The 43,921-nt window shown below is 52.9% G+C and carries 34 protein-coding genes and 1 pseudogene; 10 read left to right on the forward strand and 25 right to left on the reverse strand.

Annotation, left to right across the window (positions count from 1 at the left end; translation table 11 throughout):
- Positions 1-98 precede the first annotated feature (98 nt).
- The 3 genes and pseudogenes from rpoN to ptsN all read left to right on the forward strand — a co-directional run.
- Positions 99-1,667: pseudogene (gene rpoN / locus PMI41_RS17445) on the forward strand (RNA polymerase factor sigma-54); the annotation flags it as partial.
- Positions 1,668-1,949: 282 nt separating this feature from the next.
- Positions 1,950-2,540 (forward strand): ribosome-associated translation inhibitor RaiA, encoded by a 591-nt coding sequence (gene raiA, locus PMI41_RS17450; protein WP_008127042.1) that lies wholly within the window; start codon positions 1,950-1,952, stop codon positions 2,538-2,540.
- 79 nt (positions 2,541-2,619) lie between these two features.
- On the forward strand, positions 2,620-3,084 hold the full coding sequence (ptsN, locus tag PMI41_RS17455) for a PTS IIA-like nitrogen regulatory protein PtsN (protein ID WP_008127044.1): 465 nt from the start codon (positions 2,620-2,622) through the stop codon (positions 3,082-3,084).
- 49 nt (positions 3,085-3,133) lie between these two features.
- Here ptsN and PMI41_RS17460 read toward each other — a convergent pair whose 3' ends face one another.
- From PMI41_RS17460 to PMI41_RS17530, 15 genes are all read right to left on the reverse strand, one after another.
- Positions 3,134-3,565 (reverse strand): Fur family transcriptional regulator, encoded by a 432-nt coding sequence (locus PMI41_RS17460; RefSeq protein WP_008127046.1) that lies wholly within the window; start codon positions 3,563-3,565, stop codon positions 3,134-3,136.
- Positions 3,566-3,693: 128 nt separating this feature from the next.
- A complete protein-coding gene (locus PMI41_RS17465; RefSeq protein ID WP_008127048.1) occupies positions 3,694-12,282 on the reverse strand; it encodes a glucoamylase family protein in 8,589 nt (2,862 codons plus the stop codon).
- A 276-nt stretch (positions 12,283-12,558) separates the two neighbouring features.
- Positions 12,559-13,599 carry a sulfate/molybdate ABC transporter ATP-binding protein gene (locus PMI41_RS17470; protein WP_008127049.1) on the reverse strand — a complete coding sequence of 347 codons (1,041 nt, stop codon included), beginning with the start codon at positions 13,597-13,599 and terminating at the stop codon, positions 12,559-12,561.
- 11 nt (positions 13,600-13,610) lie between these two features.
- Positions 13,611-14,492 carry a sulfate ABC transporter permease subunit CysW gene (cysW, locus tag PMI41_RS17475; RefSeq protein ID WP_008127051.1) on the reverse strand — a complete coding sequence of 294 codons (882 nt, stop codon included), beginning with the start codon at positions 14,490-14,492 and terminating at the stop codon, positions 13,611-13,613.
- Complete coding sequence (gene cysT / locus PMI41_RS17480) at positions 14,482-15,324, reverse strand: sulfate ABC transporter permease subunit CysT (protein ID WP_040855684.1); 843 nt, start codon at positions 15,322-15,324, stop codon at positions 14,482-14,484. Before cysT ends, cysW begins: the two co-directional genes overlap by 11 nt.
- Positions 15,325-15,384: 60 nt before the next feature.
- Complete coding sequence (locus PMI41_RS17485) at positions 15,385-16,416, reverse strand: sulfate ABC transporter substrate-binding protein (protein ID WP_008127055.1); 1,032 nt, start codon at positions 16,414-16,416, stop codon at positions 15,385-15,387.
- Between the two features lie 212 nt (positions 16,417-16,628).
- Positions 16,629-16,805, reverse strand: coding sequence for a hypothetical protein (locus PMI41_RS25105; protein WP_008127057.1), 177 nt, complete (start codon positions 16,803-16,805; stop codon positions 16,629-16,631).
- A 15-nt stretch (positions 16,806-16,820) separates the two neighbouring features.
- Positions 16,821-17,327 carry a hypothetical protein gene (locus PMI41_RS17490; RefSeq protein ID WP_008127059.1) on the reverse strand — a complete coding sequence of 169 codons (507 nt, stop codon included), beginning with the start codon at positions 17,325-17,327 and terminating at the stop codon, positions 16,821-16,823.
- 409 nt (positions 17,328-17,736) lie between these two features.
- Positions 17,737-18,327, reverse strand: coding sequence for an SCO family protein (locus PMI41_RS17500; RefSeq protein ID WP_008127063.1), 591 nt, complete (start codon positions 18,325-18,327; stop codon positions 17,737-17,739).
- Positions 18,327-18,857, reverse strand: a complete 531-nt coding sequence (locus PMI41_RS17505) for a copper chaperone PCu(A)C (RefSeq protein ID WP_008127065.1) — start codon at positions 18,855-18,857, stop codon at positions 18,327-18,329. The genes PMI41_RS17500 and PMI41_RS17505 overlap by 1 nt, the downstream gene beginning before the upstream one ends.
- 23 nt (positions 18,858-18,880) lie before the next feature.
- Complete coding sequence (locus PMI41_RS17510; protein WP_008127067.1) at positions 18,881-20,245, reverse strand: PepSY domain-containing protein; 1,365 nt, start codon at positions 20,243-20,245, stop codon at positions 18,881-18,883.
- Positions 20,246-20,328: 83 nt separating this feature from the next.
- Positions 20,329-20,709, reverse strand: coding sequence for a hypothetical protein (locus PMI41_RS17515; RefSeq protein ID WP_008127069.1), 381 nt, complete (start codon positions 20,707-20,709; stop codon positions 20,329-20,331).
- Positions 20,710-20,929: 220 nt separating this feature from the next.
- Positions 20,930-24,010, reverse strand: a complete 3,081-nt coding sequence (locus PMI41_RS17520; protein WP_008127071.1) for a type ISP restriction/modification enzyme — start codon at positions 24,008-24,010, stop codon at positions 20,930-20,932.
- A gap of 86 nt (positions 24,011-24,096) precedes the next feature.
- Entirely contained in the window at positions 24,097-26,049 is a 1,953-nt protein-coding gene (locus tag PMI41_RS17525) for a MacB family efflux pump subunit (protein WP_008127073.1), read from the reverse strand.
- On the reverse strand, positions 26,046-27,263 hold the full coding sequence (locus PMI41_RS17530; RefSeq protein ID WP_008127076.1) for an efflux RND transporter periplasmic adaptor subunit: 1,218 nt from the start codon (positions 27,261-27,263) through the stop codon (positions 26,046-26,048). Before PMI41_RS17530 ends, PMI41_RS17525 begins: the two co-directional genes overlap by 4 nt.
- Positions 27,264-27,466: 203 nt before the next feature.
- Here PMI41_RS17530 and PMI41_RS17535 point away from each other — a divergent pair, with 203 nt between their 5' ends.
- Positions 27,467-27,925 carry a cupin domain-containing protein gene (locus PMI41_RS17535; protein ID WP_008127078.1) on the forward strand — a complete coding sequence of 153 codons (459 nt, stop codon included), beginning with the start codon at positions 27,467-27,469 and terminating at the stop codon, positions 27,923-27,925.
- Between the two features lie 33 nt (positions 27,926-27,958).
- Here PMI41_RS17535 and PMI41_RS17540 read toward each other — a convergent pair whose 3' ends face one another.
- Together PMI41_RS17540 and PMI41_RS17545 are read right to left on the reverse strand one after the other, a co-directional pair.
- Positions 27,959-28,282 carry a hypothetical protein gene (locus tag PMI41_RS17540; RefSeq protein ID WP_008127080.1) on the reverse strand — a complete coding sequence of 108 codons (324 nt, stop codon included), beginning with the start codon at positions 28,280-28,282 and terminating at the stop codon, positions 27,959-27,961.
- 181 nt (positions 28,283-28,463) lie between these two features.
- Positions 28,464-29,132: a DUF930 domain-containing protein gene (locus PMI41_RS17545; protein ID WP_008127081.1), complete on the reverse strand. Its 669-nt coding sequence runs from the start codon at positions 29,130-29,132 to the stop codon at positions 28,464-28,466.
- Between the two features lie 82 nt (positions 29,133-29,214).
- Between PMI41_RS17545 and PMI41_RS17550 the strand changes: the two genes are divergently transcribed.
- From PMI41_RS17550 to PMI41_RS24370, 3 genes are all read left to right on the forward strand, one after another.
- On the forward strand, positions 29,215-30,435 hold the full coding sequence (locus tag PMI41_RS17550; protein ID WP_008127082.1) for an Mrp/NBP35 family ATP-binding protein: 1,221 nt from the start codon (positions 29,215-29,217) through the stop codon (positions 30,433-30,435).
- Between the two features lie 98 nt (positions 30,436-30,533).
- Positions 30,534-31,175 carry a CocE/NonD family hydrolase gene (locus PMI41_RS24365; RefSeq protein WP_052025933.1) on the forward strand — a complete coding sequence of 214 codons (642 nt, stop codon included), beginning with the start codon at positions 30,534-30,536 and terminating at the stop codon, positions 31,173-31,175.
- The gene (locus PMI41_RS24370; RefSeq protein ID WP_008127084.1) at positions 31,145-31,699 is read left to right on the forward strand and encodes a hypothetical protein; all 555 of its coding nucleotides are present in this window, start codon (positions 31,145-31,147) and stop codon (positions 31,697-31,699) included. Before PMI41_RS24365 ends, PMI41_RS24370 begins: the two co-directional genes overlap by 31 nt.
- 158 nt (positions 31,700-31,857) lie before the next feature.
- On the opposite strand, the gene PMI41_RS17560 is transcribed toward PMI41_RS24370, so the two are convergent.
- On the reverse strand, positions 31,858-32,772 hold the full coding sequence (locus PMI41_RS17560) for an NAD(P)H-binding protein (RefSeq protein ID WP_008127086.1): 915 nt from the start codon (positions 32,770-32,772) through the stop codon (positions 31,858-31,860).
- A gap of 77 nt (positions 32,773-32,849) precedes the next feature.
- Between PMI41_RS17560 and soxR the strand changes: the two genes are divergently transcribed.
- Positions 32,850-33,314 (forward strand): redox-sensitive transcriptional activator SoxR, encoded by a 465-nt coding sequence (soxR, locus tag PMI41_RS17565; protein ID WP_008127088.1) that lies wholly within the window; start codon positions 32,850-32,852, stop codon positions 33,312-33,314.
- Between the two features lie 276 nt (positions 33,315-33,590).
- Here the strand turns inward: soxR and PMI41_RS17570 are convergent, their stop codons facing one another.
- The 7 genes from PMI41_RS17570 to PMI41_RS17600 all read right to left on the reverse strand — a co-directional run bounded on the left by PMI41_RS17570 (position 33,591) and on the right by PMI41_RS17600 (position 42,278).
- Positions 33,591-34,154, reverse strand: coding sequence for a manganese efflux pump MntP family protein (locus PMI41_RS17570; RefSeq protein WP_040855723.1), 564 nt, complete (start codon positions 34,152-34,154; stop codon positions 33,591-33,593).
- Between the two features lie 384 nt (positions 34,155-34,538).
- A complete protein-coding gene (locus PMI41_RS17575; protein ID WP_008127093.1) occupies positions 34,539-36,167 on the reverse strand; it encodes an alpha-D-glucose phosphate-specific phosphoglucomutase in 1,629 nt (542 codons plus the stop codon).
- 159 nt (positions 36,168-36,326) lie between these two features.
- Positions 36,327-38,051, reverse strand: a complete 1,725-nt coding sequence (locus tag PMI41_RS17580) for a hypothetical protein (protein ID WP_008127095.1) — start codon at positions 38,049-38,051, stop codon at positions 36,327-36,329.
- Positions 38,048-38,995, reverse strand: coding sequence for a lysylphosphatidylglycerol synthase transmembrane domain-containing protein (locus tag PMI41_RS17585; RefSeq protein WP_008127098.1), 948 nt, complete (start codon positions 38,993-38,995; stop codon positions 38,048-38,050). The genes PMI41_RS17580 and PMI41_RS17585 overlap by 4 nt, the downstream gene beginning before the upstream one ends.
- Positions 38,988-40,589, reverse strand: a complete 1,602-nt coding sequence (locus PMI41_RS17590) for a hypothetical protein (RefSeq protein WP_008127100.1) — start codon at positions 40,587-40,589, stop codon at positions 38,988-38,990. Before PMI41_RS17590 ends, PMI41_RS17585 begins: the two co-directional genes overlap by 8 nt.
- A complete protein-coding gene (locus tag PMI41_RS17595) occupies positions 40,579-41,544 on the reverse strand; it encodes a glycosyltransferase family 2 protein (protein WP_081497165.1) in 966 nt (321 codons plus the stop codon). The genes PMI41_RS17590 and PMI41_RS17595 overlap by 11 nt, the downstream gene beginning before the upstream one ends.
- Positions 41,545-41,660: 116 nt before the next feature.
- Positions 41,661-42,278, reverse strand: coding sequence for a L,D-transpeptidase (locus PMI41_RS17600; protein ID WP_008127102.1), 618 nt, complete (start codon positions 42,276-42,278; stop codon positions 41,661-41,663).
- A gap of 174 nt (positions 42,279-42,452) precedes the next feature.
- On the opposite strand from PMI41_RS17600, the gene PMI41_RS17605 reads away from it, so the two are divergent.
- Together PMI41_RS17605 and PMI41_RS17610 are read left to right on the forward strand one after the other, a co-directional pair.
- Positions 42,453-42,947, forward strand: coding sequence for an MmcB family DNA repair protein (locus tag PMI41_RS17605; RefSeq protein ID WP_040855688.1), 495 nt, complete (start codon positions 42,453-42,455; stop codon positions 42,945-42,947).
- A gap of 177 nt (positions 42,948-43,124) precedes the next feature.
- The coding region (locus tag PMI41_RS17610; protein WP_008127104.1) for an autotransporter-associated beta strand repeat-containing protein at positions 43,125-43,921 on the forward strand (797 nt) is incomplete at its 3' end.

Raw genomic sequence — 43,921 nt, forward strand, 5'->3', positions numbered from 1 at the left:
TGATTATACGAGCTTTTGAAGCTTTTCAATTGACAAGCAAGGATTGGGCCACTTCTGTATGATGGTATTAAATTCCGTCAGGAGTAGCTGCGTATATTATGGCACTGTCGCCGAAACTCGATTTGAGGCAAACCCAATCGCTGGTGATGACGCCATTGCTGATGCAGTCGATAAAGCTGCTGCAATTGACGCATATCGAGCTCGAACAGTTCATTGAGCAGGAAATCCAAAAAAACCCGTTACTAGAACAACTGGATAAATCAGACGACGCCATCTCATTTGGCGGGGGTGATACCAATGCGGGTTATGCGTCGGACGGCGGTCACCAGGAATATGTCGAAAACGAAAGACATACCGACGATTTCTCCTCTGATGAGACCGATAGTTCCTGGCTAAAGAGCGGCGAAGGAACCAGCTCAAGCTCAATGTCCGATACGTTTGACAGTTCGCTCGAGAACATTTTCCCCGATGATCCCGGTAGTCATGATTTCATTGGAGGCGATCTTGCTTCCCAATGGAAGTCTTCTGCTGGCGATGGCTACATATCATCCGGTGGAGAAAATTATAACCTTGAGCAGGTAACGGCAGCGCAGCCAAATATGCAGGACCATATTCGGGAGCAGATCATTTTCGCTTTCGATAAAACTGCAGATCGGTTGATTGCTGCTGAACTTGCTGATCAGGTTGATGAAATCGGATATTTTCGCGGCGATATTACCGAACTTGCCGCGCGACTTGGCTCGACTGTTGAGCATATAGAAAAGTTGCTTTGCGTCCTGCAGGGTTTCGAACCTGCAGGATTGTTTGCACGCGATCTTGCAGAATGCTTGCGGCTACAGCTGCGTGCCAGAAACCGTCTCTCGCCTGCGATGGAGATACTGATCAGAAATCTCGAGCTGCTTGCCAAGCGGGATTTTCACAGTTTGAAAAAACTCTGCCGCGTTGGTGATGCGGAAATTATTGATATGCTCAGAGAAATTCAACTGCTCGACCCCAAGCCTGGAACTGCATTCTCCTCCGGCACCGCGGACAGCATTATTCCCGATGTTCAGGTTGACCAGAATCCCGATGGTAGCTGGCGGATAGAGCTTAACGCTGAGACCTTGCCGCGAGTACTGGTCAATAACAGCTATTACGCAACGATAATGAAGGCAAAAACATCTCCTGATGAGAAGACGTTCCTCGGAGAGTGTATGCAGAATGCCAACTGGCTTGTTCGCAGTCTTGATCAACGCGCACAAACCATTCTCAAAGTTGCAGGTGAGATAGTTCGCCAGCAGGAGCAGTTTCTTTTGCACGGCGTTGCGCACTTGAAACCCCTCAATCTTCGTAATGTTGCAGACGCTATCGGTATGCATGAGTCTACCGTCAGCCGCGTGACCACCAATAAATACATGCTCACAAAGCGCGGAGTTTTCGAACTGCGCTACTTTTTCAACGCCGCTATTGCTGCCAATGAGGGCGCTGACCAGCATTCCTCGCAATCTGTAAGGCATCAGATCAAGCTGCTTATTGATGCTGAATCGGTGGATTCGATCCTTTCGGACGATACAATTGTCGACATGTTGAAGGAAAAGAATATCGATATTGCACGCCGCACCGTTGCCAAATATCGCGAAGCCATGAACATCTCTTCCTCGGTTCAACGGCGCCGTGAGAAAAAAGCTGAGGCTTCCGCCGCCAAGAGCAATGTAAGGTCTGGATTCATTGCGTCACCACGTGTAGGATTGCTCGCAGTGGGCAAATGAACTGGACCAAAAGAAGTCCGGTCAGGGAGAGCGAAGCGCTGATAATTGCGACGATGGAGCTTAAGCGCGCCTTTGAATGGAACATCAGGAAAGTGAAATGTGATTGATCGCCCGCATGATTTTGCGGGATGTCTTTGCTCGATTCGAAACAACAGTGTAGATTGAATCGGGCAATGAAAATCACAATGAAGGTGAGGTATCATGAGTCTGCGTGTATCTGGAAAACATATGGATATCGGCGACGCTTTCCGCGTTAAAATTGAAGAGCGGATGGCAGAAATGGTCACCAAATATTTTGGTGGCGGGTATTCTGGCCATGTCACAGTGGAAAAACAGGGCTCCCGATTTATTGCAGATTGTCTTGTGCGCCTCGATACCGGAACAGTGTTGCAGGCTGCTGGCGAAGCGCAGGATCCTCAATTGGCTTTCGATACTGCCGGCGAGCGTGTGGACAAGCGGTTGCGTCGCTATAAGCGCCGCCTGAAATCTCATCAAGCGCCCGGATCGAATGGCGTTTTCGACGATGTTTCTTATCGCGTAATGGCCCCAGTGCCTGATGAAGATGAGGATATTCCAGAAGATTATGCTCCCACTATTGTCGCAGAAACGTCGATGGCATTGAGAAGCATGAGCGTTGCATCTGCCGTCGTGGAACTGGATTTGAAAGATAGTCCGGTTGTTGTGTTCCGCAATGCTGGTAGTACACAGGTTAATATCGTATATCGCCGCGCAGACGGGAATATTGGCTGGATCGACCCATCAACTGTGGGTGATCAAGCCGTATCCCGATAAACAAAAACAAGTTCATGGCGAAATGAACTACCGTCCGCACGCCAAACGGTGCGGACGGTAACTGGAAGGAAGAGAGATAATGGATCTGGGTGATCTCATTCAGCCCGACGCTGTCCTGCCCGCATTGAAAGTCAATTCCAAGAAGCAACTCTTGCAGATCATGTCGGAAAAGGCAGCTGCCCTGACCGGATTGAGCGAGCGCGAGGTTTTCGACACGGTTTTGCAACGCGAGCGTCTTGGATCGACAGGTGTCGGCAATGGCATTGCCATTCCACACGGCAAGATCAACAGTGTAAAGCGTATTGCCGGGGTTTTTGCCCAGTTGGATACGCCTGTCGATTTTGAAGCGTTGGACGACCAACCCGTGGATATAGTGTTTCTCTTGCTTGCTCCGGAAAATGCCGGGGCCGATCATTTGAAGGCTCTGTCGCGCATTGCCAGAATGTTGCGCGATCCCGAGCGGATTGCCAAATTGCGCACTGCGCACGACGCCAGCCTGCTTTACGAATTGCTGACTTCGCAACCCGCGTCAAACGCCGCCTGATCGTTTATAGCACATACTTTGAAAAGGCCGCCTTCGAGGCGGCTTTTTATTATTTTTGTTCAGTCTTCCGCGCATAAAGCTCAAGTCGGTGATGCACGATGTCATAACCGAGTGATTTGGCGATTTCTTCCTGAAGTTTCTCGATCTTATCCGATTTGAATTCTATCACGGCACCGGTATCGATATCGATCAGGTGGTCGTGATGGTCACCGTGGGCCTGTTCAAAGCGTGACGGGCCGCCGTTGAAAGCATGGCGGTGTATCGCGCCCAAATCCTCCAGCAAATTCATGGTTCGATAGACAGTCGATAGCGAGATACTGTTATCGATCTCGATGGCGCGATGAAAAATCTTCATTGCATCCGGGTGATCTTCCGTTGAGCTCAATATATCCAGAATGATGCGCCGTGGCCGTGTGATACGCACACCAGCTTTACGCAATTCTTTCTCATATTCCGGTTTCTGGTTCGAAGCATGTTTCATGACTGGAATATGCGTCAGATCGCTTCCAGTTGCAAATTTTCTCAACTGAGAAGAGTGCTCATAAACAAAAAATCGCCGCCAGTGAATCTCACTGGCGGCGATCAAGATGAATTAATATCGAGAGAGGATCAGCTCGCTGAGGGCACCTCTACGATTACCTTATGCTCACCGGATTTTTCCATCGGGATACCATCGTCGATTTTTGTCAGCTTCTTGCCATTGACTGTAACTTTTTTGGTTCCGCTGGAAAGTGGCTTGACCTCAACCGTGTAGCGGGCGTCGCCATTGCGCAGCACGAAGCTGAAACTCTTCCATTTCGACGGTAGCGCGGGATCTACGAACAAGTGGTCGGCTTTCCGGGTAATGCCGAGAATGCCTTCCGTTGCGACGCGGTATAGCCAGCCGGCAGAACCGGTATACCAAGTCCATCCGCCGCGACCGCGCATGGGATCAACCGAGTAAACATCTGCAGCAACGACATAAGGTTCGACGCGATATGATTCAGCCTTGTCTGGATCAAGCGAGTGATTGACAGGATTGAGCATGCTGAACCAACGATAGGCTTCATCAGCATTGCCGAGTTTTGCCATGGCAAGAACCGCCCACGTTGCTGCGTGCGTGTATTGACCGCCATTCTCGCGAACACCAACTGGATAGCTTTTGATGTAACCCGGATCATGGCGCGACTTGTTGAACGGTGGAGTGAACAGCTTGATAACCTGTGCTTCCTCGTCAATCAGATGGGTAGCAACAGAGTTCATTGCCTGCTTGGCCCGATCAGGATCACCGTAACCGGAAAGCACACTCCAGGACTGTGCAATCGAGTCGATCTTACACTCTTCGCTAGTCTTGGAACCCAGCGGTGAACCATCATCGAAATAGCCACGGCGATACCATTCGCCATCCCAGCCATTCTTTTCCAACGAAGCCTTGAGGCTTTCAATATGCGCCTGCCAGCGCTTTACACGCTCCGCATCCTTGTATCGCTCAGCGATAGGTAAAACATCCCGCAATGTGCTGATAAGGAACCAGCCAAGCCAGATGCTTTCACCTTTTCCATCTTCGCCAACGCGGTTCATGCCGTCATTCCAATCGCCCGTCAGCATCAACGGCAAGCCGTTGGTACCAGTTCGTGCAACTGCAAGGTCCAGCGCTCTGGCGGCGTGCTCATAAACGCTGACGATCTCGCTGGAAATTGTAGGTTGGTAGAAGGCATCGTGCTCAGCTTCTTCCAGAGCGCGTCCTTCGATAAAGGCGATCTGCTCATCAAGAATGCTCATGTCGCCCGTTACGGAGGTGTAATGGGCAATTGCATAGCCAAGCCAGACCACATCGTCGGAAATTTTCGTCCGCACGCCGGCGCCGGTGGTTGGAAGCCACCAATGCTGGACATCGCCTTCCTTGAACTGCCGCGCCGAGACATTCAATATCTGCTTGCGGGCGAGTTCAGGATTGAGGATCAGCATGGACAGTGTGTCTTGCAGCTGGTCGCGGAAGCCAAATGCACCACTGGCTTGATAGAAGGCCGAGCGTGCCCAGATACGGCAAGCCAGGCTCTGATAGGGCAGCCAGCGATTGACCATGACATTGAATGCATCATCCGGCGTGTCGACTTGGAGACCGTCAAGGAAGTCGGCCCAGATAGCTTTGGAGGCCGATAATGTATCTTCGAATGACCGGGTGCTGTGCTCGGCAAGTATTTTGCCTGCATCTTCAGCATTTCCCGTATCACCCATATAGAAGAGCACTTCTTTGGTCTCGCCGGGAGCAAGCTCGATATCCACCGCCAGTGCAGCGCAAGGGTCGCCACCAGCCTCGACGAGGTTGGATAATGACTTCGCTTGAAGAACTGCGGCAGGGCGCTCCACAGAACCGAGATTGCCGAAAAATTCGGTTCGATCAGCAGTGACGGACTGTGGCTTTACGCTGCTTGCGTAGAAAGCCATCTGGTTGCGCCGCTCGACACCATAAGGATTCCGGGCAAACAGAACGCCCTTCTCCGCATCATATGATGGCACGATAAAGGGAGCCGTCTTCGCACGGACATTGCCAAGCATCCACTCGACAAAACCGTAAACGCGTAGCTGCTTAGGCGATCCGCCGTGGTTGGTTATTTTAAGACTGGATACCCTTACTGGCAGTACCGGATCGACCGTATGGGTCAATTCAAGTCCGACATTACCGTGCTTGGAAAGGAACGTTGAATAGCCCTGTCCGTGGCGGGTCTCATATTGAACTGAAGGGTCCCGCAGAACCGACGCGGTAGGTGCGAATGCTGTGTTCTTATCAAGGTCTACAACATAAATAGCTTCGCCCGAGCGGTTGATGACAGGATCATTCGACCACTGGGTCAATTGATAGTCGCGGCTGTTGCCCGACCATGTGAAGCCTGCTCCCTCCGCTGACACGTGAAAGCCGAAACCTGAATTGGAGATCACATTGATCCACGGCTGAGGCGTGCAGGTGAGCCCACCCAGACGCACGACATATTCGCCGCTCGCCATATCAAATCCGCCAAAACCATTCCAGAATTGCAGATCATCTCCTGAAATCTTGGGGCGAGCCTTGCTCAAAAGCTGGCTCGGGGCCGGAGCAATTCCTCGCAGATCGTCTGCCTCAGCCTCAATCAGAGCTTTCCCTTTGGCATCAGGCACGGGAAGCGCTTCGGCAGCCAACTCCGTGACGCGGTTCAACTGCTCGGACAGAGAGCCATTCTGCGCGTGCAGAACGATGCGAGCTGAAGCCAGCAATGTGTTGTAGCTGGCATCGCTCATCTGATCCTTGCGCACGGTGAATATATGAACGCGAGGTCCATACTGTCCGCCGCGTGCACGGCTGTTTTCGCACATGGCTTCCAAACCACGCTGGAAATCCTGGGCGTAGGAAAATGAGCGCTCATTGATGACAACAACATCAACGACCAGTCCCTTTGCACGCCAATATTCGTGCGCTTTCAGAATATTTCTCAGTGTTTCCATATCGGCTTCATCGTCGATACGAAGAGCAAGGATCGGGAAATCGCCTGATATCGACATTGGCCAAAGTTCGGATTGGCTGCCCAATCCACTGGCAATGCTGCTGGAAGGCAACCGCAAGGATTTTTCCGGGTAGATCAGGTTTGTCGCTACCCGCTGGAACACGGCCGCTTCGTCGGGGTTGATGCCGATGTGATGCAGACGCACCTGAGAACTCGTCCACGACAAGGAGAATTCGCGGGCAAAACAATCCGGGTGACGGAAGCGGGCAACCACTTCCTCCAGCTCCTGGCGATTTGGCCGTACAAGGGTCCAGAATACCAGCGTTACTTTCTTATGCGCCGGAACCCGGACACGGCAGCGTAAAGAGGCAATCGGATCCAGGACGAAGCCATGGCTGCCACTCAGGGTAACGCCCTCGTCGAACGCTACTGGATTGTGCAGGGAGCGTCCCCGACCGATAAAGGCACGGCGATCAGTTTCCACCTGCACTTCACGCATTGCACCGGAGCCATCGCTGACCACATGGGCAACATGAATATCGGGATCGTCCGCACCGCGTTTGCGACGCGTCGCATAAATGGCATCGCCTCGTTCATCAATTTCGGTTTCCACGAACATTTTCGCAAAAGCCGGATGCGCTGTGTCGGTATCGTCATTGGTCAGTACCAATTCGGCATAGGACGTAACTTCAATTATGCGGTCCTTGGTGCCTGTATTGGTAATGACAATACGGCGTCCTTCACCATCGGAATCAGAAGCGACGATGGTTTCCACTGTGGAGTGGATCGTGCCGGTCTCCTTGATAAACTCCGCTTTGTAGTCGGTGAAGATCGTTGTGCTTTTTTCTCCCGCCAGGCGGACTGGATCGCTGGTGGCAGACCACCATTCGCCGTTTTCCATATCGCGGAGGAAAAGGAATGTGCCGTATCCGCTTTCAATGGGATCGGGCTGGAAGCGGGTTATCGCCAAGCCATTCCAACGGCTGTAACCCCCACCATTTGCCGTAACCATCACCGAGTAATGTCCATTCGACATCATCTGTGTTGCACGTGGAGCGGTCATCGGGTTCGGGATGTAGCGGATGGACGCGGGCTCTTCCGAGCTTTCAACGGCTTTACGCATGGGATTGTCGGCCTTGGCCTGCAATACCGGAATTTCGCGTGGTGCCTTTTCCTGCAGCAGAAGCTCTGCCGCTTCAATAACGGGATCAGCATGGAAGCGTTCGCGCATGCGGCCTTCGAAGACAACATTGTTGACCGCAACAATCGACATGCCGTGGTGATGCGCCATGTAGTTACGAACGATCGCATATTCCTCATCTTCGCGAACGCGCGACTTGGTGAAGTCGACGGCATCATAGAAGCCGTATTTACCAAGTGCCCCCATCGCGCGCAGGCGATTCAGGTTTTGGACAGCGGCTGCCGGCTGATACTGGCTGGCCATGATGCTGGCATAGGGCGCGACAACGTAGTTTTTCGAAAGGCCGCGCTTCAGACCGAGCGTGGGCACGCCGAAATTGGTGTATTGGTAGTTCATCTCCGGATCGCGCGCATTGTAGGCAGCTTCCGAAATGCCCCATGGCAACCCCTTGGATTCGCCATATTCGATCTGACGTTGAACGATCAGCTTGTTGGTCTGATCAAGCATTGAGCCAAGAGGCTCGATCATGACCAGCGGCGGCATCAGATATTCGAACATGGAGCCTGACCAGGATATCAAAGCTCCGCGCCAGCCAACGGGGACCAGCAATCTACCAAGCTTGAACCAATGATCGACAGGTATATCGCCCTTCGCAATGGCAAAAAGGCTAGCCAGACGTGCTTCGGATGCCAGAAGGTCGTAGCAGCTGGCATCAAGTTCGTTTGTTTCAACCCGGAAGCCGATAGACAGCAGGCGGCGTTCCTTCCGTTCCAGGAACGTGAAGTCAGTATCGAATGCCAATTGGCGGGCGCGTGTGGCAAGCGAAACGAGCCTTTCGCGTAACACATCAGTGCTTTCGTGACCGCCCATCGCATCGTCTGTGTGGCCTTGGCAAGTCTTGACCAGAAGCAATGCCCACTCATTTGCCGTGAGACTTATCGGAGTCTCCAGTTCGCCATGCAGTTCCTCAGTCAGGCGTTGGATATCGCCAGCGAACAGCGAAAGGTTAATTGTCCGAAGAGATGCTGTTTCCGGTTCTTCCTTGATCGTTGTGATCGCACGGCGGAAATTCGCTACACGTTCCTCAAGGCGTCGGCGCAGAGGCCGCAGAACGCGGCGGTCATCAGGAATTTCGGCGACCGTCTCTTCAAGGATATCACTCACGTCCAGAATGCCGTCGAGTTCACTTTGAAGATAGACGGATGGCGCTTCAGCCCATTTTTCCAAAGCGGAAGAAAGAGCCACGAGATGACCGGCAAGATTGCCGCTATCCACCGCCGAAACATAAAGCGGCAGCAACGGGCGAAGCGTTGTCGTTTCATACCAGTTGTAGAGATGGCCGCGATACTTCTCCATTTTCTCGAGAGTATCGATCGTGTCGCCAATGCGCGTCAGGGTCTCATTGAAACTGATCCAGCCGAAGTCACGGGCTGCGACAGTCGAGAGCAGATACATGCCGATATTGGTTGGTGATGTGCGCGTCGCGATAACCGGATGCGGGTCCTCCTGAAAATTATCCGGAGGAATAAAGTTCTGCTCCTTGGTAACGAATGTATCGTAATAGTGCCAGGTGCGGCGGGCAAAGCGGCGTAGTTCGCCCTTGTCGGATGAACGGACGATCAGATCGTCCAACGGCTTTGCAGAGCGGCTGACGAGCCAGGCAATAACTGGCGAGAAAAACCAGATAGCGGCAAACGGCACGGCAAGCATCCAGGCCCGACTATGACCTGCGAGAGGCAGGATGATTGCAACCAAAGCAACAATGACCGCTGGCCACATAAGCCGGGTGTAATATTGCAAAGTATCTGGCGAACTTGTCTTGGCTTGCGCGGCGGCACGCCACTCCAAGAGGTTTTTTCGCGAGACAAACAGGCGGTACAGAGTACGCGCAATCGCATCGGCCATAAGGCAGGCCATATTGGCGATAAAGGTAATACGCAGCGCGATATCCGCAGCACCGGCAAATATGTCAGTCAGGATGGCTTGGAAATGGCCCTTCAGCGAAAGGTTCATATCCGTGGGCACGAGATTGGTGAACAGGATCATCGTTGGCACGATGAACATGCTGAAAATCATGAAGAATTGCCACAAGGCGGCAATGCCCGGAGGCAAGAGAGTCCAAGCGGCAATTGAGGCCAGAATCCAGAAAACCGGCGTCAGCGAACGGCGTAGATTATCTACCATCTTCCAGCGGGTAACGGCGGTAATACCCGGTTTGGTGCTGAAAAGGTAAGGCAACAACTGCCAGTCACCACGCGTCCAGCGATGGTGGCGCGAAATGTCCACATTATAGCCGGTAGGATAGTCTTCAACGACCTCCACATCGCTGACCAGAGCTGCGCGGGCATAACCGCCTTCAAGCAAATCGTGGCTCAGAATTGTGTTTTCAGCAATTTTACCATCAAGGGCAAGTTCGAAGAAATCAATGTCGTACAGACCCTTGCCCGTGAACGTGCCTTCACCAACAACATCCTGATAGACGTCTGAAACTGCAAAGACGTAAGGATCAATGCCGCGATTGACCGAGAACACACGTTGCAGGAAGGAGGCGTCATCACCGGTCGTCAAAGATGGTGTAACGCGCGGCTGAAGAATGGCGTAACCGCTGACAATGCGCCCGGCCTTTTCACTATAAATCGGGCGATTGAGGGGGTGAATAAGCTTGCCGGCAAGGCGGTTGACTGAATCCGGTGTAAGGCGTGTATCGGAGTCCAGCGTCATCACGAATTTGATGTCGGTCGGCACTTCCTCGTTTGAGGGGAAGTAAGTCGTATCCTTGTCGCCGCGCAGAAGCAGATTAAGCTCATGCAATTTGCCGCGCTTGCGCTCCCAACCCATCCAACGGTTTTCCTGAGCGTTGAACAGGCGTTTGCGATGAAGGAGGAAAAAGCGAGGGTTGCTTTGGGTGTAGTGGCTGTTGAGTGCAGTGATCTTCTCACGAGCGTAATCAAGAATGTCCAGATCATCATCGGTCTGCTCGACCTTGCTGTCAGCCCAATCGGTGAGCAATGCAAAATAAACTTCACCGCGCGGGTTGGTCAGATAATGCACTTCCAGGTTACGGATATGCTCATCCACGGAATCGCGTGAAGTGATCAAAGTTGGAACAGCTACGAGCGTTTTTGCCTCAGGTGGCAGACCGTTCTTGTATTCGAAACCGATCAGTCGCGTTGGCGGCATAAACATTGGAATGATCCAGTTTACGAAGCCATTTGCGGTTTCCATGGTTGGAAACACTGCCAGAATTGTAAACAGCAGAACCTGATCACGCGGCAGACCGGCTCGGGTCAGCCAATAATGCACGACCAGCAATATAGCGATCGAGAAAATGGAAGCCGGAACCCACAGACCGGCCAAGCCGAGGTTTCTGTAAAAACGCACCCAACGCAGCATGATGGTTGGCGTGTAACCGCAGTTTGCTTCCAGCTCCGGACGACCGTCGCCTGCCAGATAATAGCCCACATCGCGTTTGCGCTGTTCCGGGACACCGCCTTCGCCGCCAGTTTGCTCTGCACTCTTGTGCGCGAGTTCGAGCGCGACCTGTGTGATATCGTTCTCGCTCTTGCCTGAACGGCGGGCGATCTTTTCGATGGCGACGCGATAGGCATTGCGGGAATGAAAATCGAGCGCATCGAAGTTTGAATTCTCACGCAGGACAGCATCGACGCCGCTGACTGTTTCAAACCATGTAATCCAGTCAACGTCATCAATGGCCTTCAAGCTGCGAATGAGATTTCCCATTGTCACGCCGCCGGTAGATTGGCGTGTGTGCTCCTGAATAATCGCATCTTCGGCATCGCTGCCGTTCTTTTCCAGAACTTCTTCCAGCCATGCGACTGCCGCACCGGAATGCATCGCGCCGCCACGCAGGCGATAAAGAAGATGCGTTGCAAAGGTACTGTCGCGTGCTGCAGTGGTATACTGCTCCAGAAGTTGCGGCAGGGTATCTTTGTCTGCGTTCAGCGTGATCTCATCGGCAACGCTGTTCGCATAGGCGCGCATGCGCCGTGCACGTTCGACACGTAGCGAAAGGCGGCGCGCATTTTCGATAAGGATGAAGCGCACGGCGGAGGGAAGCGCCCACAATTCACCGATGTGTAACGGTTCGACCGTCTGGAAGCCTTCAACAATCGCGCTGAGACTGTTCAGCGAAAATTGACTGTCCGTATGGGCCACATAAAGCCATGCCAGCGCCATGACGCGCGGTACACCCGGCTGGCTGACCAGAGAGGGTAGCTGGCGAATGAACTTCTTGGGTAGATCGCGTTCGACCTGCTGAATGTTCTGATCAACGAGATAGTAATTGTCGAGCAGCCATTGAGCCGCCGGAGTAATGGTTTCGCCTTTACGGGCGGCCGCATCCGAAGAGCGGTAAGAGTGTAAGATCAACCGTGCGTTCTCAACGGTTCTCTGTTCGAAAACCATCGGCTCATAGTCGGGCAGGCGGACATCTTCGCCCTTCGCGACCCGTGCTCCGAGATCGCGGATATCGTCAATCGACTTATAATGTGCCCGGATAGGGTTCGGCTGAACAGAAAAAATCTGGCCGACGGTTTTCTTCTGAGATGCGAACGCTGGAAAAAAGCTTAATGAGGGCATTTGCTTCGTTTCGGTTGGAAGAAAAAAATCTTCGGGATTGCAATATAAGACGGCATTTTACGATCTAATCGGTTCAGAGCAATGACGCTATCACCACTTTGATTGTTACCGATCAGTTTTGATGAAAATGAGTCAGATTGCCATAACGAATTATGTATGGCCGCTCGGATAGCGGGCAAAAATAAACAAAATGACTCCGAAACCACCAAAAGGCTTCAAATTGTCTGCCAAACAAAAAAGCCGGAATTCGAAAATTCCGGCTTTGAAATTTAATTTTTAGTCGGTCTTTCGAAAGACACGCCAATGTTTTGGCAGGAATCCGAGTGGAGAGCCCACTTTCGCAGGATGGTCGGCCGGGATTTCAACCTCGACGCGATTATCAGTACCGTCAATCTCAAGTTCTACGCGGCGGGTTGCGCCCACGCGGCGGCTGGCAACCACTATCCCATTTATGCTGGCTTCCGATCCCTCGACCAGTTCCACATCATGCGGGCGGAAATAGAGAACGCCATCGCCATCCGCTTGGTCACTTCGCAGGTCGAGTGCTTCATTACCAAGATAGAGCGTTTTCGCTTTTACACTTACATCAAGCGAGCTGGACTCCCCAATGAAGCTGTAGACGAAAGGCGAATTAGGCCGGTCGTATACTTCGTCCGGCGTGCCAACCTGTTCGATCTTGCCTTGGCTCATCACAACAACACGATCGGCCAGTTCAAGCGCCTCATCCTGATCGTGGGTAACGAAAACCGTGGTGTGCTTGGTCTTGTCATGAATTTCACGCAGCCAACGGCGCAATTCCTTGCGAACCTTGGCATCAAGTGCGCCGAAAGGTTCATCCAGAAGCAGGACACGCGGCTCGATGGCCATCGCACGCGCCAGTGCCACACGCTGCCGCTGACCACCAGAAAGCTGCGCCGGGTAGCGTTTTTCCAGTCCGGAAAGCTGAACAAAGTCGAGAAGCTCTGACGAACGTCTGCGAATTTCTTCCTTGCTCGGGCGATTGGCACTAGGACGCACCTTGAGGCCGAAGCCGACATTGTCGATGACTGTCATATGGCGGAACAGAGCATAATGCTGGAAAACAAACCCGACATTGCGTTCCTGTACCGATTTGAGAGAGGCGTCCTCCTCGCCAAAGAACACTTTTCCATCCGTCGGCGTTTCAAGGCCAGCAATGAGGCGAAGGAGCGTCGTCTTACCCGACCCCGATGGACCGAGAAGGGCGATAAGCTCACCCGAGTTTATATCCAATGATACGTCGTGCAACGCCGGAAACCGGTCGAACTCCTTGCGCACACCACTTACACGAACTTCCATAAATATTCCCCTTAGTGTCCGCCGGCAGCACGCAGTTCCGCCCCATACCTCAACTCCAGCAGAGACTTGAGAATGAGCGTTACCAGCGCGAGCAGCGCAAGTAGCGAAGCCACTGCGAAAGCAGCAACAAAATTATATTCGTTATAAAGAATTTCGACATGCAACGGCATCGTATTGGTCAGGCCGCGAATGTGGCCTGATACGACCGAAACCGCGCCGAATTCTCCCATTGCCCGGGCGTTGCACAAAAGAACACCGTAGAGCAAGCCCCATTTGATATTGGGCAAAGTGACATGCCAGAAAGTCTGCCAGCCATTTGCGCCCAAAGACAATGCTGCTTCTTCATCAGTCGTGCCCTGATCCTGCATGAGCGGGATCAGCTCACGCGCGACAAAAGGGAATGTGACAAATACAGTTGCGAGCACGATGCCCGGGACAGCGAAGAGGATTTCTATTCCATGTGATTTTAGCCATGGTCCAAGGACACTCTGCGATGAAAAGAGCAGAACATAAACCAGTCCGGAAATGACGGGAGACACGGAAAAGGGCAAATCGATCAGCGTTGTCAAAAAGGCTTTACCCTTGAACTCGAACTTGGCGATCGCCCAAGCGGCAACGACCCCAAAGACAACGTTCAATGGTACGGCAATTGCCGCAACCAAGAGGGTCAGACGTATTGCCGCCAGCGCATCGGCCTCGGCAAATGCAGCAAGGTAGGCTTCTGGCCCCTTGCGGAAAGCCTCAACGAAAACAGCGACTAGCGGCAGCAAAAGGAAGAGGCCAAGAAAGGCTAGCGCGATAGTGATGAAAACAAACCGGGCAGTACGGCTTTCCGTCGTCGCCGGGTGCCATGCCTTGGTAGTTTCATGGGTTGCAGGCTGCTCATGTGCCATAGCCATACCTCCTTCGGCTCCACGCCTGAATAAGGTTGATCACTAACAGCATCAAAAATGATATGGAAAGCATGATTGTCGCAATGGCTGTCGCACCCGCATAATCGAACTCTTCAAGTCGAATGACGATCAGCAATGGTGCAATCTCCGACACATAAGGCAAATTTCCCGCGATAAAAATAACCGATCCATATTCACCAACAGCTCTGGCGAATGCCAGTGCAAATCCGGTCAGGATGGCAGGTTGGAGCCCGGGCAGAAGCACGCGCGTTATCGTCTGAAAACGGGTTGCACCCAACGTTGCGGCAGCTTCTTCAACCTCTTTACGGATTTCTTCCATGACCGGCTGCACCGTCCGGACAACAAACGGGAGACCAATAAAGATCAACGCGATGATTATGCCCAACGGTGTAAATGCGACCTTGATACCGAGCGGTTCCAGCCATTTTCCAATCCAGCCGTTTTTTGCATAAAGCGCGGTCAGGGCGATGCCCGCGACAGCAGTCGGCAAGGCAAACGGCAAATCCACAATCGCGTCGATAATGCGACGACCGGGGAAACGGTAACGGACCAGAACCCAGGCAACGATAACGCCAAAGACTACATTTACCAGAGCCGCGACAAGCGATGTGCCAAAGCTGATCTTGAGTGCATTGATAGTGCGGGGATCAATGGCAACGCTAAAGAAGCCACCCCAGCCGAGAGCTGCTGAGCGCCATACAAGACCCGCCAAAGGGATAAGGACAATAAGTGCGAGGTAGGCAAGCGTGAAGCCAAGCGTCATTCCAAATCCTGGAATGATACTTGGCCTCTTGAAACGGGATGGAGTCATATGGCAACTCCATCCAGGTTTAGCTGCCAACCTGCTTTTGCAAGGTTGGATTTCATATTTTTACTGTTTCGGCTTGTAAATCTGGTCAAATGTTCCGCCATCTCCAAAGTGATAAGGCTGTGCTTTAGCCCATCCACCGAAGATTGGATCATCGATTGTTACCAGTTTCAACTCCGGCAGTTTCTTCAGAAGATCTGCGGATACAAGTTTAGGCTCGCTCGGGCGGTAGAAATGCTTCGCTGCAAGCGTCTGACCTTCTTCCGAGTAGAGATACTGAAGGTAGGCTTCAGCGGCCTTCCTGGTGCCTTTTGCGTCGACATTTGCATCGACAATGGCAACAGGCGGTTCAGCGAGAATGGACTGTGGTGGCACAACGATATCAAACTTGTCGGCACCAAATTCGTCGAGAGAAAGATAGGCTTCATTTTCCCACGCGAGGAGAACGTCACCGAGTTCACGCTGCGCAAAAGTGGTAGTTGAACCGCGGGCACCCGTATCAAGCACAGGGACATGCTGGAAAAGTGTTGCGATATACTCTTTGATCTTGGCTTCATCACCGCCGAACTGGCCATTTGCCCATGCCCATGCGGCAAGATAATTCCAGCGTGCACCGCCAGATGTTTTAGGATTCGGTGTGATGACCTCTACACCGTCCTTGATCAGGTCGCCCCAATCCTTGATGCCTTTCGGATTTCCCTTCCGGACCAGAAACACAATGGTTGATGTATATGGCGCAGAGTTGTGCGGATATTTCGTCCGCCAGTCTGGATTAATTTTCTTCGTGGCGCCTACAATTGCGGAAATATCGCTTTCGAGTGCCAGTGTCACCACATCGGCATCAAGACCGTCAATGACTGCACGCGCCTGCTTGCCTGAGCCGCCGTGAGAAGTCTGTATGGTTACAGTCTCGCCTGTATCAGCTTTCCACTTGGCTGCGAAGGCCGCATTGAAATCCTTATAGAGTTCGCGGGTTGGATCGTAAGATACGTTCAAAAGCGTTGTGTCCGCAAAGGCTGCAGACATTGGTTGTGACGCAACTGTTGCCATAAGCAGCGCAGTTGCGAAGGCTATCGATAATCGGTAATTTTTCATGCCTGCCTCCGTATGATTGAGACTGAAGCGTAGCAGAGCCCCTCAAAATGGGGCGTTAGAAAGAATTCCTTTTATATCGAAAAATTAGAAAATTCTACCGGATACGCATAGTCTACAGAAATAGTAGTCTATGTTTTTTAAGGGGTTATTTCCATTGCAAAAAAGAACGGCTGGGCCTTGTTCAAGGCCCAACTTTTCTAAGCATGCGCTGATTACTTGCGAACTGTCAGTTTGACAGGTGTGGCGTCAGCAATTTTGACGTAGCCTGTAAGCTCGGCGCGCGTGGTTTCCACCTTGGGCGTTTTGATGGGCATGACGAAAATAGCGGCGGTGAGCAAAGCGGTCGCTGCTACAGACAATTGCCGTTCCCGGCGTGAACTGATGATCATGATCTCTCCCCTTCCTTAATGATATTTCGCGCGCATCGGGCGGGAAATAATGTCGTCGATTGCAGACTTTGGAATAGGCAAAAGCACTTGATCCATTTCTGCGAGTGTTTCGGCAAATGTGATTGCAGCGTTCTCGACTTCCTCGTGACGGGAAGGACATGCCATTGCATTAAGGCATGTTCGTGCTGCAACCATGTCGCAATTTTGAAGACCTGCGATCAGGCCCAGTGTCATGCATTCTTCACGGCAAACGTGGTGGGAGCCAAACGGGAATGTCTTCAGGGGACACAAGGCGCAATGGCGCAATGTGCGAATGAAGTACGATAATTCCGATAGGGCACGATTGCCGTTACGATCGCCCAGAATCTCGCTATAGAGACCATAGGCCATTTCCCACGCAACCACAGAGCCGGTTTCAAACCCGGCAGTCCACCGGCGATAGCCCTCGAGCACCAGTTTTTCAGGGGCGCGATCAAAATAGCAACCAGTGTGGTTTTGATTCTCAGATAGACGCGGAAACATCGCGACCCCCATCTTGCTGAATATTGCGAGCGAGGGTGAGTGAGCCATTGCGCAATGCATGAGACAGCAGGCGTAGAGGTCTGTCAGGACCCGAAGCATAAGACGAGTGCTGAAGGCTCAGCAAAGAAACCACGCGTTGGCGTGGCAGAAAAAGACCAATCATAAGGTCCTCCAATCGAACGGGTTCAAGGCCCAGACATCAAAGGGATGTACTCATTGTACGATTGCATAAAGGCTGCTGAAAAACAGGATGTCAAATACTAAATTTTTAAAACGTCCAAAAATATCAATAGCTTAGAATAATTCTAGGAAATTATGAGTTTTTTAGTATACAAATGTTCTCGAAGTGTCAATTCGAGTGAATTGTCCTCTGACTTCACGTGCGGAAAGAGGACAATTCTGTCGGGAATCAGCCGGCGATGAGAAGCTTCAGCTTTTTCAGGGCAACGTCCGAGTTTTCTTTATAATCGATCGTGCTTTTCAGGCGGGCATCACGATCAAGCAACATGACAGATGCTGTGTGATCCATTGTATAATCGCCATTCTCGGTGGGCACCTTCTTGGCGTATATTCGCCAGCTCTTGACCAGCTTGTCGATTTCCTCGGGCTTCCCGGTGATGCCGGTTATCCGGTCGGTAAAGGCTGCTGTATAGCCTTTCATGACTTCCGGGGTATCGCGTTCCGGATCAACCGATATGAAGAAAACGCGCAAATCCTTTCCTTCTTCACCAAGAGTGTTCAGTAATCCGGCCATTTCGAACAGCGTTGTCGGGCAGACCTCCGGACAATGGGTGAAACCGAAGAACAGCGCGGTTGGATGCCCCTTGAACGCTGCCTCTGTAATGGGTGCGCCATTTTGATCAATCAGATTGAATGGTGCACCGAGTTCCACAGATTTAGGGGCACTCGTCTGGCGCCCGCTAAAATAGGTAAGAACCAGAAAGATTGAGAGAGCAGCTATACCCGCCCACAAAGTATAACGTAGAAGACGAACGTTCATCAGTTGTGCTCCATACTTGAGGCATTTGCAGCGCCAACCATGAATTGGACTTCGACCTTCCCCGCCTTGGCAAATTCAAGAGTAACGGGGATCATATCGCCTTCCTTCAATGGCTTGGTGATATTCATCAGCATCAGATGCAGGCCACCAGGGGTTAGTTCAGCGCTACCGCCAGCAGGTATTTCGAGGCCATCCTTCAACTGGCGCATCTGCATGACATTGCCGTCCATCTTCATCTCATGCACTTCAACACGTTCGGCAGCCGGACTTGAACCGCCAATCAGACGGTCAGCTTCGCTGGACGAGTTGGCGATCTTGAGATAGCCGCCGCCAACTTTCGCTCCAGGCAGAGTTGCACGGGTGAAAGCATCACTAAGGGTTAAATCGCCAGCTTCTACAGGCTCCATCATCTCTTCAGACATGGCTGCAGCGTCGTTCTGGCCCATTTTGGAGTGATCGTGTGCTATAGCCGAGAATGACAGCGACGTAGCAAAAAGGGCAAAGGCGGCAGTTCGGAACAGGGTTTTCATAAGGAGATCTCCAATTCGGATATTTATGAGAAAACACGTTTCAGGGGTGAGGGAATACGGGTGATCAGTTGATCGATGACTAGCATGGCAAGTATGGCGAAGCCGGTCAGCGGAAAGGCGATGCCGAACCCGAGAATCACAAGCGTCAGAGTGATAAACACACTGGTCTGCGAGGGCATTGGTGGTACGCCCAACCGACCCGAAGGACGCCGCTTCCACCACATGATAATTGCAGTCACCGAAGTCAGAACAATGGCAAGGCAGGTCAGCAGCATGACGATCTGATTGGCGAGGCCCCAATATTGACCCATATGGACGCCGACACCAAACTCGATCACTTTCCCGCCTATGCCATATTGCGAAAAATTGATATCAATCAACGGCTTGCCTGTATACCGATCATAGTGGATCGTTCGTTGCTTCGTTATGTCGTCCGGGAAAATAGCGGCAGTATAGACACCCTGTCTGCCGGTCGGCATGGAGACTTCGTAGCCGGGCGCAACACCCGCATCATTGGCAGACTTAACGATCTGATCAAGGCTAACGCTCTTGCCTGATACATTTGGTGTGGATGTGGGAACTGGTGCATTTTCCACGGTCCAACCGGCATGATCGACTACGTTTTTTGTCGGTATGGCTGAGACCGGAACATCATCCCAAAGCTGGGTCGGATAGCCCATGCCCGAACTGGAAAGTGCGGCATTCACCTGCCCACCCCAATAACCGGACCAAGGCATTCCGGAGATCGCAAGGAAGAAGATCAGCGCTCCGGCAGATGCACCGGTTACAGCATGAAGATCGCGCCAGAACACGCGCTTGGAAGGTGTCCCACGCACGCTGACCACACCGCCAGTTTGTTTGCGTGGCCACCACAGGTAGAATCCGGTGACGACCAGAATGAGCGCCAGTCCGCCAACTGCTTCCACCATCTTATTGAAAACAATACCGAAATATTTCAGACCGTGGATGCGCCTTACAACCAGGTTGAATTCATTCTCCTCGGGAACAGTCCCAAGCACCGCGCCACTATACGGATTGACGAAAACCAGCGTCTTCTCCGCAGAAGTGCCAACGGTCACGCGAACCGAGTGCGACGGGTCGGAAGGAACCCTGTAGCGCACCACTTTTGAACCGGGAACGGCTGCCCGGGCATTTTCTGCAAGCAGCGAAGGAGCTAGAGATTCACTCTTGGGTTCGACCACATTGCGATAAGCGAAAATCGTATCGTCAATCTCGTCCTTGAAGAGATAAAGACCGCCGGTGACGGCAAGATTTATCATGAACGGAATGACCAGAAGGCCCGCAAAGAAATGCCAACGCCAGACGGCGCGGTAGAGAGATACACTGATATTGTTAGGCTTTTTGCCAGCCTCGGCAATCGCGGCCATAGTTTTTCCAATCGTCTGACGGCCAACGGGAATGCTCCCGTGAAAACGGGACCATACTCAAGCGCTTGAGGGCGCGGTTGGTATCAGGCGAAGGGTGGGGCTTGCGGCGGAGCCGATGGCGGATAGGCATGCCGCGCAATGAGCGCGGCTTCCTGCTTGACAGCAAGTGACTGTAATGGCTCGATTTTCTGACCTGAAGCCGCAGGAGGGACCGGCAGGATAACCGAGGCGGAAAGGCGGCAGGCCTCGCAACCATTGCCGTGCCAAGCAGATTTATGATGATCCGTATCGCCGGAATCGGTCAGGCACAGCACGGGCAAAGTGCCATCCGGAAGCGTATAGGCAGAAAGATCAGGCTGGGCAAAAGCGGTGGAAACCGGCTGATGGGCAAAGGCGACGAATACGAGCGCGAGCGCGCAAAGCATGCGCACCACTAACTGCCAATCGTTCCAAGATTTCCGCATTCCGGCCTCGTGAAATCGTCCGCAATTTTCATAACCGGACTTGTTAGGAAAAGCCATGCGGCAAAGAGGAATGCAACTACTAACAACCAAATTTCACGCCGCGATTGTAATTTTGCTCCCAAAATCGACAGTTTTGCTCTGACTTTCAGCAAATTTGCTGCAAATATGGTCTGATACGCAGAAATGCGGTTCTAAAACGCGCAAACTTTGTCTCAAGCTTTCAATCGCGTTTCGCAGATTTCATTTTCCCGATGATTTCCATCGTCTCGACAGAGACCCGCGTCACCCGCATCAAAAGATCGATCACTTTTTCCTTGTAGTCAGCAAATCGATAGGTGTTGAATTTTTCGCGAATGGTCGGGTCCTTTGGCGTCTTCTCTTTGTACTGGTCGAGTATCCACTCAAGACCTGAGCGATTGCCCAGGCGATATGTCCAGACCGATTCCGGAATGCCGGAAAGAATCGTTTCGGTATCGAGACGAATGGTGCCATTGGCGAGATCGGCTTTAAGTGCAGCCTTTGGTTGCACCCCGGCTGCACGGGCTTTCTCATCCGGTGTATCGATGCGGGTCAGTGGCCAGGGCTCGACAGTCTCATAATTGATATGAATATCCATCAAGGATTTGCCCCATTCCGCCCATTTGTGGAAATTCGGATAGTAGGGAATGCGTGGAGATTCACGCTTCAAATTCTGCGCATACTTCTCGCGGTAAAGCGGATCATGCAAGACGCCATAGACATAGTGAAAAATGTTGTCCTTGCTGATCGCGGTATCCTTGCCGTAATGCGTTTGAAACTGCTTCAAACCCCAATCGGTGATATTGTCGATCTGCTCGCCATTTTTTGCGTAACGATATCGCGGCGTAATTTGAATGGGATCTAAAGAGATGAGCGCATAGTTTGGAATTATTTCCCCGGCGAAAACCATAAAATCGAGACGTTTGCCCTCTACAAAGGAAATCCATAAGTTTTTACTATCACTGGACGGAAACATCTCATCCAGTTGGTATAGATCCTCATTTAGAATTTTGTCGTAATAGACATTAGATTTTACGAACGGTCTATAAATTGAACTAGATATTTTTTCACCGGAGAACCTCAAAGGAACACGCTGCCTTACATTGCGGTTCAGCTTTCTTGTCCACTTGATTGTTGTATTAGGAGCATCCGTTTTCGAAAATTTCGAAAAATCAAACTCTTTAAGTACTTGATTATAATGATCGATAAGAAATCGTACTTTTTGCCCAGTGTTAGAAGCGTTTTGATCGATTACCCATTCATCTCGATTTGTTTTTAAACCTTGGGAATAACGCCGGAAAATCGCCTTTTCTTGCCCCTTTGTTTTCGCGGCTTTTGTCTTCTTGTCAGCAACTGGGATCAAATGATCCCAGTCGCTTAGCGTTTGGTTAATCCAGTTGCCATTCTTATCTGGTCGAACTATTTCAAAGGGGCGCTGTGAAAGCGGCTTTGACGCGAGGAAACCGCGTTTTTCATCCGATTTGGCATAGTCGCGGACGGCTTCATATCGGATTGTAGATCCTGATGCTTTCCGCTTTTTGACAAAGAAGCTGATGGCTATGCCGACACGAATCTGATCGTCAAAAATGTTTCCACCTTCACGTCTTCGCCGGTCCCCACTGGTTCGTGCGTTCCCCTTTAAATCTACGATATAGATTTCATGAAAGTCATTGGCTACAGATTTACGGAAACCATCAAATGTCCGAGAGTCTACAAAACTACTATTGGACACAAAAGCCAGCACGCCATCATCATGCATGCGGTCGGACGCCCAGCGGAAAAACCGCGCATACATGTCATAGACTTTGGTTTTCTGAGCTGTCGAAAGCCGTATGTAGCTTGATTTAATCAGTTCATCGATCCGCTTATATTCGCGGTTTTTATTATTATCGTTTTCGTTGGCCTGATTGGCATTATAGGGCGGATTGCCAATGATAACGGATATCTTGCGCTTGTTCTGGCGTTTGACACGCTCGACATTTTCTTCAGACATTCCGGCGAACATATCGTGCTGGTAGCCTGCCTTGATGCCCAGCCCGGCCACATTATCCAGCGTATCGACGAAGCAGAGATTGGGATACTCCGCGAATTGTCCGGTGATAGCCGCATAGGTCGCCTCAATGTTCAGATTGGCAACATAGTAAGGCAGGATCGCCACTTCATTGGCGTGCAACTCGTTCTTGTATTTATGCGCGAGCTTTTGCGGCTGGCCGCGAAAATGCTCGAGCAATTCGCAAATGAAGGTGCCGGTTCCTGTAGCGGGATCAAGTATCTCCACATGATCATCAATCAGGTTTTTACCGAAGTGCTTTTGGCAAAGCCAATCAGCGCCTTCGATCATGAATTTGACGATTTCGTTAGGGGTATAAACGACGCCTAGTCTGTCAGCCTTCTTCTTGTCGTAGACCTTGTAAAAGTTCTCGTAGATGACTTTCAGGAAGTTCTGTTTTTCCGAATGGCTGGTGATCAGCGCGGCATTGGCGCGGATAGTCGAATAATAAGCTTCCAGCCCTTTGAGGGTTTCGCGCTTGATCTGGCCCGTAAAGAACTTAGCCTCCAAGGCGTAGAGCTTTTGCGCGATATTGTTTTCACGGTGAAAGTCGCCCTGATCGAAGACATGAGCAAAAATTTCTTCAGTCAGAATATGCTGAATCAGCATTTCTCGCACGTCAGCTTCCGTAACCGAAGGATTGATGGTGTTTTTTGCCTGGGCAAGAAATTTTTCGGCTTCCCGGTTGAAAGGCGCATTGGTGGAATAGGCATCATTGATCTTTTCGCGCAGCGCTTCCAAAACGAATGGGATGTCCGCTTTGAATTGTTCGACTGCCTTGCGGAATTCGGCAATTTCCGCCCGCTCATAGCCGAAGAATAGCTTGAGCAGCTTCAAGAGTTCTGCCTTGTCCACCATCTTGCAACGGAAGACTTCATGCCTGTTCTGAATGAGAACAGCAGTGACGGAATCTTCGAAGATGATGTTGTCCTGCGGATAGCCTTTGGTCAGTTTCTTGGCGATTTCCGCGTCAAGGTCATCATTGGTGTCCTTTGCCTCCCAATAGCCAAGTGGCACACGCAAATCATGCAGGATGGTGCCATCTGGCCTAATACGCGTTTTTTGTGTCGAGACAAATTCATACTGATTGATGAAATGCAGATTGGCCTGCCGCGACCAATCCTTCAATAAATCCTTGAATGCTTCCGATATAATGCCTTCGGTCAGCGAGCCGGAAATCTTCTTATAGCGGTCAAGATCATTCAAATATTGATTGATAAGTATCTGGCTCATGTGTCCCCCAATATTCGATAAATAACGTGGGAAGCGTGACCCATGCAAGAGGCAGGGAGGCTGTTAGAAAAGCATTCCTGCGGATATCAATCCCGCGCCAATGCATCGATCGGGTTGAGTCGTGCTGCTTTTCGGGCAGGAAGGAATCCGAAGGTCAATCCGACAATGACAGCCGTGATGCAGGCCACCATGATCGCGTTGACCGATACGATCATCGGGAACGAACTTCCAATCGGCGCGAACACGGCACCAATCGCCAGAGCAAGACCAACGCCGACGACTGCACCCGTCACGGTGACGGCCGAAGCCTCAATCAGAAATTGCAGCATGATGTCAATCTGCCGCGCGCCGACCGCCATACGCAGGCCGATCTCCTTGGTACGCTCGGTCACCGAAACCAGCATGATGTTCATGACGCCGATGCCGCCAACGACAAGGGCGATGGCCGCAATGGACGACATGAGCAGCGAAAGGATCTGCGTTGTGTTTTCGATGGTCTTTCGCATCTGGTCACTGTTGAAGATGAAGAAGTCCTTGGTGCCGTGGCGGCGCTCGAGAAGCGCCACAATGGCTTTTTCGGCAGCTTGAGTGTCGACATTGTCGGAGACGCGCAAGGTGATCTCGTTCAGACTTCCCGCGCCGCTTATCCGGGTGAAGAGGCTGGTATAAGGCACATAGACTTGCAGCCGCTTATCCCCGCCCATTCCGCCGGTGGTTTTGGCTGCAACGCCGATGACGACGACCGGGACTTCGGCAACAACGATGACCTGTCCAACGGGGTTTGCAACATTCTTGAACAGGGCCTGTTTTGTATTGTCGTCGATGACCGCCTGCTGCAGCCCCATGGATTGGCTTCGCGCATCGAAGAAGCTGCCCTGTACGATTTTACGCTGGACAACGCGGAAATAATTATCCCCGACACCATTAATGGTCGCATCGACAGAAATATTGCCGAACTGCGCTTTTCCAGTCGCAGAGACAGACGGCGTAACACTGTCCACATAGGGCTGTGACTTCAAAGCTTCCGCATCGGCAATCACCAGACTTTTGATCTTTGCGGCATTTTCATCACCCCAATCCTTGCCGGGAAAAATACTGATCGTGCTGGCACCAAGCCCGTTGATTTCCTGCAGCACCATGCGCTGCCCGCCTTCACCGAGGCCCACAACTGCAACAACAGCGGCAATGCCGACGATAATGCCAAGCATAGTCAAGGCAGTGCGGGTGCGGTGGGCAATCATGGAACGTAGCGCCATCGGCAATGCTTCCATCAGGCGGCGCACAAAGCCACTAAGCCAGCCGGCGGGCTCGGGGGATTGCGTCAGCTTGGCGGATGCGGAAACAGGTCTGTCAGGCTTGCGCTGATCGGCAACGATAACGCCATCCTTGATTTCGATAATCCTGTCGGCATGGCTGGCAACATCCATGTCATGGGTCACGATGATGATCGTATGACCGGCGGCATGAAGCTCTTTCAGGATATCGAGGACGTTTTCGCCGCTCTTGCTGTCCAGCGCGCCGGTCGGCTCATCGGCAAGGATGATTTCGCCGCCATTCATCAATGCGCGCGCGATGGAAACACGCTGCTGCTGGCCACCGGAAAGCTGATTGGGACGATGGTCCATGCGATCACCAAGGCCAAGACGCTCCAGAATAGCTATGGCCCGGTCGCGGCGCTGACCCTTTGGTGCCCCGGAATAGACGGCGGGAATTTCCACATTGGCGATGGCGCCAAGATCCGGCATGAGATGATAGCGCTGGAAGATGAAACCGAAATGTTCGCGCCGCAATTCGGCCAGTTCATCCTTGGTCAGGCCGGAGGTCTCGCGCCCGGCCATGGTATAGCTGCCCTTGGTCGGCTGATCGAGACAGCCAAGAATGTTCATGAGGGTTGATTTGCCGGAACCGCTGGCACCGACAATCGCCACAAATTCTCCGGCTGCTATAGACACGTCAACATTGTTGAGCGCGACGACTTCCTCGCTGCCAGCTGAGAAGATACGAGATAATTGTTTGACTTCGAGGAGGGCCGAACTCATGACGCCGGTGCCCCGCCATTGGCTGCCTGTGTCGCGTCAGGAGCTGTAGCACCAGCTTCGATGACAACTTCATCACCGACTTTCAGGCCCTCAAGAATTTCGGCCTTGATCATATCGGTCAAGCCGACCTTGACGAACTTCTGTTCGGTTTTTCCATCGGCCAGTTTTACCGTCACCTTGTAGCGGCCATCCGGTTCTCTGGCGGAGAGGGCAGACCATGGAATGATGGGCTTGTCCTTGATCGAACCGATAATGATATGCACTTGCGCCGTCATTTTCGTGCGCAGACGGGAGTCCGGATTTGGCACAGTCAGCAAGCCGTCATAATAGATTGCGGCGTTCTTGCTGCTATCCGTTTCAACACTGGATTTGGCATCAGTTGTGATCGAGGGCGGGGCAAAATCAATGCGCTCCAACTCAGCGTCATACTTGGTCTGTGCATCACCCATGATGGTGAACCAGACCTTCTGGCCGGGCTTGGTGCGCCATACATCTGCCTCGGAAATCTTGACCTTGACGTTCATTGTATCAAGCTTGGCAACGATCACCACTGTAGGCGTTGTCTGTGACGAATTGAGCGTCTGGCCCTGTTTCGTGACGACCGCAATGACAGTGCCGTCAATGGGCGAAACGATACGGGTGTAGCCAAGATTTGAAGTTGCTGTTTCGACATTGACCTCGGCCTGTTCGATCTGCGCGCCAAGGGAAGCAATTTCTGCCTGCAAGGCAAAATAGTCGGATTCCGCAGTGTCGAAAGCCATTTGCGAGGCGGCCTTCTGCTCCAGCAGGGTTGTCTGGCGCTCATAGGCGGCTTGCGCCTTTTTGAGCTGAACCTGCTTGACCTTGCGTAACGCCTGACTGTTCGCCAGCTCCGCCTTTGCCACACGAAGTGCATTTTCCTGCGGCACGGAATCGATTTCGGCAATGCGGTCGCCAGCCTTTACCGGCTGGCCGGATTCGACAAAAAGCGTTTTGACCTGCCCTGAAACCTGCGCACCGACATTGACCATCTGCACAGGCTCAAGTGTGCCCGTTGCAAGCACGGTTTCCTCAATAGAGCCAAGGGCGACCGGTGCTGTGAATACGGTTTGCTCCGGTGCCTTGCCGGATGAAAATACCTTTGCAACCAGCAGCCAGACGATAAAAGCCGCAATGATGGCAAAGATTACCAGTTTCACGGCGCGGCTGCGGAAGCGGGAAGGGGCTTGAGACATGATTCTGACCTGACGGATATGCGGGTGCGCTTGGCGAGAGTTTGGCTAGAACGCCACATTATGGCTTTTTCACATCGGAGATGTCGCACGGATACGGTTTTCACTCATCGCGCAGCATACTTCGCCTATGGACATTGCGTGTAGGTTACGAACTGTTTTTAATCCAGCTCTACTTTAGTCACTGGCGATGCGGGAGGACGTATATGCCAAAGATAGATATTGCCGCTGTGCCTGCACGTAAGGGTTCAGGCTATCCGCCGCCTTTTGATGTGCCATGTGCCTCGCGGACGCGCAAACGCCTGGGCGATGCGGGCGGGCTGAGCGATTACGGCGTTAATCTGATGACGCTCCCGCCCGGAGGCTGGTCCAGCCAGCGCCATTGGCATAGCCATGAAGATGAGCTGGTCTATCTGCTGGAAGGCGAGCTGACGCTGGTCGAAGATGATGGTGAAGCGATTTTGCGGGCTGGTGATTGTGCGGCCTTTCCAAAAGGAACCGGCAATGGCCATCACATGATAAATCGTTCGTCTGTTACGGCGGTCTATCTTGAGGTCGGGACACGCAATCCGCTCGACATGACCACCTGTTCCGACATTGATATGATGAGCTCAAATGCGGATGGTAGGTTCGTACACAAGGATGGGACGCCCTATTCAAAGTGACGGGCAGCATATTATTCCGTGCGAACCTGATGGCTAAATTGCGCGCCGCTTAACCGGCAAGCTTTCAGATTCGGACTCTTCGTCATGATGGGGCGGCAGCATCAAAAGCGGATTGCCATTGGCAAGCGGGACATGGCTGATGATATGCAGTAGATTGTTGCTGTCGCGGCGGATCGAGTAAATCAGTTCGCCTGTCATATCTCTATCAGCCTCGCGGTTGCCGATCCACAGTCGTATAAGCATCGCGATAAGGGCAAGAAGAAAGCCGGGTGGCACAAGCAGCCAGATTGCCTTGATCCAATCCGGTGAGGATTGAAACGTATCGAGAAAATCAGCCCAGAAATTATAATCGCTCATCGCCACTCCCTTTTCTTTCGAGGAAAGTGGTCACCGGAGGTTTTAGCCTCTGGTGACCGGGGAGTTGACAACCCTTCGAGGAAGAGCGCCCACGCCTTTAGGGTTGCCCCCTGAACATACGCGCAGGCCTCCCCGATCAAAGAGAAACGTAGGAGGAAATCACAGTCGGTGATAGTAGACTTTAGTCGGCGGGCTCGTCGCTGATTGTCAGATTATGTTCTTCCCACTCAGTAGGCGGGATTTCGTCACCTGCAAGAAATTCAAAGGAAACAATGTCAGTGGCGTTTGCGCTCACTTCACATTTGTATTGGATATTATACCAGCGCCGTCTGCTTCTGAATGCGCCGCCCGTAACGAGTAAAGAAACGCCGGAAAATTTGGGTTCGGCCATGGCATAGGCCACAAGGGTTTCGGGACGTAATGCCGGGTTTGAACGATAGACCTGTTCCATCGCTTCAATATTGCAAAGTTCAACAAGACGCTCTTCGGACACGAGATGTCGGAGACTTTCACGCGCTTTGCGGCTGCGGGGATCGGCAAGAACCTGCTGGGAAAAAAGTTTTTCCGCACGGTGCATAGACGGTGCTTCAGACCGTGGCGCAGAGGGCTGAGGGGAAGGCAGGTCAGGCGCAGTATTTTCCGGTTCTGGCGGAACAGATGCCTCTGACCGAGCAGGTTTCTGTTCTGGCGGTGCGGCGACAAGCTCAATCGGAACCGACGTTTCAGGCAGTTCCGGCAATTGTTCAGTAGTCATGCGGAAAAGCAGGAGACATAAAGCGATATGCAGCAGGAAAGCAGCAAAAAGGCTGCACCAGAATATCCGGGAGCTTCGTGGTGCGACTTCATCCATGTGAGGCGCGTACAAATGTCCATTGGAGTTTCGGCCTAAGTGCATTATCTGGGATGTTAAGAACGACAGGGATGGAATTGCAATGGCAGACGTGACGAAGACCGAGGTCCTGGAACAGTTGAGGACAGTGACCGGTCCGGATTTCAACAGCAATATTGTCGAACTGGGTCTGGTTTCAGATATTTTCATAGCCGACAACAAGGTGTTCTTCTCGATCACCGTGCCCGCTTCACGTGCGCAGGAGCTTGAGCCGCTTCGCTCTGCCGCCGAGCGTGTGGTCAAGGCGATGCCCGCAGTGAAAGGTGCTGTCGTTGCATTGACCGCTGAAAAACGCGGCGGCCCGACAAGCGATGATGCTCCGCGCCCCACGCCTGCACCAAGACCGGCGCAAAGACCTGCACCTGCGGGTGCCGTTCCACCTCAGCGTGTTCCGGCGCAACCGGCGGCGGCTCCCGGCCATAGCCATGCCGGCCACGGCCACGCTGCTGCTCCGGTCAAATCCGGCGTGCCGGGCGTCGGTGCTATCATCGCAGTGGCGTCCGGCAAGGGCGGTGTTGGCAAATCGACCACTGCGGTCAACCTGGCCTTGGCCTTGCAGGCAAACGGGCAGCGCGTGGGTATTCTGGACGCCGATATATATGGGCCTTCCATGCCGCGCCTGCTGCATCTTTCCGGCAAGCCGGAGGTGGTGTCCGGCCGTGTGCTGAAACCGATGGAAGGTTACGGGCTGAAGGTGATGTCGATTGGTTTCCTTGTCGATGAGGAAACGCCGATGATCTGGCGTGGCCCCATGGTTATGTCGGCGCTGACGCAGATGCTGCGTGAGGTGCAGTGGGGTGATCTCGATGTGCTGGTCGTCGATATGCCGCCCGGCACGGGCGATGCGCAATTGACCATGGCGCAGCAGGTGCCGCTCGCCGGTGCAGTGATTGTATCGACGCCGCAGGACTTGGCGCTGATAGATGCGCGCAAGGGCCTCAACATGTTCAAGAAGGTGGACGTGCCACTGCTAGGTATTGTCGAGAATATGAGTTATTTCATCGCGCCGGATACGGGCAACCGCTATGATATTTTCGGCCATGGCGGCGCGCGTAAGGAAGCGGAGCGTCTCGGCGTGCCATTTCTTGGTGAAGTGCCACTGGTCATGGAAATCCGCGAGATGTCGGATGCCGGAACGCCGGTGGTCATCAGTAGTCCTGATGGTCCGCAGACCAAGGTCTACCGTGAGATCGCAGCCAAGGTCTGGGATCAGTTGAAGGTGGCAAAGGGTGGGCGTACTGCCCCGGCGATTGTGTTCGACTAGCCGGAGATGTGTTCCTGATAACGAGAGTCAAACCTTGCCAATATTGTTATGCAGAGATCGGCCCTTTCAAAGCCGGGGTTCATATCTCGGCTCGATATTTGACTGGGCTTTTGGCTGTCATTGTTCTCTTTATCCTCCAGTCACCAGCTTCAGGACAAAGCAAAGTTGATGAAGCAGTCTACGGAGGAGCCAATCAGCAGATAGAGGGAATGGTGCGTGAGCCACTATCTCTTGAAATCGTGCTACCAAATGCGAAGCGCTATAAGCTTGATGCCTTTGTTACGAGGCCAGACAGGGCAGGGCGGTTTCCCGTCGCTCTCATTACACACGGCAGTGAGGGTAACGAGGATGACAAGCTCACAGAACCCAATAAATTTTCCGGTGCTGCCATTGCATTCGCGCGTCATGGCTATGCTTCCGTCGTCGTTCTGCGTCGTGGCTATGGTCGATCGGATGGTAAGCTGGATTACGAAAACAGCACCTGCGAAAAACCCCGCCATTTAAGGTCAGGAGAAATTGCCCGAGGCGATTTATTGGCTGCACTGGAAGCCATCCGGAAAAAAGACTGGGCCGCGCCGGACAAGACAGTTCTTCTCGGAACATCGACCGGAGGGTTTTCTGTTTTGGCTGCAAGCGCGCTCAATCCTGCAGGGGTGCAAGCGGTTATCAATTTCAGTGGTGGTCGTGGTGCAAAGGATGGTGGAGGGATATGCAGCAGGAAAGCCTTCTGGCAGCAGTAGCATCTTTCGGTAAAACGGCTCGCGTACCCGGTCTGTGGATTTATTCAGCCAATGATTCGTCTTTTTCCCCTGATCTGGCAAAAGACATGTTGGGCCGGTATCAGGCGGGTGGTGGACTTGCCGAATTTTTCCTGGCTCCGGCCTTCAAGCATAATGGCCATTTCCTGCTGGCCTCGTCTCCCGAGGATTTCTGGTGGTCCCAAGTTGGCCCATTTCTGAAAAAGCAGGGTCTGCCAAGTGATGAAATTATCAAAATGACTGACTCGAAACTGCCATTTCCAAGCAAGTTGAATGGGAAAGGGGTTTATGCTTTCGTGGATTACCGTGCAACGAAATCCTACGAAAAAGCATTCGCCTATAGCCCCGATGGAGCGTGGGGGTGGGTGACATCAATTCGCACTCAGTGGCAGGCGGCAAAGGAAGCTCTCACAACATGCCAGAAATATGTGCGCGATGGTGAGGAGAACTGTATCCTTTATGCAGTTGGAGACAAGCTAACCACACCGCCCCCAGACCAACCCTGAAATCCTCCGGACAACATTCAGCCGATTAAAAGATATGATCTACCGGCTGGCCGAAAACCATCGCTCCGGCACAAAGTGCCGCGCGCATGTTGCAGCGGGTTATAGCGCGCACCCTTGGACATCGCCAAAGCGCTGCGCAAAGCCGCGTTTCCTGACGGTCAGGCCGAAGCGGCGAGTTGGATATCTTCCAGTGTAATATCCGGAGCTTCGAATGCATGGCTGTTCTCATCAAGCCAATCCATAAGGGTCGATGGCTTGCGTCTCACGATATTTTCGAAGACGTGATTAGGCTCACGCGCCTCGGAAGGCGGGTTCTTGTCCCATTCAATCACGTAATCAATAACATCATTGCGCATGCCGAGCCGTTGCATCATCTCGCGCGTATGCTGTTCGCCGACTTCGACATAGCGGATATTCCGGCCCAGAACCCGGTTCAGCTTTCGCAGCTTCTGGCGGGTCGTAAGGGCTTCGGGCCCTGACAAATGGCATACTTCTTCGCGGTGTCCGCCATGCATGAGAATTTGTGCAGCGGCTGACGCAACATCACTTTCATGGATCATGGTCTTTGCAATATCGCCGGCAGGACCGCGTACGGCATTTTCCGTCTTGATGGAATGAGCCCAGCCGAACATGTTCGACATAAGCTCGACCGGCATGAGAATGGTCCATTCAAGGCCGCTTCTGCGGACGGCCTTTTCGATTGGGCCTTCGCGGCCATCACTGAGAACAGTTACACGTTTGACCCCGGCACTTATCGCAGCCGCCAGAATGGCATCCCCATTGCGCAGTGGCTCATAATCATCGCCGCCTATGGTGATGAGGTGCAGGCCGGTGACGCCTTGCAGCGCTTCTTCAAAAGAAGAAACATCATTCAGGTCGCCATGAACGATCTGGGTGCGTGGTGGCAGGTTTGCCTGCATGGGGTTACGGGTCAGTGCGCGGACATCATGGCCGTTCCAGATCAGTTCAGGCACGAGATGGCGCCCAACATTGCCTGTAGCTCCAGCCACGAAATAAACAGGTCTCGCCGAAGGTCTGTGGGCATGAAAACTTCGGGGCCGTTGCATATTCATGATGCGCTCCATCTTTGCGTCTTTGAATCATCAGGAGCATGCTTTATAAAACCTCAACCAAAGTTGAGGTCAAGAGCATGGTCGAGAAAAAGAAGGAACTGCCATTTCCCCGCGAACTTTCGGTTGGGGAGGTGGCGGCGCGCAGCGGGGTTGCGGTATCCACGCTGCATTTCTACGAGGCGAAAAACCTGATCAAAAGCATGCGCAGTGCCGGCAACCAGCGACGTTACCCGCGAGATGTTTTGCGCAAGGTGGCGGTCATCAAGATAGCGCAGCGTGTGGGAATTCCGCTGGCTTCCATAAAGCGGCAGCTCGATTCCCTGCCACAGAACCGCAGCCCTACGGCGGCAGACTGGCAAAGGTTTTCCGCGTCGTGGCGCGAGGAACTTGAAAGCCGCATCCGGCTTTTGACCGGCATGCGCGATCAGCTCGATTCATGCATTGGCTGCGGATGCCTGTCCCTGACAAATTGCCCCTTGCGCAATCCCTGGGATGAATTGGGCAAGCTTGGTCCTGGCCCGCACTTCCCCGGCAGGGAGTAAATTGGGTTTGGATTTAAGGGTAATTGACACACATAAGTCGGCATAAAAGAGCGGACCTTGAGTTGAGCATGGAGCCAGACGAGCAAGCTATTGCTGCCCATGCCTCGCTACTGACAGACTTCTAAAGTAACATTTTCAGCATCTGGCAGAGTACGAATTGCTGGGTGAAATCCAGTAATAGTTGGATCAGATGAATATGAAACCCGGCCAATGTGCCGGGTTTTTATTTACTCCAGACGGTATTCCCCGGCCCCACCGGCGGATTGAGTGAGGTTGTCAGATCGCCGTCAAATGCTCGATCAATATTGAAATCCCCAATCCAATCAGCGCGAGACCGGCAATGGCTTCGGCTGCCCGGCCCAAGGGCTCGCCAATCAACCTGCCGATGAGCATTCCACCGGATGACATCAGGAAGGTGGCAAGGCCGATCGCCAGGGCAATGACAAGTATGTTCACATTGAGGAAGGCAAGGGAAACGCCTACGGCCATCGCGTCGAGGCTTGTGCCCACAGCGGTTGCAAGCAGCATATAAGCGGAGCTTCCAACACGGTCTTCCGTTTGGGATTTTTGGAACAAGGCAGCATAGAGCATCCGGAACCCGACAGCGCCCAAAAGCCCGAATGCGATCCAATGATCAACTGCCTGAACAAAGCCGCTGGCGGCAACACCGGCAGCCCAGCCGATAATTGGTGTAATTGCTTCAACGATTCCGAACACGGCCCCGGTTCGAATAGACTCCGAGAAACGCGGCCGTCCCAAAGCTGCCCCACGGCCGACCGAAACGGCGAACGCATCCACAGACATGCTGATTGCAAGGACAATGATTGTAAATGGAGACATTTTGACAGTCGGGGCGGGCAATTTGCATGGGATGATGTTGCGTGCCCGCTGCTCCGCATGACTCATCATGTTCAGCCGGTTTTTTGCAACTGGCATGAGGCAGATAGTCATTATGTTATAAAAAGTCAAATAAAATCAAATAGTTAATTGCTTTTAATAGTCATTTGCAAGTGGGGTCTTGCGGCGAACGTTTGAGTAGATTTGCGGGAATAATATTTGTGGCTAGCTGTCACGGATCATGAGCGACATGGGCTTGGGGTTGCCGTGACGGAAATCATGTCCGGCGCGAGATTTGTAAACTTACCGCACCATAAAATAAGCCGGACGGACAAATGAAATTGTCCGTCCGGCTGTCAGTCTAGCCGCTCACGCGATCCGGATTTCTCAGGTGATGACGCTTGGTTCCTTGCGGCCCGTATGGGCCTTGATTCCGGAAAGCTCTTCAGCAGCAACGATGAGATCGGCAAGAGCACCCTGCGTTTCCAGGTCATGCCGGGATGGATCAGGCTCATAGCGTTCAATGTAAACGCGGATCGTGGCGCCGGATGTGCCGGTGCCGGAGAGACGGAAAACAACGCGCGAGCCGCCTTCGAAAAGCACACGGATGCCCTGATGCTCGCTGACGGATTTATCGACAGGATCGTGATAGGCAAAATCATCGGCAGCGGAGATTTTCAAACCCTGAACGGACGTGCCGGGCAGGCTGGAAAGTTTTGCCCGCAACGCATCGACAACCTTGTTTGCGCTGTCGGTATCAACACCCTCATAATCGTGGCGTGAGTAATAGTTGCGGCCATAAGTGGCCCAATGTTCCGCAGCAATTTCCTTCACGCTTACACGGCGCACAGCCAGTATGTTGAGCCAGAGCAGCACCGCCCAAAGGCCGTCTTTTTCGCGCACATGGTTCGAGCCCGTGCCGGAGCTTTCCTCGCCGCAGATTGTTGCCATATCCGCATCCAGCAGATTGCCGAAAAACTTCCAGCCTGTTGGCGTCTCGTACATGCCGATTTTCAGTTTTTCCGCCACGCGGTCGGCGGCTCCACTGGTCGGCATGGAACGGGCAATGCCTTTGAGACCGGACTTGTAGCCGGGAGCAAGATGCGCATTGGCAGCAAGCATGGCAAGCGAGTCGGATGGCGTGATGAAGATGCCCTTTCCAATGATAAGATTGCGGTCGCCATCGCCATCGGAAGCAGCGCCGAAATCGGGGCCATCGGGCGACATCAGCAGATCATAGAGTTCCTTCGCATAAACAAGATTAGGGTCGGGATGATGCCCGCCAAAATCGGTCAGCGGTATGAAATTGAGGCAGGTGCCCTCTGGTGCGCCGAGGCGTTTTTCAAGGATTTCTTTGCCGTAAGGGCCTGTCACCGCGTGCATGGAATCGAAACGTAGTGTAAAGCCTGATTTGATCAGATCGCGAATGGCATTGAAATCGAAGAGAGTTTCCATCAGGGCCGCATAGTCAGCGACGGAGTCAACGATTTCGACGTCCATATCGCCAAGCTTCTGCGCGCCAATCGTATCGATGTCGATATCGGCACTTTCGGCGATCTTGTATTCCTTGATGGTTTTAGAGATCGCAAAAATGGCTTCAGTGATCTTTTCCGGCGCAGGACCGCCATTGCCGATATTGTATTTTATGCCGAAATCTTCGGTAGGTCCGCCCGGATTATGGCTGGCGGAGAGGATCAGTCCGCCAAAGGCTTTGTTCTTGCGAATGAGGTGTGAAGCGGCCGGTGTGGATAGAATGCCCCCCTGACCGACGAGAACACGGCCAAAACCGTTTGCAGCGGCCATTTTCAAGGCAATCTGGATGACTTCGCGATTGTAGTAACGACCGTCTCCTCCGATGACCAATGTCTTGCCTGCAAAACCTTCAAGGGCATCGAACACCGACTGGATGAAGTTCTCCGCATAGTTCGGCTGCTGGAAAACGGGGACCTTCTTGCGAAGCCCCGATGTGCCGGGCTTTTGGTCATCGAATGGTTTGGTGGCAACGGTTTTAAACATATTCACTTTCCAGTTTCAGCCTGTATGCGTCGTCGATGAAGATCGACTTATGCAATCTATGAGGGGGTAGACGATCAGGTCAACACGACAAAAGTTAGGAGAAGGAAATAATGCCGTCGCAAGACAGGCACATGACGGAGCCGTGAGGCACATCCAATGTCAGTTCGGCGCAATCTGACCGAGAATACAGGCCGTATCCAGCAAGTGTACGGCGCCATATGTGCCGCTTGTGCAGCGGGGAGCAAGCTGCGCCACAAGTGACGGGCCCGCTTTTTTCGCATCATCTTCCAAGGCATTCAGGTCTGGCCCGAAAAAGCTTCTAAAAGGCACCGGGACGCGGGCATTTGAAAGTGTATCATCGTCAATTGCGAGACGATCAAGTTTGAGCGACCTGATATACCCACTCAATACCGCAGGATCGCTGGTCAATACGAGATCACGCATTGCCTGCATGCGCTGTTGGATTGGCAGGAAATAACCACGCTGATAGGCGATTGAAAGTTCCCGATTGAACAGCGTCGACCGGTTGGTGAATACCGGCGAAAAGTCCAGATCCTTTACGAAACCACCGACCACTGTTTGCTCGGGCAGGGCCGCGATTGCGTTGATGAGGGCGGGGTTTTCCGGAATGCTGAATTTCGGTTTCACGCTTGCCGCCAGAAACACACTTCCTGCGACCAGCAGCAAAAGTCCCGCCGTCATAGGCAAGCTCCAGCGCTGCCAGTTTCCCATGACAAGGGCCAATGTACGTGCGCGTAACCAGCTCAGTACGACGGGCAAGGTTGAAACAAATGGCAGAAGGAAGAAAAATGCCATGTAGCGGTTGGGCAAATGCAGCTTGAACATCATCAGGGCGGCAATGCCGGCAAGGCCCAGCGAAGTGACGACAAGATAAAGAGGGAGCGGCGAGCGCGGTGTATGTTCTGCCGGTTTATTGAACAGCGCGAGGAATAGCAGGAGCGGGCCTGAAAAGTACCAGATTGCGAGCCATAGGATCTTGGGATCGGTAAGACCATCGCAACGGTCAGAAAAGATGCCCGTTCTGGCAGAACAGAAAAAGTCTACAGAGCCATCCGCGGAAAAGATCTGTCCGCGCCCTCCGATCTGAAAGGTCGGGATGTTGCGCGCTTCTGCAAGGGTCATGATCGGCGAAAAGTCATCGGCTCCCATCAGAAAAGGCAAAATTCCGGCAATCGTCGCAATAGCTGCGACAAGGACAATTGCAATGCGCCGCCTGCTTAAATCGATCCAGGGTTTTTGCCAGGGGCTGAATGCCGACAAGCCAATAATGCCTGATGTTACAAGGGCCATTTGGGGGTAACAGCCTGCCAACAGCAATTGGCCAATTGCTGTTTGCCAGACCATCTTGCGCGACAGGCCATCAAGCACCATCAGCGTGAAAAGCGGCCATAGCGAGCGGGGCGTGCCGCTGGGGACAATCTCACCGCGTGCCAGTATATGCAGAAGACAGGCGATGACGATGAACGTGATGATGGGCTCCACGCCGAAAGATCGCAGCAGCCGATAACCAAAGAACGCCATGGGCGGAAAAAGGAAGGCGGGGAAAAACCTGACGAGGATCAGGGGATCGATGCCCAACAGCCATGCCAGCCGGAAAAGCACATCATAGACCCAAGGGCTGACGGACGACCAATAGTCGGCAATCAGGTCGCCCTTGAGGATTTCAGGATTATCAAAACGCCCCATCCATGACAGGAACATGCGGGCATCATCGGGAACAGCACCCGGATTGTGAAGCCCTTTGATTAACAGGGCCACACAGGTGATAACACCGAGAGCAATCGTAAGGGATAGCCAGAAGCGGTCGTCATCACGCCGCTCAAGCTTATCCTTCACAAAAGCGCTGATGCCGGAAGGGTTCATGTTGTCTTCTTCTTGCCACTACGTACAAGGCCGATGAAATCGCCAACAAAAGGTGCGCCGGCAATTGCCGGTATCACATAGCGAAGGGTGGCAAGTATGCCGAGAAGTGCGGCCGATTCAGGCGAGAGATAGGGCGCATAGAAAAAGATGATTGCAGCATCGCGGGTGCCGACACCGGCAAAGGTGAAGGGCAGGAGACCGACGAGAATAGAGAGTGTAGCGAAAGCAGCATTTTCGAGAATGGGCACATTGCCATGCAGCGCCTGTGAAAACAGCCAGAACTGAAACAGGTGCGCGCCCCAGATGACGACAGATAGCGCAATGACGCTGATGGCATGGGTAGGTCGCTGCCAGAATGTCTCCGAAACCAGTTGCCAGCTTGCCGCCGACTTTTCAATGATCCGGCGCACTTTCCCTGGCATCACCTTGCCAAATGTTTCCAGAATGAAAGGCAGGATGCGCAAAGGCAGGATCAACAGAAGTAGTACGATGCACAGACCGGCCACTGGCAGCAGAAACAGCAGCATCGCCGGGCGATCCAGTCCGACGACGATGAGGCCGAAAACACCCCAAAGGAGCAGCGACATCATATCGAGTGCTTTTTCCAGAACCACTGTGGCGTAGGAAAGTCCGGTATCCATGCCGTGGCGCTTTGACATGACATGCCCTTTGGCAAGATCGCCAAGCTTGGAAGGCAGGAACAGATTCAGCGTGCTTGCAGCGAGTATGAGCCGGTTGGATTCAAGAAATGAAATGCGGTTGTCGACCAGAGATGAAAACCGCCATGCGGTGAGCAGGCTCAACGGAATGACAAACAGGATGCCCGCTATGAGCCAGTTGGTGTCGGTAGCGTGGATGGCGCGCGCCAGCCCTTCCGTATCCAGCGACGCGTAGAGCAGGCCCAGAATGACTGCGCTTACGCCGAGGCCGATCAGCTTACGCATCGAGGCTCTCCAGCCTGCGTTCGAAGCTTGCGTTCTGCCCGTCACCCGGTATGGCGATTTCGATAAAGGCCGTTTGCTGGCTTTGCTGGAAAACACGCGCCATGACTGTCGTGGTCGATGTCTGATGGCTGGAAATGCCTATCTGCGCCGCATCCTTCCAATCTTTGTCTGCCGTAATCTGGTCAGTAACAATCCAGCCTCCTGTGGTCTTCACAAACTGCCGTCTATAATTGTAAGGCGCCGGTGATTTACCTGTCACGAGAATCTTCTGGAGGAGTCTTCTCACGAGGTCTGGAAAGAACCGCCCAAGGCTGATCATCAGGCAACGGAGAATGACGTTTTTTACCGGCGTCAGGCGTGTACTCTTGGCCCAGCCCATTTGTCCTGAAACGGTGATTGTATCGCCAGCGCGCTCGACAGTGGACCCGCCCAGATGCGTGACTGCAACGCGTCCGCCTTGCGTGCGCAGTGTTACACCAGTGTCACTGGCAACCAGTCGTTCGTCCGAGAAAAACTTGTAGACACCGCCCTTGTGCAGCGACGCTACCAGCATATCTTGCCCCTTTCGCTCGACCATCAGGCCGCAGCCGGGAAACCATGTGCTGTCAGCCGGTGTCAGGACGTTTACCGGCCGCTTCTCCTGATACTCGCGCAGAGTGAACAACCAACCCCAAAGATGGTGCGCAAGAATGCGATCATCCGAATAGCATGGTGTGCGGGCTTCGATGATTGGCTTGAGGGCAAGATTGTTGATGCGCAGGGCATCCTCATACCACCCACCGGCGATCTCGAAGCCGAAAGGAAAGAAATTCAGCGTGCCACGATTGGCGTATTCGCCGCCGACTGTACCGTCGGGATGAACAAAATTGGCGAAGAAATCAATCGCCGCCGTCAGCGGTTTACGCAATTCGAGATCAGGTCTCCGCCGGTCGAGATCAGACAGGAGCCCGATAGTCAGCGACAGATAACCGAGGTCAGCGCCGCCATACTCATCAAACCAGCCTTCGCTGCTCTGCCATGACAAAAGCCTTCTAAGCCGTGTGTCGATCTGGGCGTCAAATTTCTGATTAGGATAGCGGATGCGAGCGCGCTCAAGGCAAGATATTATGAGCGCCTCATGATTGGACAGGCGCCCGCTTTCCGTATGCGATGCGAGCCAGTTGGCGCGGCGCTGCACAAAGGCGTCAATCTCCGCATCAGCCGAAATACCAACGATGTCCAAGGATTCCAGGATGGCAAAAAGCGAAAATGCGGCGGCACCAGCGGCCCGTTCGAACGGGTAATAATCATCGCAGGAGCCATCCGGGTGGGCGGAACGAGCCGCATAACGAATACCGGCAATAACGAATTCGCGGATCAGCGGGTCCTGATAGTAGACATTGCCGGGAAGGTCCGGCATCGACCAGACAAGCGCGAGTGGCAGCACGAATTCCTGGCCCATGCCACAGGGAAAGTCGATCATGCGGTAATGCCAATAGGCGCGGTCGAAACAGCCATAGGTGGGGCTGACCGGTGTGCGATCAAGCAAGGTGAGCAGCTTTGGAATATCGGCAAGGACAAGCCTTGAAATCGCTGCGCGCAATTCAGCCTGCATAGGTATCTGCCTGTTCGGTGCTGCCGTCACCAAGCCGCTCGCGCCGCATCTGATATTGTATATCTTCGAGCAGTTTCCGGTTTATACCGTTGATTTCGCCAAGTAGCGCACATAGCCAGCAAAGTAGCGCCGCAATAAGCATGACAGCAGCAAAGATCAGGCTTGGAACGTGAGTGCGTGTGGAGTCCTGGAAAAAGAACAGTAGCCAGCGTGCACTGAAGAAAAGGCCGATGGCCAGAGGGATAAGGCCAAGCATGAGGAAGGTCTGGCCGGGCCGGTACACAAACATTGAGCGAATAATCGAAAGGCTGGATCGCATGACGTAGCGCGGTATGCTGCGAACAAGCCGGGAAGGGCGTGTTTCCCCGTTGACCCGGATAGGCACGGAAATAATGCTGACGCCAGAACGCCCTGCCTGAATTATCGATTCAAGAGTGTATGTATAGCTGTCGAAAATATTCAGCCGCATGGAAGCTTCACGGGATATGGCGCGAAAGCCGCTTGGCGCATCGACGACGCTGGCACCGGAGGTAAACCGAACCACCCAGCTGCCAAGGCGCTGGAGTACCTTCTTGATTGGGGAGAAATGTTCAATGCTGCGGATAGGCCGGCTGCCAACAACAAGCTGGGCTCGCCGCTCTATGATAGGCGCAACGAGCAGCGGGATATCATCCGCATTATACTGGTTGTCCGCATCCGTATTGACGATGACATCGGCACCTTCTTCAAGTGCGCGGTTGATCCCTGCCACGAATGCCTTGGCGAGGCCTCGGTTGACCGGAAAATCCACGATGTGATCGACGCCGCACTCCTTGGCGACCGCGACGGTCCTGTCCGTGCTGCCATCATTGATGACGAGCCATTCAACAGTGTCAAAGCCTTCGACCTTGCGCGGCAGACAGGCAAGGGTTTCAGCGAGCGTACCCTCCTCGTTGAAACAAGGAATTTGAATCATAAGTTTCAAGACAGGGAGTCTCCGCAACCAACATAAAAAAGGCCACTCGTGAGTAGCCTTTTTCTGCAACTAGTTGCAAGTCCCGGTTGTGTGCGGCATCGATAGACGCGATAGTCCTATCGGACAACAACCTTCGCACCAACTTCGGCGCGGTTGTAGAGATCGATAATGTCCTGATTCATCAGACGGATGCAGCCGGAGGACATGGCTTTACCGATGGACCACCATTCCGGAGTACCATGCAGGCGGTAGCCGGTGTCGCCGCTCTTGTTGAAGAGGTAGAGCGCGCGGGCACCAAGCGGATTCTGCAGGCCAGGGTTCATACCATCGCGGAACTCAGCGAGTTCAGGGCGGCGCTTGATCATCTCTCTTGGCGGTGTCCAGCGTGGCCATTCACGCTTGAGTGCGATGCGGGCCGCACCGTTCCACTCAAAACCTTCCTTGCCGACGCCGATACCGTAGCGCATCGCTTTGCCGCCGCCGAGAACGAAGTACAGGAACTTCGTCTGTGTATCGACGATGATTGTGCCGGGCGTTTCGCCGCCATCATAACGGACTTCCTGACGCAGGAACTGCGGCGGGATTTTTGCGCGGGGAATTGCGGGAAGAACGTAGCCTGCATCCGTGACCGAACTATAGGAGGCTGTGGAAAAATTGAGGCCGATCGTGGAGCAGCCGGCCAGAGCAGTTGCGCCGATAAGGCCAGCCGCAAGAACGATATTTCTAAATCGCATGATCACCCCGATTATTGTGCGAATCTATGTGTTACTTATGATTGCCTCTTTAGCGCCATTATTGTTAAAGCTTCATTAACCGTAAAGCTTAGTTTTCCATTAACCATGGTTTTCAACTATCTGTAGGTGTATTTTCCAACACATGGTTGCAAAATTGCCGATAGAATCACACTCATGCCGATAGTCAGCCTTGGTCAAACCAGCCCGCTTATCGATGGAAGGCAGTCCGAGAATGCTATGCTTGTACGCCGTGGCGTGCAGCGGCTTTTTCTGGAAATGGGACTGGCCGTCATGCCTGAACTGTCGCTTGCTTCTGGCAGGCGTGCCGATCTGGTGGCCTTGTCGCGAAGCGGCGAGATCTGGATTGTCGAGATAAAATCATCCATCGAAGACTGGAAGGTCGACCGCAAATGGCCGATTTATCGCGAGCATTGTGACCGGCTGTTCTTTGCGACACATCCGGGTGTACCCGCCGATATTTTTCCCGAGGATTGCGGTTTCATCCTTTCCGACGGCTATGGGGCCGAGATTATCCGCGATGCACCCGAGCACAAGCTGGCAGGTGCCACACGCAAGGCAATGACGCTGCGTTTTGCACGTGTCAGTGCAGCACGCATGACGCTTGCGGAACTATCGGGCATCGACCTTCCAGAAACGGATATGGAATAGTCGCTCAACGTTCAGGCTCGTCCCGGACTTTAATCATCGCCCTCGGTTGCCTGCCTCCGCGCCGCGCAGACTTTGGCGAATTTTGATGAGTCTAAAGACGAATTGACGGCTTTGTGACTCAACCTATGGTTATAGGTAGATAAATATCTACAACTTTAGAACGCTGAGAATTTTTTCATGCTATTTCAATTCAAGGCGGCGTTTAGCCGAGTACGGAGCCACAATTGCGCTCGTTCTTTAAAAGTCAGCACCCTTTCATTCCTTTTTTTTGCTGTAGCCAATACCACTGCTCTTGCGGATGATCCGGTATCAGGAAGTGGACCGGAGCAGCTTACTGGCCGGTTCAGAGCAGAAGTAGATGCGGGAGTTACTGTAACCTGGTCGAACAATATCTCCGATGCGACCCTACAGCAGACCAAGCTGGATGACATGAAAGAAGTGGCTGATTGGGAGGCCAAGCGTGTTGCTTTCGGCTGGCAGGGAGCGGGGGCAGGTACGTTGACCGGGGCAATGCAAAATGCAATCCGGATGAAGGTTCTCAGCGAATTTACAGAGGGTTATTTCGATAACGCAAAAGCGATTATTGGTGAGCTGTTTAAGCAGAATGATGCAATACCCTTAGATGACGACGCATTTGTGTCGGCATTGGACGCCGTTATGGCTGATCCGATTGCGGAAAGGATCTTATTACAGTTTTCCAAGGATTATCCAGGCTGGGCTGCGGGATACGATGCTCAGTCAAACTATAAAAATGTAGAGGAAACGATTAGAACCGGTCTCGAAGCGGCGAGGGAAAAAGCTATTGCGGATCGGATTGCCGCTGAGATGGAAATTGATTTCGTGGCGACGGAAGCGCGCATCCAAGCCATTGCCGCCAAACTCGCCGATCCCACTTCTTACGATGGTGGGTTGACGAAAACAGGCAGTGGCCAGCTGATATTGACCGGGGACAGCACCTATTCAGGCGATACGAT

This window comes from Phyllobacterium sp. YR531, from assembly GCF_000282595.1.
Taxonomy (GTDB): domain Bacteria; phylum Pseudomonadota; class Alphaproteobacteria; order Rhizobiales; family Rhizobiaceae; genus Phyllobacterium.

Excerpts from the sequence above, each read along its gene's own strand:
- raiA (WP_008127042.1), top strand. The coding sequence starts at position 1,950 with ATGAGTCTGCGTGTATCTGGAAAACATATGGATATCGGCGACGCTTTC.
- ptsN (WP_008127044.1), top strand. The coding sequence starts at position 2,620 with ATGGATCTGGGTGATCTCATTCAGCCCGACGCTGTCCTGCCCGCATTG.
- PMI41_RS17460 (WP_008127046.1), bottom strand. The coding sequence starts at position 3,565 with ATGAAACATGCTTCGAACCAGAAACCGGAATATGAGAAAGAATTGCGT.
- PMI41_RS17465 (WP_008127048.1), bottom strand. The coding sequence starts at position 12,282 with ATGCCCTCATTAAGCTTTTTTCCAGCGTTCGCATCTCAGAAGAAAACC.
- PMI41_RS17470 (WP_008127049.1), bottom strand. The coding sequence starts at position 13,599 with ATGGAAGTTCGTGTAAGTGGTGTGCGCAAGGAGTTCGACCGGTTTCCG.
- cysW (WP_008127051.1), bottom strand. The coding sequence starts at position 14,492 with ATGGCACATGAGCAGCCTGCAACCCATGAAACTACCAAGGCATGGCAC.
- cysT (WP_040855684.1), bottom strand. The coding sequence starts at position 15,324 with ATGACTCCATCCCGTTTCAAGAGGCCAAGTATCATTCCAGGATTTGGA.
- PMI41_RS17485 (WP_008127055.1), bottom strand. The coding sequence starts at position 16,416 with ATGAAAAATTACCGATTATCGATAGCCTTCGCAACTGCGCTGCTTATG.
- PMI41_RS25105 (WP_008127057.1), bottom strand. The coding sequence starts at position 16,805 with ATGATCATCAGTTCACGCCGGGAACGGCAATTGTCTGTAGCAGCGACC.
- PMI41_RS17490 (WP_008127059.1), bottom strand. The coding sequence starts at position 17,327 with ATGTTTCCGCGTCTATCTGAGAATCAAAACCACACTGGTTGCTATTTT.
- PMI41_RS17500 (WP_008127063.1), bottom strand. The coding sequence starts at position 18,327 with ATGAACGTTCGTCTTCTACGTTATACTTTGTGGGCGGGTATAGCTGCT.
- PMI41_RS17505 (WP_008127065.1), bottom strand. The coding sequence starts at position 18,857 with ATGAAAACCCTGTTCCGAACTGCCGCCTTTGCCCTTTTTGCTACGTCG.
- PMI41_RS17510 (WP_008127067.1), bottom strand. The coding sequence starts at position 20,245 with ATGGCCGCGATTGCCGAGGCTGGCAAAAAGCCTAACAATATCAGTGTA.
- PMI41_RS17515 (WP_008127069.1), bottom strand. The coding sequence starts at position 20,709 with ATGCGGAAATCTTGGAACGATTGGCAGTTAGTGGTGCGCATGCTTTGC.
- PMI41_RS17520 (WP_008127071.1), bottom strand. The coding sequence starts at position 24,010 with ATGAGCCAGATACTTATCAATCAATATTTGAATGATCTTGACCGCTAT.
- PMI41_RS17525 (WP_008127073.1), bottom strand. The coding sequence starts at position 26,049 with ATGAGTTCGGCCCTCCTCGAAGTCAAACAATTATCTCGTATCTTCTCA.
- PMI41_RS17530 (WP_008127076.1), bottom strand. The coding sequence starts at position 27,263 with ATGTCTCAAGCCCCTTCCCGCTTCCGCAGCCGCGCCGTGAAACTGGTA.
- PMI41_RS17535 (WP_008127078.1), top strand. The coding sequence starts at position 27,467 with ATGCCAAAGATAGATATTGCCGCTGTGCCTGCACGTAAGGGTTCAGGC.
- PMI41_RS17540 (WP_008127080.1), bottom strand. The coding sequence starts at position 28,282 with ATGAGCGATTATAATTTCTGGGCTGATTTTCTCGATACGTTTCAATCC.
- PMI41_RS17545 (WP_008127081.1), bottom strand. The coding sequence starts at position 29,132 with ATGGATGAAGTCGCACCACGAAGCTCCCGGATATTCTGGTGCAGCCTT.
- PMI41_RS17550 (WP_008127082.1), top strand. The coding sequence starts at position 29,215 with ATGGCAGACGTGACGAAGACCGAGGTCCTGGAACAGTTGAGGACAGTG.
- PMI41_RS24370 (WP_008127084.1), top strand. The coding sequence starts at position 31,145 with ATGCAGCAGGAAAGCCTTCTGGCAGCAGTAGCATCTTTCGGTAAAACG.
- PMI41_RS17560 (WP_008127086.1), bottom strand. The coding sequence starts at position 32,772 with ATGAATATGCAACGGCCCCGAAGTTTTCATGCCCACAGACCTTCGGCG.
- soxR (WP_008127088.1), top strand. The coding sequence starts at position 32,850 with ATGGTCGAGAAAAAGAAGGAACTGCCATTTCCCCGCGAACTTTCGGTT.
- PMI41_RS17570 (WP_040855723.1), bottom strand. The coding sequence starts at position 34,154 with ATGTCTCCATTTACAATCATTGTCCTTGCAATCAGCATGTCTGTGGAT.
- PMI41_RS17575 (WP_008127093.1), bottom strand. The coding sequence starts at position 36,167 with ATGTTTAAAACCGTTGCCACCAAACCATTCGATGACCAAAAGCCCGGC.
- PMI41_RS17580 (WP_008127095.1), bottom strand. The coding sequence starts at position 38,051 with ATGAACCCTTCCGGCATCAGCGCTTTTGTGAAGGATAAGCTTGAGCGG.
- PMI41_RS17585 (WP_008127098.1), bottom strand. The coding sequence starts at position 38,995 with ATGCGTAAGCTGATCGGCCTCGGCGTAAGCGCAGTCATTCTGGGCCTG.
- PMI41_RS17590 (WP_008127100.1), bottom strand. The coding sequence starts at position 40,589 with ATGCAGGCTGAATTGCGCGCAGCGATTTCAAGGCTTGTCCTTGCCGAT.
- PMI41_RS17595 (WP_081497165.1), bottom strand. The coding sequence starts at position 41,544 with ATGATTCAAATTCCTTGTTTCAACGAGGAGGGTACGCTCGCTGAAACC.
- PMI41_RS17600 (WP_008127102.1), bottom strand. The coding sequence starts at position 42,278 with ATGCGATTTAGAAATATCGTTCTTGCGGCTGGCCTTATCGGCGCAACT.
- PMI41_RS17605 (WP_040855688.1), top strand. The coding sequence starts at position 42,453 with ATGCCGATAGTCAGCCTTGGTCAAACCAGCCCGCTTATCGATGGAAGG.